The organism is Streptomyces sp. NPDC025638 (genome assembly GCF_055558775.1).
Genome location: NZ_JBVHLX010000021.1, coordinates 57,672 through 113,422, shown reverse-complemented (window position 1 = coordinate 113,422; position 55,751 = coordinate 57,672). Strand labels below are relative to the sequence as shown.

General features: G+C 71.1%; 54 protein-coding genes and 2 riboswitches (2 of these 56 cut by a window edge). Of the genes, 14 read left to right on the top strand and 40 right to left on the bottom strand.

The window, feature by feature from the left end; genetic code table 11:
• Positions 1 to 2,088 carry the 5' portion of a putative bifunctional diguanylate cyclase/phosphodiesterase gene (locus ACZ4EG_RS39255; protein ID WP_467794058.1) on the bottom strand. The gene continues 990 nt to the left of window position 1, outside the view, so the window shows 2,088 of its 3,078 coding nt (coding positions 1–2,088); the start codon lies at positions 2,086 to 2,088; its stop codon lies off the left edge, out of view.
• A gap of 402 nt (positions 2,089 to 2,490) precedes the next feature.
• On the bottom strand, positions 2,491 to 3,453 hold the full coding sequence (locus tag ACZ4EG_RS39250; RefSeq protein ID WP_467794034.1) for a 2-hydroxyacid dehydrogenase: 963 nt from the start codon (positions 3,451 to 3,453) through the stop codon (positions 2,491 to 2,493).
• Between the two features lie 75 nt (positions 3,454 to 3,528).
• Between ACZ4EG_RS39250 and ACZ4EG_RS39245 the strand changes: the two genes are divergently transcribed.
• Entirely contained in the window at positions 3,529 to 4,527 is a 999-nt protein-coding gene (locus tag ACZ4EG_RS39245) for an aldo/keto reductase (RefSeq protein WP_467794033.1), read from the top strand.
• A gap of 103 nt (positions 4,528 to 4,630) precedes the next feature.
• The gene (locus ACZ4EG_RS39240; RefSeq protein WP_467794032.1) at positions 4,631 to 5,800 is read left to right on the top strand and encodes a PQQ-dependent sugar dehydrogenase; all 1,170 of its coding nucleotides are present in this window, start codon (positions 4,631 to 4,633) and stop codon (positions 5,798 to 5,800) included.
• An 8-nt stretch (positions 5,801 to 5,808) separates the two neighbouring features.
• Here ACZ4EG_RS39240 and ACZ4EG_RS39235 read toward each other — a convergent pair whose 3' ends face one another.
• The 7 genes from ACZ4EG_RS39235 to ACZ4EG_RS39205 form a co-directional block, all read right to left on the bottom strand.
• Positions 5,809 to 5,994 (bottom strand): DUF6191 domain-containing protein, encoded by a 186-nt coding sequence (locus ACZ4EG_RS39235; RefSeq protein WP_390711951.1) that lies wholly within the window; start codon positions 5,992 to 5,994, stop codon positions 5,809 to 5,811.
• Between the two features lie 36 nt (positions 5,995 to 6,030).
• The gene (locus tag ACZ4EG_RS39230) at positions 6,031 to 9,126 is read right to left on the bottom strand and encodes a helix-turn-helix transcriptional regulator (RefSeq protein WP_467794031.1); all 3,096 of its coding nucleotides are present in this window, start codon (positions 9,124 to 9,126) and stop codon (positions 6,031 to 6,033) included.
• Positions 9,127 to 9,287: 161 nt separating this feature from the next.
• Positions 9,288 to 9,476 carry a hypothetical protein gene (locus ACZ4EG_RS39225; protein WP_453558248.1) on the bottom strand — a complete coding sequence of 63 codons (189 nt, stop codon included), beginning with the start codon at positions 9,474 to 9,476 and terminating at the stop codon, positions 9,288 to 9,290.
• Positions 9,477 to 9,671: 195 nt separating this feature from the next.
• Complete coding sequence (locus tag ACZ4EG_RS39220; RefSeq protein WP_467794030.1) at positions 9,672 to 10,265, bottom strand: hypothetical protein; 594 nt, start codon at positions 10,263 to 10,265, stop codon at positions 9,672 to 9,674.
• 35 nt (positions 10,266 to 10,300) lie between these two features.
• A complete protein-coding gene (locus ACZ4EG_RS39215; RefSeq protein ID WP_390711953.1) occupies positions 10,301 to 10,876 on the bottom strand; it encodes a GNAT family N-acetyltransferase in 576 nt (191 codons plus the stop codon).
• A complete protein-coding gene (locus ACZ4EG_RS39210; RefSeq protein WP_467794029.1) occupies positions 10,854 to 13,082 on the bottom strand; it encodes an MMPL family transporter in 2,229 nt (742 codons plus the stop codon). The genes ACZ4EG_RS39215 and ACZ4EG_RS39210 overlap by 23 nt, the downstream gene beginning before the upstream one ends.
• A 203-nt stretch (positions 13,083 to 13,285) precedes the next feature.
• A complete protein-coding gene (locus ACZ4EG_RS39205; protein WP_467794028.1) occupies positions 13,286 to 13,639 on the bottom strand; it encodes a hypothetical protein in 354 nt (117 codons plus the stop codon).
• 204 nt (positions 13,640 to 13,843) lie between these two features.
• Here ACZ4EG_RS39205 and ACZ4EG_RS39200 point away from each other — a divergent pair, with 204 nt between their 5' ends.
• On the top strand, positions 13,844 to 14,656 hold the full coding sequence (locus tag ACZ4EG_RS39200; protein WP_467794057.1) for an SAM-dependent methyltransferase: 813 nt from the start codon (positions 13,844 to 13,846) through the stop codon (positions 14,654 to 14,656).
• 49 nt (positions 14,657 to 14,705) lie between these two features.
• Here ACZ4EG_RS39200 and gatB read toward each other — a convergent pair whose 3' ends face one another.
• From gatB to ACZ4EG_RS39145, 11 genes are all read right to left on the bottom strand, one after another.
• Positions 14,706 to 16,220, bottom strand: coding sequence for an Asp-tRNA(Asn)/Glu-tRNA(Gln) amidotransferase subunit GatB (gatB, locus tag ACZ4EG_RS39195; protein ID WP_467794027.1), 1,515 nt, complete (start codon positions 16,218 to 16,220; stop codon positions 14,706 to 14,708).
• Between the two features lie 15 nt (positions 16,221 to 16,235).
• Positions 16,236 to 16,478: a hypothetical protein gene (locus ACZ4EG_RS39190; protein ID WP_390711957.1), complete on the bottom strand. Its 243-nt coding sequence runs from the start codon at positions 16,476 to 16,478 to the stop codon at positions 16,236 to 16,238.
• Positions 16,475 to 17,968: an Asp-tRNA(Asn)/Glu-tRNA(Gln) amidotransferase subunit GatA gene (gatA, locus tag ACZ4EG_RS39185; protein ID WP_467794026.1), complete on the bottom strand. Its 1,494-nt coding sequence runs from the start codon at positions 17,966 to 17,968 to the stop codon at positions 16,475 to 16,477. The genes ACZ4EG_RS39190 and gatA overlap by 4 nt, the downstream gene beginning before the upstream one ends.
• 3 nt (positions 17,969 to 17,971) lie before the next feature.
• Entirely contained in the window at positions 17,972 to 18,268 is a 297-nt protein-coding gene (gene gatC / locus ACZ4EG_RS39180; protein WP_067164579.1) for an Asp-tRNA(Asn)/Glu-tRNA(Gln) amidotransferase subunit GatC, read from the bottom strand.
• 80 nt (positions 18,269 to 18,348) lie between these two features.
• Positions 18,349 to 18,855, bottom strand: a complete 507-nt coding sequence (locus tag ACZ4EG_RS39175; protein ID WP_453558229.1) for a cupin domain-containing protein — start codon at positions 18,853 to 18,855, stop codon at positions 18,349 to 18,351.
• A gap of 91 nt (positions 18,856 to 18,946) precedes the next feature.
• A complete protein-coding gene (locus ACZ4EG_RS39170) occupies positions 18,947 to 21,211 on the bottom strand; it encodes a putative bifunctional diguanylate cyclase/phosphodiesterase (RefSeq protein ID WP_467794025.1) in 2,265 nt (754 codons plus the stop codon).
• 259 nt (positions 21,212 to 21,470) lie between these two features.
• A complete protein-coding gene (gene ligA, locus ACZ4EG_RS39165) occupies positions 21,471 to 23,666 on the bottom strand; it encodes an NAD-dependent DNA ligase LigA (RefSeq protein ID WP_467794024.1) in 2,196 nt (731 codons plus the stop codon).
• Positions 23,667 to 23,681: 15 nt separating this feature from the next.
• On the bottom strand, positions 23,682 to 24,689 hold the full coding sequence (locus tag ACZ4EG_RS39160; protein ID WP_467794023.1) for a methionine synthase: 1,008 nt from the start codon (positions 24,687 to 24,689) through the stop codon (positions 23,682 to 23,684).
• Positions 24,690 to 24,832: 143 nt separating this feature from the next.
• Positions 24,833 to 25,216: a hypothetical protein gene (locus tag ACZ4EG_RS39155; RefSeq protein WP_467794022.1), complete on the bottom strand. Its 384-nt coding sequence runs from the start codon at positions 25,214 to 25,216 to the stop codon at positions 24,833 to 24,835.
• 25 nt (positions 25,217 to 25,241) lie between these two features.
• Positions 25,242 to 25,940: an SDR family oxidoreductase gene (locus ACZ4EG_RS39150; protein ID WP_363301296.1), complete on the bottom strand. Its 699-nt coding sequence runs from the start codon at positions 25,938 to 25,940 to the stop codon at positions 25,242 to 25,244.
• A 7-nt stretch (positions 25,941 to 25,947) separates the two neighbouring features.
• Positions 25,948 to 26,487, bottom strand: a complete 540-nt coding sequence (locus tag ACZ4EG_RS39145; protein WP_467794021.1) for an LOG family protein — start codon at positions 26,485 to 26,487, stop codon at positions 25,948 to 25,950.
• Between the two features lie 50 nt (positions 26,488 to 26,537).
• Between ACZ4EG_RS39145 and ACZ4EG_RS39140 the strand changes: the two genes are divergently transcribed.
• Both ACZ4EG_RS39140 and ACZ4EG_RS39135 read left to right on the top strand, forming a co-directional pair.
• Positions 26,538 to 26,885, top strand: a complete 348-nt coding sequence (locus ACZ4EG_RS39140) for a DUF427 domain-containing protein (protein ID WP_467794020.1) — start codon at positions 26,538 to 26,540, stop codon at positions 26,883 to 26,885.
• A gap of 37 nt (positions 26,886 to 26,922) precedes the next feature.
• Positions 26,923 to 27,705 carry an alpha/beta fold hydrolase gene (locus tag ACZ4EG_RS39135; protein ID WP_453558209.1) on the top strand — a complete coding sequence of 261 codons (783 nt, stop codon included), beginning with the start codon at positions 26,923 to 26,925 and terminating at the stop codon, positions 27,703 to 27,705.
• A gap of 8 nt (positions 27,706 to 27,713) precedes the next feature.
• Here ACZ4EG_RS39135 and ACZ4EG_RS39130 read toward each other — a convergent pair whose 3' ends face one another.
• The 3 genes from ACZ4EG_RS39130 to mnmA all read right to left on the bottom strand — a co-directional run bounded on the left by ACZ4EG_RS39130 (position 27,714) and on the right by mnmA (position 30,831).
• Complete coding sequence (locus tag ACZ4EG_RS39130; protein WP_467794019.1) at positions 27,714 to 28,997, bottom strand: globin domain-containing protein; 1,284 nt, start codon at positions 28,995 to 28,997, stop codon at positions 27,714 to 27,716.
• Positions 28,994 to 29,173 (bottom strand): hypothetical protein, encoded by a 180-nt coding sequence (locus ACZ4EG_RS39125; protein ID WP_467794018.1) that lies wholly within the window; start codon positions 29,171 to 29,173, stop codon positions 28,994 to 28,996. Before ACZ4EG_RS39125 ends, ACZ4EG_RS39130 begins: the two co-directional genes overlap by 4 nt.
• A 527-nt stretch (positions 29,174 to 29,700) precedes the next feature.
• Positions 29,701 to 30,831, bottom strand: coding sequence for a tRNA 2-thiouridine(34) synthase MnmA (gene mnmA / locus ACZ4EG_RS39120; protein WP_467794017.1), 1,131 nt, complete (start codon positions 30,829 to 30,831; stop codon positions 29,701 to 29,703).
• A 60-nt stretch (positions 30,832 to 30,891) separates the two neighbouring features.
• On the opposite strand from mnmA, the gene ACZ4EG_RS39115 reads away from it, so the two are divergent.
• Together ACZ4EG_RS39115 and ACZ4EG_RS39110 are read left to right on the top strand one after the other, a co-directional pair.
• Positions 30,892 to 31,551, top strand: a complete 660-nt coding sequence (locus tag ACZ4EG_RS39115) for an N-acetylmuramoyl-L-alanine amidase (RefSeq protein ID WP_467794016.1) — start codon at positions 30,892 to 30,894, stop codon at positions 31,549 to 31,551.
• A 223-nt stretch (positions 31,552 to 31,774) separates the two neighbouring features.
• Entirely contained in the window at positions 31,775 to 32,473 is a 699-nt protein-coding gene (locus tag ACZ4EG_RS39110; protein WP_467794015.1) for a multicopper oxidase domain-containing protein, read from the top strand.
• Here ACZ4EG_RS39110 and ACZ4EG_RS39105 read toward each other — a convergent pair.
• The 3 genes from ACZ4EG_RS39105 to ACZ4EG_RS39095 form a co-directional block, all read right to left on the bottom strand.
• Positions 32,470 to 33,633 carry a cysteine desulfurase family protein gene (locus ACZ4EG_RS39105; protein ID WP_453558196.1) on the bottom strand — a complete coding sequence of 388 codons (1,164 nt, stop codon included), beginning with the start codon at positions 33,631 to 33,633 and terminating at the stop codon, positions 32,470 to 32,472. The two genes, ACZ4EG_RS39110 and ACZ4EG_RS39105, sit on opposite strands and share 4 nt — an antisense overlap.
• 119 nt (positions 33,634 to 33,752) lie before the next feature.
• Positions 33,753 to 34,031, bottom strand: coding sequence for a DUF4190 domain-containing protein (locus tag ACZ4EG_RS39100; protein WP_363301287.1), 279 nt, complete (start codon positions 34,029 to 34,031; stop codon positions 33,753 to 33,755).
• A gap of 32 nt (positions 34,032 to 34,063) precedes the next feature.
• Positions 34,064 to 34,231 carry a hypothetical protein gene (locus ACZ4EG_RS39095; protein ID WP_467794014.1) on the bottom strand — a complete coding sequence of 56 codons (168 nt, stop codon included), beginning with the start codon at positions 34,229 to 34,231 and terminating at the stop codon, positions 34,064 to 34,066.
• A 121-nt stretch (positions 34,232 to 34,352) separates the two neighbouring features.
• Here ACZ4EG_RS39095 and ACZ4EG_RS39090 point away from each other — a divergent pair, with 121 nt between their 5' ends.
• Entirely contained in the window at positions 34,353 to 34,985 is a 633-nt protein-coding gene (locus ACZ4EG_RS39090) for a TetR family transcriptional regulator (RefSeq protein WP_390711972.1), read from the top strand.
• Positions 34,986 to 35,057: 72 nt separating this feature from the next.
• On the opposite strand, the gene ACZ4EG_RS39085 is transcribed toward ACZ4EG_RS39090, so the two are convergent.
• Both ACZ4EG_RS39085 and ACZ4EG_RS39080 read right to left on the bottom strand, forming a co-directional pair.
• Positions 35,058 to 35,417, bottom strand: coding sequence for a hypothetical protein (locus tag ACZ4EG_RS39085; RefSeq protein ID WP_467794013.1), 360 nt, complete (start codon positions 35,415 to 35,417; stop codon positions 35,058 to 35,060).
• Positions 35,418 to 35,557: 140 nt separating this feature from the next.
• Entirely contained in the window at positions 35,558 to 36,535 is a 978-nt protein-coding gene (locus ACZ4EG_RS39080; protein WP_467794012.1) for a helix-turn-helix transcriptional regulator, read from the bottom strand.
• Positions 36,536 to 36,635: 100 nt separating this feature from the next.
• Between ACZ4EG_RS39080 and ACZ4EG_RS39075 the strand changes: the two genes are divergently transcribed.
• Positions 36,636 to 37,238: a TIGR03086 family metal-binding protein gene (locus tag ACZ4EG_RS39075; RefSeq protein WP_467794011.1), complete on the top strand. Its 603-nt coding sequence runs from the start codon at positions 36,636 to 36,638 to the stop codon at positions 37,236 to 37,238.
• On the opposite strand, the gene ACZ4EG_RS39070 is transcribed toward ACZ4EG_RS39075, so the two are convergent.
• A complete protein-coding gene (locus ACZ4EG_RS39070; RefSeq protein WP_453558183.1) occupies positions 37,225 to 38,073 on the bottom strand; it encodes a thioesterase family protein in 849 nt (282 codons plus the stop codon). The genes ACZ4EG_RS39075 and ACZ4EG_RS39070 overlap by 14 nt on opposite strands.
• A gap of 156 nt (positions 38,074 to 38,229) precedes the next feature.
• Between ACZ4EG_RS39070 and ACZ4EG_RS39065 the strand changes: the two genes are divergently transcribed.
• A complete protein-coding gene (locus ACZ4EG_RS39065) occupies positions 38,230 to 39,459 on the top strand; it encodes an alpha/beta hydrolase (RefSeq protein WP_453558181.1) in 1,230 nt (409 codons plus the stop codon).
• On the opposite strand, the gene ACZ4EG_RS39060 is transcribed toward ACZ4EG_RS39065, so the two are convergent.
• From ACZ4EG_RS39060 to ACZ4EG_RS39015, 10 genes are all read right to left on the bottom strand, one after another.
• Complete coding sequence (locus ACZ4EG_RS39060) at positions 39,368 to 40,024, bottom strand: trimeric intracellular cation channel family protein (protein ID WP_390711978.1); 657 nt, start codon at positions 40,022 to 40,024, stop codon at positions 39,368 to 39,370. The two genes, ACZ4EG_RS39065 and ACZ4EG_RS39060, sit on opposite strands and share 92 nt — an antisense overlap.
• 47 nt (positions 40,025 to 40,071) lie before the next feature.
• A complete protein-coding gene (locus tag ACZ4EG_RS39055) occupies positions 40,072 to 41,463 on the bottom strand; it encodes a M1 family metallopeptidase (RefSeq protein WP_467794010.1) in 1,392 nt (463 codons plus the stop codon).
• Between the two features lie 100 nt (positions 41,464 to 41,563).
• The gene (locus tag ACZ4EG_RS39050) at positions 41,564 to 42,871 is read right to left on the bottom strand and encodes an ABC transporter ATP-binding protein (RefSeq protein ID WP_467794009.1); all 1,308 of its coding nucleotides are present in this window, start codon (positions 42,869 to 42,871) and stop codon (positions 41,564 to 41,566) included.
• 14 nt (positions 42,872 to 42,885) lie between these two features.
• Positions 42,886 to 43,980 (bottom strand): ABC transporter ATP-binding protein, encoded by a 1,095-nt coding sequence (locus ACZ4EG_RS39045; RefSeq protein ID WP_453558172.1) that lies wholly within the window; start codon positions 43,978 to 43,980, stop codon positions 42,886 to 42,888.
• Positions 43,977 to 44,975 carry an ABC transporter permease gene (locus tag ACZ4EG_RS39040; RefSeq protein ID WP_390711982.1) on the bottom strand — a complete coding sequence of 333 codons (999 nt, stop codon included), beginning with the start codon at positions 44,973 to 44,975 and terminating at the stop codon, positions 43,977 to 43,979. Before ACZ4EG_RS39040 ends, ACZ4EG_RS39045 begins: the two co-directional genes overlap by 4 nt.
• Positions 44,976 to 45,117: 142 nt before the next feature.
• Positions 45,118 to 46,917: an ABC transporter substrate-binding protein gene (locus ACZ4EG_RS39035; RefSeq protein ID WP_467794008.1), complete on the bottom strand. Its 1,800-nt coding sequence runs from the start codon at positions 46,915 to 46,917 to the stop codon at positions 45,118 to 45,120.
• A gap of 70 nt (positions 46,918 to 46,987) precedes the next feature.
• Entirely contained in the window at positions 46,988 to 47,995 is a 1,008-nt protein-coding gene (locus ACZ4EG_RS39030; RefSeq protein ID WP_390711984.1) for an ABC transporter permease, read from the bottom strand.
• 324 nt (positions 47,996 to 48,319) lie between these two features.
• Positions 48,320 to 49,117, bottom strand: coding sequence for an enhanced serine sensitivity protein SseB C-terminal domain-containing protein (locus ACZ4EG_RS39025; protein WP_453558166.1), 798 nt, complete (start codon positions 49,115 to 49,117; stop codon positions 48,320 to 48,322).
• 94 nt (positions 49,118 to 49,211) lie between these two features.
• The gene (locus ACZ4EG_RS39020; protein WP_467794007.1) at positions 49,212 to 50,003 is read right to left on the bottom strand and encodes an enhanced serine sensitivity protein SseB; all 792 of its coding nucleotides are present in this window, start codon (positions 50,001 to 50,003) and stop codon (positions 49,212 to 49,214) included.
• Positions 50,004 to 50,069: 66 nt separating this feature from the next.
• A complete protein-coding gene (locus ACZ4EG_RS39015) occupies positions 50,070 to 50,738 on the bottom strand; it encodes an AAA family ATPase (RefSeq protein ID WP_467794006.1) in 669 nt (222 codons plus the stop codon).
• Between the two features lie 176 nt (positions 50,739 to 50,914).
• A riboswitch (glycine riboswitch) is annotated at positions 50,915 to 51,011 on the top strand.
• Positions 51,012 to 51,128, top strand: a riboswitch (glycine riboswitch).
• 75 nt (positions 51,129 to 51,203) lie between these two features.
• On the opposite strand from ACZ4EG_RS39015, the gene gcvT reads away from it, so the two are divergent.
• From gcvT to ACZ4EG_RS38995, 4 genes are all read left to right on the top strand, one after another.
• Positions 51,204 to 52,322: a glycine cleavage system aminomethyltransferase GcvT gene (gene gcvT / locus ACZ4EG_RS39010; RefSeq protein ID WP_467794005.1), complete on the top strand. Its 1,119-nt coding sequence runs from the start codon at positions 51,204 to 51,206 to the stop codon at positions 52,320 to 52,322.
• A 122-nt stretch (positions 52,323 to 52,444) separates the two neighbouring features.
• Positions 52,445 to 52,822, top strand: coding sequence for a glycine cleavage system protein GcvH (gene gcvH, locus ACZ4EG_RS39005; protein ID WP_390711989.1), 378 nt, complete (start codon positions 52,445 to 52,447; stop codon positions 52,820 to 52,822).
• A 14-nt stretch (positions 52,823 to 52,836) separates the two neighbouring features.
• Positions 52,837 to 54,099, top strand: coding sequence for a serine hydroxymethyltransferase (glyA, locus tag ACZ4EG_RS39000; RefSeq protein ID WP_453558156.1), 1,263 nt, complete (start codon positions 52,837 to 52,839; stop codon positions 54,097 to 54,099).
• Between the two features lie 99 nt (positions 54,100 to 54,198).
• Positions 54,199 to 55,566 carry an L-serine ammonia-lyase gene (locus tag ACZ4EG_RS38995; protein WP_453558154.1) on the top strand — a complete coding sequence of 456 codons (1,368 nt, stop codon included), beginning with the start codon at positions 54,199 to 54,201 and terminating at the stop codon, positions 55,564 to 55,566.
• Positions 55,567 to 55,596: 30 nt separating this feature from the next.
• Here the strand turns inward: ACZ4EG_RS38995 and ACZ4EG_RS38990 are convergent, their stop codons facing one another.
• Positions 55,597 to 55,751, bottom strand: the 3' portion of a protein-coding gene (locus ACZ4EG_RS38990; protein ID WP_467794004.1) for a lysophospholipase. The gene runs 331 nt beyond the window's last position; only the last 155 of its 486 coding nucleotides appear in the window; its start codon lies off the right edge, out of view; its stop codon occupies positions 55,597 to 55,599.

Genomic DNA, 55,751 nt, shown 5'->3' with positions numbered 1-55,751 from the left:
GTTGCGCAGCAACTCGCCCGCTCCCAGGCCCGGCTCGGCGAAGGCGACGCCGATGGAGGCGTTGACACGGACATCGTTGCCGTCAATCAGATACGGCTGGGAGAGGGTCAGCCTGAGGCGGTCGGCGAGCTCCAGGATGTGCCGCTCCCGGGCACTGCGGTCACGGGTGCCGTCCCCGACGATCAGGGCCGCGAACTCGTCGCCGCCCAGCCGGGAGGCGGTGTCCCCGTGCCGCACCGCGTCGTGGAGTCTGCGGGCTGCCTGGACGAGCAGCTCGTCCCCGGCCTGGTGCCCGATCGTGTCGTTGACGGCCTTGAATCCGTCCAGGTCGATGAAGAGGACGGCGGTGCCGCGCAGATGGGCGCCGCGGTCGGAGGCGCGGCGGCCGGACACGGCCTGCTGCACACGCTGGGTGAACAGCGCGCGGTTGGGCAGGTCCGTGAGCGGGTCGTGCTCGGCGTTGTGCTGGAGCTGCGCCTGCAGCCGCACCCTCTCGGTCACGTCCCGGCTGTTGAAGATGAGGCCGCCGTGGTGGCGGTTGACCGTGGACTCGACGTTGAGCCAGCCGCCGTCGCCGGACCGGAACCGGCACTCGATGCGGGTGGTGGCTTCCTCCAGGGGGCTGGCGGCGAGGAACCGGCGCACCTCGTGCACCACGCGGCCCAGGTCCTCCGGGTGGATGAGATTGGCCAGTTCGGTGCCCACCAGGTCCTCCGCGGGCCGGCCGTAGACCCCGGCGGCGGCCGGGGAGACGTAGCGGAGGATGCCGTTGGGCGCGGCGATCATGATGACGTCGCTGGAGCCCTGGACCAGGGAGCGGAAGTGGTTCTCCTTCTGGGCCAGTTCCTGGGTGAGCGTGATGTTGTCGAGCAGCATGATGCCCTGGCGCACGACGAGCGCGAGCACGACGGCACCGGCGGTGATGAGCACTACGTGGTCGGGACTGCGGCCGTTGAGGACGTTGTACAGGATGCCCAGCGTGCACACGGCCGCGGCCAGGTACGGGGTGAGCGCGGCCAGCGAGCCGGTGAGGGGCCGGCCGGCCGGATACCGGCTGTGATCACCCCCCTGGGCGGGCGCGGGCACCTGCGGGTGGTCGGCCTGAGGGTGATTTGCCTGCGGGCGGTCGGCCTGCCGGTGCTCGGCCTGCGGATGACCGGCCGCACGCTGGCCGGGCACGTGTTCGTGGACCACGCGCGTGTGCCCGTCGCCGCCGTGCCGCTCGGGCTCCGGCCGGCCGTGGCGCCGGGGTGCGGCCCAGGGCGCGTAGGCGAGAAGCAGCGAACCGGCGAACCAGCCCGCGTCGAGCAGCTGGCCGGAGTGGTAGCTGCTGTGCAGCAGCGGCGAGGTGAACAGGGCGTCGCACATCACGGTCAGGGCGAGCGCGCCGATGGCGGTGTTGACCGCCGTGCGGTTGCCCGGCGAGCGCCGGAAGTGCAGCGCGAGCACCATGCTGACCAGGGCGATGTCGAGCAGCGGATACGCCAGCGACAGCGCCGTGTGCGCCACGCTCGGCCCGTCGAACCTGGCCGCCTGGGCGAGCGCCAGGCTCCAGGAGAGGGTGAGCAGCGAGCCGCCGATCAGCCAGGCGTCGAGCGCCAGGCAGATCCATCCCGCCTTCGTCACCGGCCGCTTGGCCAGCACCAGCAGCCCCACGATGGCGGGCGGCGCGAAGCACAGGAAGAACAGATCGGCGTAGCTGGGGCTGGGCACGGGCTGGTCCAGGACGACCTCGTACCACCCCCAGACCGCGTTGCCCAGGGCCGCCATCGCCGAGGAGAGGGCGAACAGCAGCCAGGCGGGTCGAAAGCGGACCCGGGGCGTGCGCGCGTAGAGGAAGCACGAGACGGCGGCGGTGCCCGCCGCGGCAGTCAGTCCGAAGTCACCCATGATCAGCGCGACTTCGTCCGAACCCCAGCCGAGCGCGGAACCGACGGCGTATCCCGCGCTCACCAGGGCCAGGCCGAGTTGGTGGACCAGGCCGGACCCGCCGCCGAGAGCCGGCGGCCGGGGCAGTGGCTTCCTCGACGGAGGCTGCGCCCGCAGCGTCCCGTTGAGGGCGGTCGGCACAGCGGGCGGCGGGCTCACCGGGTGCTCCCGGTCCGCGTCGCTCCCGGGTCCCTCGGGTACCGGGGCGTTGGGTGCGCATGCCTCCTGCGTCCGCTGGGCCTGCGGTGGTGGTGATGGCTGCTGTGGTGGCCGCGTCTGCGCGCGGTCGTGCGCCAGGGTCGCCGCCGACGGCTCCGCCGCGTCGGATCGTTCGTCCATAGGCCGTGCATCGCCCGTCGCCCCCCTCACATATCTGAAATGTCCATCCCCGGCGCCGAACGGTGCGCGGCGCAGCCCCTGTCGGGACGATACACCAGTCTCGTCACTCAGGGACATAGCTTCTCTACGCTCCGTAACGACCAGCGGCAATAAACGCACGCACCGCGTCCGGAAGATTGCGGAGGGTACCCGAAGCGGATTACACGCCGGTTGCGCCCGTCGTCATGCGCCGGTGGAGCCCGTCGTAAGGATCACGTTGCGCAGGGGCTCCCGGTTCACGAACCGGTGCAACTGGTCCACCAGCAGCCGCTTGGCGCGCGGCAGGAAGGCCGAGGTGGGCCCGCCGACATGGGGGCTGATCAGCACGCCGGGCGCCTGCCACAGAGGATGCCCCGGGGGCAGCGGCTCCGGGTCGGTGACATCGAGGGCCGCGCTGAGCCGCCCGGACTCCAGCTCCGTGAGCAGGGCCTTCGTGTCGACGACCGGCCCGCGGGCGACGTTCACGAGCAGCGCCCCGTCCTTCATCCGGGCCAGGAACTCGGCGTCGACCAGGCCCTTAGTGGACTCCGTCAGGGGCGTGGACAGGATGACGACGTCCGCTTCCGGAAGCAGGGCGGGCAGTTCGGTGAGCGGGTGCACCGGGCCGCGCGCCGTGGTGCGCTCGGAGCGCGCGACGCGCGCCACCCGCGCGACCTCGAAGGGCACGAGCCGGTCCTCGATGGCGGAGCCGATGGAGCCGTAGCCGACGATCAGGACGGACTTGTCGGCCAGGGCGGGGTGGAACTCGCTCTGCCACTGCCCCTGTTGCTGCGCCAGGACGAACTTCGGGATGCCGCGCAGGGCGGCGAGGGTGAGGGTGAGCGCGAGCTCGGCGGTGCTCGCCTCGTGCACACCGCGCGCATTGCAGAGCCGGACGCCGGGCACGATGGACGACAGCCGCGCGGTGACGTCGTCGACGCCGGCCGTGAGGGTCTGGACGACCTGGAGGTTCCGCATCGGCTCCAGGGGGCGCACCTTGACGGACTGGCGCTTCATGTACGGCACCACGTACACCACACAATCCGCGGGATCGCCGGGAAACGCCTGATTCCCGTCCTTGCCCCCGTCCCAGAACAGGTAGTTCAGCCCGCCGGGAAGCCCCTCGATGTCCTGCGGCGGAATGGGAAGCCATACGTCTGAGGTCATGGTCAGGAGGCTATGTCAGGCACCCGGGCAGGCAGAGGTTAGGTTGGGGGCCGGTAGAGGGAGGTTCACGAGCAGGTGGAGCGCAGGACGATCGGCGCGGGGGCGCTCGCGGTGGGGGCCGTCGGACTTGGATGCATGCCGATGAGCTGGGCGTACAGCGGGTCTCGGCAGCGGGGCGACGAGTCGCTCAGGGCGGTGCACCGGGCGCTGGACCTGGGCTCGACGCTGCTGGACACGGCCGACATGTACGGCCCGTTCACCAATGAGCTGCTGCTGGGCCGGGTGCTGAAGCAGCGGCGCGACGACGCCTTCGTGTCGACGAAGGTGGGCCTGCTGGTGGGCGATCAGCACATCGTGGCCAACGGGCGGCCCGGATATGTGAAGCGAGCCTGCGACGCCTCGCTGCGCAGGCTGCAGACGGATGTGATCGACCTCTATCAACTGCACCGCGCCGACCCGGAGGTCCCCGTCGAGGAGACCTGGGGCGCCATGGCGGAGCTGGTGCGGGCCGGGAAGGTACGGGCGCTGGGTCTGTGCGCGGTGGGCGCGCGGGGCGGACGCCGGTCCGGGGCGCGGCTGCACGACGCGACGCTCCGGCAGCTGAAGCGGGTGCAGCAGGTCTTCCCGGTGAGCGCGGTGCAGGCCGAGCTGTCGGTGTGGTCGCCGGAGGCCCTGGACGCGCTGCTGCCGTGGTGCGAGGCGCGGGGCATCGGCTTCCTGGCGGCGATGCCGCTGGGCAACGGGTTCCTGACCGGCACGCTCACTCCGGGCGAGGGGTTCGAACCCGACGACCTGCGGGCCCGCCACCCCCGCTTCACGGCCGAGATGATGGCCGCCAACCAGCCGATCGTCGCGGGCCTGCGCCGGGTGGCCCGCCGGCACGGGGAGGAGGTCACCCCCGCACAGGTGGCGCTGGCCTGGGTGCTGTCCCAGGGCCGGCACGTGGTCCCGGTCCCCGGCACCAAGCACTACCGATGGGCCACGGAGAACGCTGACGCGGTCGACGTACGGCTCACCCCGGAGGACCTGACAGCGCTGGCCCAGCTGCCGCCCGCACAGGGATCGTGGGACTGAGACGTCCGGCGGGGCTCCGATTCCGGGAGATCGGGAACCCGGACGGTGCGAGCGGGTGTATGAGAAGTAGGACCCGCCGCCGGGGCGCCGCGTCGAAGGGACGATGATCGTGCAACGTCGAGCTGTGTCGGCCGTACTGGCCGCGGCCGCGCTCCTGCTGACGGCCGGCTGTTCCTCCGGAGGAGGGGGAGCCCCGTTCGGGGGGCTGAGTACGACGCCGAAGGGGACGGCGTCCGGCGGCTCCCCGTCCGGGCGGGCGACCGAGCCGACCCCGCCCGCGAAGGGCTCGGTGAAGGTGCTGCGCACCGTGACCGAGGACCTGAAGACCCCGTGGGGCCTGGCTCGCCTGCCGGACGGCGGGCTGCTCGTGTCCTCGCGCGACGACGGGACGATCACCCGGGTCGACGAGAAGACGGGCAGGAAGACGGAGCTGGGCACGGTCTCCGGGGTGTCCGCGGCCGGCGAGGGAGGCCTCCTGGGCATCGCCCTCTCCCCCGACTACGCCTCGGACCACATGATCTACGCGTACTTCACCTCGGCCTCGGACAACCGCATCGTCCGCATGATCTACGACGCGCACAGGCCCGCCGGTGATCAGCTGGGCGCCCCGGACACGATCTTCAAGGGCATTCCCAAGGGCTACATCCACAACGGCGGCCGGATCGCGTTCGGCCCGGACAACATGCTCTACGCGGGCACCGGCGAGAGCGGGCAGCGGGGGCTCGCCCAGGACAAGAAGTCGCTGGGCGGCAAGATCCTGCGCATGACCCCGGAGGGCGAGCCGGCCCCGGGCAACCCGTTCCCCGACTCCCCCGTGTACACCTATGGCCACCGCAATGTGCAGGGCCTCGCCTGGGACGACAAACAGCGCCTGTTCGCCTCGGAGTTCGGCCAGGACACCTGGGACGAACTGAACGCGATCAAGCCCGGCGACAACTACGGCTGGCCGGAGGCGGAGGGCAGGTCGTCCGACCCCGCCCACCACAACCCGATCGCCCAGTGGCACACCGACGAGGCCTCCCCCAGCGGCATCGCCCATGTCGACGGGGTCATCTGGATGGCGGCCCTGAAGGGACAGCGGCTGTGGCGCATCCCCCTGAAGGGCACGCAGACCTCGGCGGCCCCGCAGGCCTTCCTCACCGGCGAGTACGGCCGCCTGCGCACGGTGGTCGCGGCGGGCGGCCACAAGGTGTGGCTGGTCACCAGCAACACCGACGGCCGGGGCACGCCGAAGAAGGGCGACGACCGGATCCTGGAACTGGAGGTGCGCTGACGGTCCGCCTACTCCTCCACGGACTCGTCCGAGGGCTTGGGCCGGCGCACGACGACCTTCCCGGATTCGAGGTCTATCGGCCCGCGCCCGGGATCGTTGTCCCCGACGTCCTCCCGGGTCAGCTCCAGCCTGTTCCGCTCGTCGCGGGTGTGCTTACGGCCCGGTGCGAACAGTTCCTCGAAGATGTTGAACACGGCGCCTCCCCCATGCCGGTCCTCGCGGTGTCGGACTCACCCCGCCGTCCTGGCGCGGTGCGGGCCGGACGGAAACAGCCCCAGCCGGTGGGCCACCGCCGCCGCCTCGCCCCTTCCTGAGACGCCGAGCTTGCCCAGGATGTTCGACACGTGGACGCTCGCGGTCTTCGGGGAGATGAAGAGTTCCTCGGCGATCTGCCGGTTGGTGCGGCCGGCCGAGACCAGGCGGAGCACATCGCGTTCCCTGCTGGTAAGGCCGAGCGCCTCGACGGGGTCGGCGGGGCCGGGCGCCTGCCGCGGGGCGCGGGTCGGGCCGAGGCGGGCGCCCTGGGCGAGGAGTGCCACGGAGTCGGCCAGCGGGCGGGCGCCGAGGTGGTCGGCGACGGCACGGGCGAGGCGCAGCAGTTCCGTGGCCCGGTCGCGCTCGTCGTCGCCGCCGTCGGCGAGCAGGGCCCGGGCAAGGCGCCGGCGGACGCGGGCGAGGTCGTAGGGGCGCTCCAGCGACTCGAAGGAGGTGACCACCTCCGACCAGATCTCCGGGGTGTCCGTGCCCTTGGCACGGTGGAGTTCGGCGCGGACCCATCTCTCGTGGGCGAGCCAGACGGGTGCGCCGGTGGTGAGTTTCCCGGCGGTGTCGCGCACCCGGTCGAGGATCTCGGCACGGCCGGGCTCCGCGGCGGGCAGGGTGCGGGCGTCGGCCTCGGCGGTGGCGGCGGCCAGGAGCAAGGGCCAGGCGTAGCGGTTCGTGCCGGGCGGGAGGCCGGCGTCCAGGGCCCGCTCCAGCTCGGCACGGGCGTCCAGCAGCCGGCCTTCCGCGGCGGCCACACCGACGGCGGTGCGGGCGAGGGGCAGCCGCTGCTGGGGCATGGGGTCGTGGGTGCCGAAGTGCTCGCGGGCCGCGGCGAGTTGGCGGGCCGCCTCGGCGAGGTCGCCGCGGCCCAGGGCGAGATGGGCCAGGCACATGGCGGCCGTGCCGAGCGGTTTGGCGCTCGGTCCCCGGCGGGCCGCCTCGGCCGCGGCCCGTGCGGCCTCTTCCCAGCGGCCGAGGGAGTACAGCGACTGGGAGAGGTTGGCCCACACCCAGGCCTCGGAGCCCAGCAGACCGAACTTCCGGGTGAAGCGGGTGCCTTCCTCCAGGATGGGGGTGGCCTCCCGGGAGCGGCCGACCGCTTCGAGCTCGGAGGGGAGGTTCACATAGGCACGGCCGGCGACGTAGGGGAAGCCCTCCCTCAGTGCCTGCTCCTTGACCCGGAACATCTGGGCGAGACCCGCCTCGACCGCGCCCGAGTCGACCATGAGGCCGCCGAGCGTGACGCGTGCGTTCAGCTCCGTCTCGCGGGCGTCGACCATGCGCGCGTACTCCACGGCCCGTTCGGCGGCGGCGAGGGCCTCGGGGCCCGGCTCGTGCAGCATCGACCAGTTGGCGACGCTGCTCAGCACCTCGGCGTGCACCTCCGAGGGCGGCAGACCGCGCACCAGGCCCTGGGCCATGGCCAGTTCGTGCCGGCCGTCGCCGCGCCCCTGCGCCTGGACCAGGCTGGAGCGCTGGTTCCAGAACCAGGCGGCACGGAGGGGGACTCCGCTGCCCGAACACGGTTGCGAGCCCGGGGGAAGGTCGTCCTCGTCCTCCAGCAGGCGCAGCGCCCGCTTGGTGATCTTCAGGGCACGCTCGCGCTCCCCGCACAGCCGCCCGGCGACGGCGGCCTCCGCCATCAGGTCGAGAAAGCGCAGGGGTGAGGTGGCGGGATCGCAGGCGCAGGGAGGATAGACGTCGGTGTAGTCGACGGGGCGCAGGGCGGTCCGTACGTCCTCCGGGGCGGTGTCCCACAGCTCCATCGCCCGTTCCAGCAGCCGTAGTTGCTCGCTGTAGGCGTGCCGTCGGCGGGCGACGACGGAGGCGTCCAGGACGGCGGGCAGGGCCTTGGCGGGGTCGTGGGCCTGGTACCAGTAGCTGGCCAGGCGCATGTCGCGCTCGTCGGCGGGGACGAGCGTGGGGTCGGCCTCCAAGGCCTCGGCATAGCGGCGGTTGAGGCGAGAGCGTTCGCCGGGCAGCAGGTCGTCGGCGACGGCCTCGCGGACCAGGGAGTGGCGGAAGCGGTAGCCGTCGCCGCCGGGTGCGGCGATGAGGATGTTGGCGTTCACGGCGGCCCGCAGCGCCTCGATGAGGTCGTCCTCGGCGAGCCGGGCGACGGCGGCGAGCAGCCGGTACTCGACGGTGGAGCCGCCCTCGGCGACGATCCGGGCGACCCGCTGGGCGGACTCCGGCAGCGTCTCGACGCGCACGAGGAGCAGGTCGCGCAGGGAGTCGGTGAGCCCGGTGCAGCAGCCCTCGTGGGCGGCGACGGCGAGTTCCTCGACGAAGAACGCGTTGCCGTCGGAGCGCCGGAAGATCTCCTGGACCTGGGCGGGGTCCGGTTCGGCGGCCAGGATGCCGGCGATCTGGCGGCCGACCTCGGCGCGGTTGAAGCGGGCGAGTTCGAGGCGGCGGACGGTGCGCAGCCGGTCGAGTTCGGCGAGCAGCGGGCGCAGGGGGTGGCGGCGGTGGATGTCGTCGGAGCGGTAGGTGGCGAGGACGACGAGGCGGCCGGTGCGCAGGGTGCGCAGGAGGTAGGACAGGAGATGCCGGGTGGAGGCGTCGGCCCAGTGGAGGTCCTCCAGGGCGACGACGACCGTGCGGTCGGCGGCGACGCGTTCCAGCAGTCGGGCGGTGAGTTCGAAGAGGCGGGCCATGCCCTCCTCGTCGTGCCGGCCCGCGGCCCGGGTCGGTGCGGCCTCGTCCAGTTCGGGCAGGAGCCGGGCCAGTTCCTCCTCCTGGCCTGCGGCCGCGGCCGCGAGTTCGCCGGGCAGGGCGCGGCGCAGGGCACGCAGCGCGGTGGAGAAGGGCGCGAACGGCAGTCCGTCGGCGCCGATCTCGACACAGCCGCCGAGCGCCACGACGGCGCCCCGGCGGCAGGCGGCGGCGGTGAACTCCTCGACGAGGCGGGTCTTGCCGACGCCCGCCTCGCCGCCGACCACCCATGCCTGCGGCTCGCCCGCGTCGGCACGGGCGAGCGCTTCGTTCAGCATCTCCAACTCATCGGTACGGCCGACGAAGACGGGACTGACGGACCTGGTCTCCACGGGTCCGAGCATCCCACGGGGGTCCGACGCCACGGCATCCGTTTTCCACAGGGCGGGGGGATCGGTCGTACCGGTCGCGGCCGGGGTCGTACGGCGGCCCGGGGACCGTTCCCCACCGCCGTACGGGAGAAGGCGGCCGACCCCCGTACGGCCGTCCTCCCCCGTCCGGGCGGTCACGCGGCACGAGGAAGTCGGTGCCGGCGCGTGCCGTCGGTATGGGCCTCGGTCGTGGCGGCCCGGCGGGCCTCCTCCTCTCGGCGGGCGGCACGGCGGCCGCGTACGGCCACGCGGGCCAGGCGTTCGTCCTCGGCCCGGCGGAGCAGTTCGGCGGAACGGAGTCGCTGGAGTTCGTACTCGATCACGGTGTGTCCCCTGTGAGTTCGGTTTCGGGCTTCGCTTTCTGCGATGCCTCCACCTTCGTCTCCCAGGGGGGTGTGCCACATCGGGAGAGTTCCGCATCTTGGGGCGGGCGCCGGGCCCTGGACGCGCGTAAGGGGCCTCAGAAGCTCCGTAAGGTGCTTACGGATGCCCTAAGGCCCCTTGTGAACCGGGGTGATTCAGCTCGTGGTCGGCAGTGCGAGCAGCGCGTCGGAGTACTTGAGGACGGCCAGGAGCAGGCCGATGACGCCGAGCGAGACGCCCGCCCAGGCGACCGACTTGATCCAGGGGGCCTGCGGCCTGCCGGGCGCGCCGAACGCGGGCCGGGCCAGGACGGCGACGCCGGTGATCAGCGCGGTGAGGGCGAACAGGCCGGCCCACAGCGCGGTGGTGTGCCAGGCGTCGCCGTACACCTCCTTGATCTGCTTGGCGACGGCCGCGTTCGACGCGGTCCGGAGCTGGCCGATGAGGGTCTCACGGGCGGCGGCCACGGTGCCGATCCAGCCGCCCGTGAGCGAGACGAGGCCCAGGACGGCGGAGACGACGGCGGCGGCGCCCTGGCCGACGCCGGAGGGGCCCTCGGCCTCCGCGCCGGCCGGCTCCTCGGCCGTCTCGGTCTCGGTCTCGGTCACGTCATCGGCCCGGTCCTCGGCCTCGGTGACGTCCACCGCCGTCTCGTCGCTCTTCAGGTCGTCGTTCTTCGCGTCGTCGTTCTTCGCGTCGTTCTTCACCTCGGTGCCGTCCCCGGCACCGTCGACTGTCTTCGTTGCCATGCCCCGCACCGTACGGAGGCTGTCTGAGAGGTCTCTTAATGATCGCCGCGGGACGCACGCGCGCGTGCCGCACGCCACTCGGGGGCGAGCACCGACCACACCTCGATGTCGTGCCGGACGCCCCGGTGCAGGCGGCTCTCGCGGAGCACCGCGTCCCGGGTCATCCCCAGCCGCCGGGCGACGTTGATGCTCGGCCGGTTGGCGGAGGCCGCGTACCACTCCACGCGGTGCATTCCGCGCTCGTCGACCGCCCAGTCGACGAGGACCGTGATCGCGCGGGTGACGAGCCCCCGCCCGGCCGCGGCGGGCTCCAGCCAGCAGCCGACCTCGCAGTTGCCCTGTGCGGCGTCGAAGGTCCGGAACAGCACCCCGCCGACCAGCTTCCCGTCCAGCCAGATCCCGTGCAGGCTGCCGCTGTCCGCGGCGCGCTTCTCGGCGTAGGAGGTGAGCAGGGCCCGCGCGGAGTCCACGTCCGTCTCCCGCGCCCCGAAGCCGATGTACTGGCCGATGAACTCCCGCCCCCGGTCGAGGTGCGCGAGGAACTCCCCGGCGTGCCAGGGCTCCAGGGGGCGCAGCTCCGCGCCGTCGTCACCCAGGGAAATCGCGTACATCCTGCCGCCGCTCCTTCGTCAGTTCCTCCACGGCCTCAGTGAGCCTCTCATGGGCGGCGCGGCACTCGGGCGGTTCGATGCTGATCCGCGGCATACGGCGGTCCAGCCGACGCGGGAGCCACCAGTTGGCGCCGCCGAGCAGGTGCATCAGGGCGGGCACGAGGAGGGTGCGCAGGACGAAGGCGTCCAGGGCGACCGCGGAGGCCAGCGCGATGCCGAACATGGCGATCACGCGGTCGCCGCTGAGCACGAAGGCGAGGAAGACCGAGATCATGATGACCGCGGCGGAGTTGATCACCCGGCTGGTCTCGGCCAGTCCGACGCGGACGGCCCGCCGGTTGTCGCCGGTCTCCAGCCACTCCTCGTACATCCGGCTGACCAGGAAGACCTGGTAGTCCATGGAGAGTCCGAAGAGGACCGACACCATGATCACGGGGAGGAAGGGCTCGATGGGGCCGGCCCGGCCGAGGCCGAGCGGTTCGCTGCCCCAGCCCCACTGGAAGACCGCGACGACGATGCCGAAGGCGGCGGCGACGGCGGCGATGTTCATGGCGGCGGCCTTCAGCGGGATGCCGAGCGAGCGGAAGGCGAGCAGAAGCAGCACGCAGCCGAGTCCGATGACGACGCCGACGAACAGCGGCAGCTTGCCGACGATCACCGCGGCGAAGTCGTCGTAGCCGGCTGTCACTCCGCCGACCTGCAGATCGAGCGAGGTGCCGGTCTCCGCGCGCGGGATGACCTCGGTGCGCAGCCGGTCGACCAGGTCACTGGTCCGCTGCGACTGGGGAGCGGAGTCGGGGACGACGGTGAGGTAGGCGGTGTCGCCTCCGGTGTCGAACCTGGCCGGTGTCGCCGAGGCGACGCCCGCGGTCTCGCGCAGGGTGGTGTCGAGGTTGTCGAGGGCGAGCCGGTCCGCGGCGCCGTCGACCCGGGTGACCAGCGTCAGCGGGCCGTTGACGCCGGGTCCGAAGCCCTCGGCGAGGAGGTCGTACGCCTGTCGTGTGGTCGACGTCTTGGGGTCGTTGCCCTGGTCGGACGTGCCGAGGCGGAGGGAGAGCGTGGGCAGCGCGAGGACCGCGATGACGGCCACGGCGACGGTGCCGAGCAGCTTGGGGTGGCGCTCGACGAACGCGGACCAGCGGGCGGCGAGTCCGGTCGGCAGCTCCGGCTGCGGCCCGTGCTCGGCCAGCCTGCGCCGCTCCCGGCCGCTCAGGGCGCGGGGTCCGATCCAGGACAGCAGGGCGGGCAGCAGGGTGACGGAGGCCGCGACGGTGAGCACGACCGTCAGCGAGGCGGCGACGGCGACGCCGTTGAGGAAGCTCAGCCGCAGGATCAGCATGCCCAGCAGGGCGATGCAAACGGTGGCGCCCGCGAACACGACCGCGCGTCCCGTGGTGGCGACGGCGTCGGTGGCGGCCTCGGTGACGGTGAGGCCGCGCTTCAGCCCGCGCCGGTGTCTCGTCACGATGAAGAGCGCGTAGTCGATGCCGACGCCCAGCCCGATGAGCATGCCGAGCATGGGCGCGAAGCCGGCGACGGTCATGGCGTGTCCGAGCAGCACGATCGCGGCGTACGCGGTGCCGACGCCCACCAGCGCGGTGGCGATGGGCAGCAGCGAGGCGGCGAGCGAGCCGAAGGCGAGGAACAGCACGACGGCGGCGACGACCACACCGACCGCCTCGGCGACATGCCCGCTCGACGACTCGGTGAGCCCGATGGCGCTGCCGCCGAGCTCGACCTGGAGCCCGTCGGCCTCGGCGGACTTGGCGGCGCGGACGACGGCCAGGGCCTCCGACCTGTCGATGTCCTCGGCCGGGGCGGCGAAGGTGACGGTGGCGTACGCGGTGTGTCGGTCGTGGCTGATGCGACCGGTACCCCGGCCCTCGTAGGGGCTGGTCACGGACGACACGCCGGGCAGGCCGGCGATCTCGTCGAGGGTGCGGGTCATCGTCTGCTCGACGTCGGCGGCGCGGACGGTGCCCGAGGTGGTGTGCCAGACGACGGTGTCGGTGTCGCCGCCGAGGCCGGGGAAGCCGTCCCGCAGCAGTTGGGCGGCGCGGCCCGACTCGGTGCCGGGCACCTCGTAGTCGTTGGAGTACGCCGAGCCGGTGGCGGCGGCGGCCGCGGTGGCCCCGCCGAACGCGAGGAGCCAGAGCAGAACGGCGACCAGGCGGTGCCGGACACACCAACGTGCAAGGGCTGCCACGGACGTGCTCCCAGTTGACGATTTGAGGATCTTTGACCGGGAAGGATCGTCCATGAACTGAACAGCCCGCAAAGAACACATGAGCAATCGCAGGACACTCTTACAGGAGAATGTGATCGTTTATCGCGTTCCGGGGGTTCTCCGCCAGAGTGGGAGACAAGTCACAGGACAGTTCCGTGAACTCTGTCGCCGCGCCGGGTACTTCAGTCGAACTGGTCCCCGAGCGCCATGATCATCGTCCCCACGATCAGCAGCCACAGTGCCCGGCGGGTACGGCCCCGGGAGCCGAGCACCGCGGCGAACGCGCACACGGCGGCCCCGAAGGCGTAGGCGGCCGGGACGAGCACCGGCGCGGCACCGCTCAGCCGCAAAAGGGCCGCGGCCAGGCCCGCGAGGGACAGCAGGGCTCCGGTGCCGGTCGCCGTCCAGCGGGCCCGGCGCGCCTCCACAGCGGGGTCCTCTTCGTCGTCGTCTGCGTAGTCTGCGTCGTCCATGTCGGCTGCGCCGTCCACCTCGGCCGTCTCGGTTCGGGGATCGGAATCCGTGCGTCCACTCATGGCGGGCGAGCATAGTACGTGTGCCTGAACAATCCGGGTGCGGGGAGCGGGAAGCGCTGTTAGCGTCCCGGCGTCCGCAGTCCCAAAAGCCGGCACCTCGCCGCCGACCGAAGCAGGTGCGTTGTTTGACGGTCCGACCGAGCTCCTACGCATACCTTTCCCGTACGAAGGACTCAAGGAGCCCGTTCACCGATGTCCGACAGCATGTCCGACGCCACACTCAAGACCTCCGACAACCCTGACAACCCTCTGACCGACCGCCTGACCGACCCCCGCCACCCGCGCAGCGACCGCTACGACGTCCGCTGGACCATCGAGAACCAGATGGGCCCGCACGCCCTGTGGCTGCTGGAGTGGCTGGCCCCCGCGCTCGGCCTGGCGGACCTGCGCCCCGGGGCGCGCGTCCTCGACCTGGGCTGCGGTCGCGCCATGACCTCCGTCTTCCTCGCCCGGGAGTACGACGTCCAGGTCGTCGCCGCCGACCTGTGGGTGAAGCCCGACGACAACGCCGCACGGATCACCGAGGCCGGCGTCGCCGACCGGGTGCTGCCCGTGCACGCCGAGGCGCACGCTCTGCCCTTCGGTGAGGGGACGTTCGACGCGATCGTCTCCGTCGACGCGTACCAGTACTTCGGCACGAACGACCTGTATCTGCCCACGCTGACCCGGCTGCTGAAGCCCGGCGGGCGGATCGGCGTCGTCGTACCGGCACTTCGCGAGGAGCCGGAGGGCACGGAGCCTCCGGCGCAACTCGCGCCGTGGTGGGAGCCGGACTTCTGGTGCTTCCACTCCCCCGAGTGGTGGCGGCGCCACTGGACGCGCGGCGGGGCCGTCGAGGTCGAGGCGGCCGACTGGCAGCCGGACGGCTGGCGCGACTGGCTGCTGTGGTGCGAGGTGGTCGCCGAGGAGAGCACGGACGAGTTCCACGTCCGGATGGCGGGCCGGTGCGCGCAGATGCTCCGCGCGGACGAGGGCCGCGCACTGGGCTTCGTACGGGTCGTGGGACGCCGCAAGTAGCCGTACGGCCCCGGAGGCGACGCCTCCGGGGCCGTACCGCACACGGGACTCAGCCCTCGCTGACGCCCAGCTTCTCCAGGATCAGCTCCTTGACGCGGGCCGCGTCGGCCTGGCCGCGGGTGGCCTTCATGACCGCGCCGACCAGGGCGCCCACCGCGGCCACCTTGCCGCCGCGGATCTTGTCGGCGATGCCCGGGTTGCCGGCGATGGCCTCCTCGACGGCGGCCGTCAGCGCGCCCTCGTCGGAGACGACCTTCAGACCGCGCTTCTCGACGACCTCGTCCGGGGTGCCCTCGCCCGCGAGGACACCCTCGATGACCTGACGGGCCAGCTTGTCGTTGAGGTCACCGGAGGAGACCAGCCGGGCGATCCGGGCGACCTGCTCGGGCGTGATGGCCAGCTCGTCGAGCGCCTTGCCCGACTCGTTGGCGCTGCGCGCCAGTTCGCCCATCCACCACTTGCGGGCGGAGGCCGCGTCGGCACCGGCGTCGATCGTGGCGACGATCGGGTCCAGCGCGCCGGCGTTGAGGATCGCCTGCATGTCCGTGGCCGAGATGCCCCACTCCGCCAGCAGGCGGGTGCGGCGGGCCAGCGGCATCTCCGGCAGCGCGGCGCGGATCTCCTCGACCCACTCGCGGGAGGGGGCCACCGGGACGAGGTCGGGCTCCGGGAAGTACCGGTAGTCCTCGGCCTCCTCCTTCACTCGGCCCGAGGTCGTCGACCCGGTGTCCTCGTGGAAGTGGCGGGTCTCCTGGACGATCGTGCCGCCGCCGCCGAGCACGGCCGCGTGCCGCATGATCTCGAAGCGGGCCGCACGCTCCACGGAACGCAGCGAGTTGACGTTCTTCGTCTCGGAGCGCGTGCCGAACTTGTCGCCGCCCTTGGGCATCAGCGACAGGTTCACGTCGCAGCGCATCTGGCCCATCTCCATACGGGCCTCGGACACGCCGAGCGCCTTGATGAGCTCGCGCAGCTCGCGGACGTACGCCCTTGCGACCTCGGGAGCGCGCTCCCCGGCACCGACGATCGGCTTGGTGACGATCTCGATGAGCGGGATGCCGGCGCGGTTGTAGTCCAGCAGCGAGTGCTGCGCGCCGTGGATGCGGCCGGTGGCGCCGCCGACGTGCGTCGACTTGCCGGTGTCCTCCTCCATGTGGGCGCGCTCGATCTCCACGCGGAAGGTCTCGCCGTCCTCCAGCTGTACGTCGAGGTAGCCGTTGTAGGCGATCGGCTCGTCGTACTGGGAGGTCTGGAAGTTCTTCGGCATGTCCGGATAGAAGTAGTTCTTCCGGGCGAAGCGGCACCACTCGGCGATCTCGCAGTGCAGCGCGAGACCGATCTTGATCGCGGACTCCACGCCGGTCGCGTTGACGACCGGGAGCGAGCCGGGCAGGCCGAGGCAGGTCGGGCAGGTCTGCGAGTTGGGCTCGGCGCCCAGCTCGGTCGAACACCCGCAGAACATCTTGGTCTTGGTGCCGAGTTCGACATGGACCTCAAGGCCCATGACGGGGTCGTACGACGCCAGCGCGTCCTCGTACGACACCAGGTCGGTCGTGGTGGTCACGGTGAAACTTCCCTCTCAGCCCAGCAGGACGTCGTCGTCGCCCAGCCGCTTCAGCTCGCGGTACAGGATGGCGAGGCCGGTGACGATCGCGACCGCGGAGACGGTGGCGTCGACGAGCCGCAGCGTGTCGTGCTCGGCGCGAGCCTTCTTGATCTGCTTGGTGACACCGATCGCGCCGAACGCGGTCGTTGCCATCGACAGGTACGTACCGGACTTGGACTTCTTGAAGCCCTTGGCCTTCGACAGTGCATTGCTCACAGCGACGGAGCCTCCTCGAGCAGCGGGTGACCCCACTTTTCCACGAACGCGGCCTCGACAGCGGCGCCGACCTTGTAAAGACGGTCGTCCTTCAGCGCCGGGGCGATGATCTGCAGACCGACCGGGAGGTTGTCCTCCGGGGCCAGGCCGCAGGGCAGCGACATGGCCGCGTTGCCCGCCAGGTTGGTGGGGATGGTGCACAGGTCGGCGAGGTACATCGCCATCGGGTCGTCGGCGCGCTCGCCGATCGCGAAGGCGGTGGTCGGCGTCGTCGGGGAGACGATGACGTCGACCCGCTCGAAGGCCTTCTCGAAGTCGCGCGTGATCAGCGTGCGGACCTTCTGGGCGGAGCCGTAGTACGCGTCGTAGTAGCCGGAGCTCAGCGCGTACGTGCCCAGCATGATGCGGCGCTTGACCTCGGGGCCGAAGCCCTCCTCACGGGTGAGGGAGGTGACCTCCTCGGCCGAGTGGCTGCCGTCGTCGCCGGTCCGCAGGCCGTAGCGCAGGCCGTCGAAGCGGGCGAGGTTGGACGAGCACTCGGACGGGGCGATCAGGTAGTACGCCGACAGGGCGAGGTCGAAGGACGGGCAGTCCAGTTCGACGATCTCGGCGCCCAGCTCCTTCAGCAGTTCGACGGACTCGTCGAAGCGCTGGATGACGCCGGCCTGGTAGCCCTCGCCACGGAACTGCTTGACCACACCGATCCGCATGCCCTGGACGCTGCCGTTGCGGGCGGCCTCGACGACCGGCGGGACCGGGGCGTCGATGGAGGTGGAGTCGAGCGGGTCGTGTCCGGCGATCACCTCGTGCAGGAGCGCCGCGTCCAGGACCGTACGGGCGCAGGGCCCGCCCTGGTCGAGGGAGGACGAGAAGGCCACCATGCCGAACCGGGAGACCGCGCCGTAGGTCGGCTTCACGCCGACCGTGCCGGTGACGGCGGCCGGCTGGCGGATGGAACCGCCGGTGTCGGTGCCGATGGCGAGGGGGGCCTGGAAGGAGGCGAGGGCGGCGCTGGAGCCGCCGCCGGAGCCGCCGGGGATCTTGGTGAGGTCCCAGGGGTTGCCGGTCGGCCCGAACGCGCTGTTCTCGGTGCTGGACCCCATGGCGAACTCGTCCATGTTGGTCTTGCCGAGGATGACCACGTCGGCGGCCTTCAGCCGCTTGGTGAGCGTCGCGTCGTACGGCGGGATCCAGCCTTCGAGGATCTTCGAACCGACGGTCGTCGGAACGCCCTCGGTGGTGAAGATGTCCTTGAGCGCGAGGGGAACGCCGGCCAGCGGCCCGAGCTTCTCCCCCTTCGCCCGCTTCTCGTCGACGGCACGGGCCCGCGCCAGGGCGCCCTCGCGGTCGACGTGCAGGAAGGCGTGCACCTTCTCGTCGACGGCGTCGATCCGGGCGAGGTGGGCCTCGGTGACCTGGACGGCCGTGAGCTCGCCGGAGGCGATCCTCTCGGCGGTCTCGGCGGCCGTGAGCTTGATGATGTCCGTCATGGATCAGTCCTCCCCCAGGATCTGCGGCACCTTGAAACGCTGCTGCTCCTGGGCCGGGGCGCCGGAGAGCGCCTGGGCGGGGGTGAGCGAGGGACGGACCTCGTCCGCGCGCATGACGTTCGTCAGCGGGAGCGGGTGAGAGGTCGGCGGTACGTCTTGGTCGGCGACCTCGCTGACGCGTGCGACCGCGCCGATGATGTCGTCCAGCTGGCCTGCGAAGTGTTCGAGTTCTTCGGGCTTCAGCTCCAGACGCGCCAGCCGGGCGAGGTGGGCGACCTCCTCGCGCGTGATGCCAGGCATGCAGCGATCCTCTGGGGTGAGAGTTTGTGGTTTGGGCCCAATCCTATGGGGCGGGGTGCGAAGACCGTTAAACGGTTTGCTCAGCGCTCCGGCCCTCGGCGGTGGGCGGCCCAGGCCGGGCTGTGCAGGAAGTGGTTGTCGTACAGGTCCTGCACCCCCAGAAGGCTCTCCGGGGTGTCCTCGCCGAGGGCGACGCGCCGCAGGTGGCGGAAGTACTCGAAGCGCTCGACGCCCGGTGTGATGACGATGAGCAGGTCGGCGTCGCAGCCGGGGACGGCGGCGAAGGCGTGCGGCCTGCCGGGCGGGACGACGACCAGGTCCCCGGGCCCTGCGGTGACGACCTCCTCGGCGGAGAGCAGTTCGGCGGCGCCGTCGAGCACGAAGAACATCTCGGCCGAGCCGTCGTGGCGGTGCGGGGAGGCGCCGTCGGCGCCCTGGGTGAGAGTGACGCGCTGGGTGGACAGGGCTCCACCCGTAGTGCCGCTGTCGGCCAGCAGCCGGACGGTGGTGGGCGCACGGCCGACGACCTCGGCCTCCGCCTCCCGGACGACCACGGTCTCGTCGAATGTCGGAACGATCAGGGACATGGCTGGTGGCATCGTCTTTCTGTACGGGCCCCGTGCCGGTTTCCGTACCGGTCCCGTGCCGGCCGGCCGGTGCCGGACCGTCCGTGCCGGGCTAGCCGATCCGCCCCGGGTCGTCCGCGGCGGCCGCCGGGAGGGCTGCCCTCGGACGCTGCCAGCCCCGAGAGCCGCGGGCACGCAGCCACGCCGTGGTCTCCTCCGGCGGCATCGCCGCGGCGACCAGCCAGCCCTGTACGGCGTCGCACCCCAGGTCGCGCAGCCGCTCCCAGGTCTCGTCGTCCTCGACGCCTTCGGCGACGACCAGCAGCCCGAGGGAGTGCGCCAGGTCGACCGTGCACCGCACGATCTCCGCGTCCTCCGTGTCCACGGCCAGCCGGGCGACGAACGACCGGTCGATCTTCAGTTCGCTGACCGGCAACCGGCGCAGATGCACCAGCGAGGAGTAGCCGGTGCCGAAGTCGTCCAGGGACATCTTCACGCCGTGCCCGGTCAGCCCGGCGAGGGTGTCGGCGGCCCGCTGCGGGTCCTCCAGCAGCACGTGCTCCGTTATCTCCAGTTGGAGCGCTCCCGCCGGAACGCCGTGCCGGGCAAGGCGCGCGGCCACCGAGCCGGCGAAGCCGGGGGTGTGGACGTCACGCGGGGAGACATTGACCGCGACCGGCACGTACAGGCCCTGAGCGCGCCACCGGGCGACCTGTCCGAGCGCCGTCTCCAGCACGTACTCCGTCAGATGGGGCATCAGCCCCGAGGACTCGGCGATCGCTATGAACTCGTCCGGCGGCACCTTGCCGCGCTCGGGGTGCACCCAGCGGACCAGCGCCTCCAGCCCGGCGACCTGGCCGTCGAAGCGGACCTTGGGCTGGTAGTGGAGCTGGACCTCGTGCGCGTCCAGGGCCCGGCGCAGATCGCCGAGCAGGCCGAGCCGGTCCGGGGTGTTGGAGTCCCGCTTGGACTCGTACACCTCGACGCCCGTGCGGTCCCGCTTCGCCTGGTACATCGCCACGTCCGCCCGGCGCAGCAGTCCCTCGGCGTCCAGGGCGTGGTCGGGGAAGACGGCGACACCCGCGCTGGCCTCCAGGACGAGGGTGAGTCCGTCGAGGTCGAGCGGGGAGCTGAGGGCGGCAACCAGGCCGCGGGCGACCCGGGTCGCCGACGTCGTGGAGTCGGCGACGGGCAGTAACACGGCGAACTCGTCGCCGCCGAGCCGGGCGGCCTCCGCGCCGCGGGGCAGTGCCAGCCGCAGCCGGTCGGCGATCTGCAGCAGCAACCGGTCGCCGGCGAGATGACCGAGGGTGTCGTTGACCGAGCGGAAGCGGTCGAGGTCGATGAGCATCAGGGCGGCCCGGGCGCCTATCCGTTCGGCGTCGTCGAGGGCCGTCCAGATCCGCTCCAGGAGCCACTGCCGGTTGGGCAGGCCGGTCAGCGGGTCGCGCAGCTGCTCCTCCGCCCGGGCCCGGGCTATCCACAGGGTGGAGTCGAGGGCGACTAGGGGGATGGAGAACAGCGGGAGCAGGACCGGCTGGGCGTCGGCGACCACACAGACCAGGGGGGCGATGCCGAGCAGCGCGACCGCGACCAGGCCCTGTCTGACCAGGGCCGTCCGGGCGACGGTGGGCAGTCCGCCGCCGCGCGGGGCATGCAGGTACCACAGCAGACCGCGGGTGACGGCGAGGTAGGCGGCCGCGACGAGGACGACCTCGGGGGCGGTGGTGACGGTCCAGCTGCCGGGGTTCCAGGGCGACTCGACGGTCGGTACGCGGCCGAAGGCGCCCAGCACCAGCGCGCCGGCGCCGATGCCGAGGATGTCCACCGCGCCCTGCAGCACCCCCTGCCGCCAGCGGTTGCGGCGGGCTATGCCGACCAGGACGACGACGGTGAGGCTGACCATGCCGGCGGGCACCCAGCCGTAGAGCAGGAGTACGGCGAGGGTGAGGGCGGCGCCGGAGCCGGTGCCGCCCCACCAGCGGGAGCGGCCGAGCATGACCAGGTGGCCGACGATGATGCCGGTCAGCACGGCCAGCGACCAGCCGACCGTGCCGGACGGGAAGAGGGCGTGGTTGCCGGTGAACGCCTGCAGGAAGCCGGCGCCCAGCGCGAACCCGGCGGCCGCGACGACGGCCGCGGGCAGCGCGGGCCAGGACGGCCGGCTTTCGTGGTCCGCGCCCGGGAGGGCCGGGGCGGCCTCGATGGCCAGGGGGGCGGGGCTGCGCGGGTCCGTCGCGACATGCGGTCCTGCGGCGCGGACCGCCGCGCCCGCCCGCTCCGCGGCCCGTCCCGTCCACCGGCTCCCGCGCCATGCGCCCATCTTCAGGCGCAGGCGCAGCCGTGAGTCAGGGGCGGCGCTCTCGGTCGGTTCCATTCCCGTCCCTCTCACAGCCGGCGGTGCCCACGCCACGCGGTCCGCTGCCCGACGACCATCAACGGCTCCGCGTTGGAAAACCCTTCCCCGTGCTCATCAAGAGCACGGGGATGCCCCGACCGCAGCTGGGCACGGCAGGCGCACATCTCAACAGTAGGCCGCAGAAGGCTTCCACGGGCAGCGGTCGTCTACGGTTGCCCGAATGCGCCCCGGCCACCCGTATGCATCTGATATGCACCGATCGGGTGGCCTTCAACCGCTACTCCCCGGTCGGAAGGGCGACTTCGGCCGCGGCCTGCGGCCCCTGCTCCAACAGGACGCCGAAGCCGTCCTCGTCGAGCACCGGCACCTTGAGCTGCATGGCCTTGTCGTACTTCGATCCCGGGTTCTCCCCCACGACGACGAAAGACGTCTTCTTCGACACCGAACCGGTCACCTTCGCTCCGCGGCTCTGCAGCGCTTCCTTGGCGCCGTCGCGCGTGTGGTTCTCCAGGGTGCCGGTGACGACGACGGTAAGCCCTTCCAGCGGACGCGGGCCCTCCTCCTCGCCGGACGTCTCGTCCTCCAGCGGGACTCCAGCGGCCTTCCACTTGCGGACGATCTCGCGGTGCCAGTCCTCGGCGAACCACTCCCTGAGGGCCGCGGCGATGGTCGAGCCGACGCCCTCGATGCGCGCCAGCTCCTCCTCGCTTGCCTGTTCGATGCGGTCGATCGAGCGGAACTCGCGCGCGAGGGCCTGCGCCGCCACCGGACCGACGTGCCGGATCGACAGCCCGTTCAGGAACCGGGCGAGCGGCCGCTCCTTGGCGGCCTCGATGTTGGCCAGCAGCGCGAGGGTGTTCTTCTTCGGCCCGCCCTCCTTGTTGGCGAAGACCGTGGCGACCTTGTCCTCGCCCGTCTTGGGATCCCGCTTGGGCAGCCCGCTGTCCGGGTCGAGGACGTACGCCTTGATGGGCAGCAGCTTGTCCACCGTGAGGTCGAACAGGTCGCCCTCGTCGGCCAGCGGCGGGTCGGCCGGCTCCAGGGGCCGGGTGAGCGCGGCGGCCGCCACTTCGCCGAAGTGCTCGATGTCCAGGCACTCGCGGCCCGCGAGGTAGGAGACGCGCTCCCGCAACTGGGCCGGGCAGGTGCGGGCGTTGGGGCAGCGGAGGTCGATGTCACCCTCCTTCATGGGCCGCAGGGCCGTACCGCACTCGGGGCACTCGGCGGGCATCACGAACTCGCGCTCGCTGCCGTCGCGCAGGTCGACGACCGGGCCGAGGATCTCCGGGATCACGTCACCGGCCTTGCGGATCACGACCGTGTCGCCGATGAGCACGCCCTTGGCCTTGACCACCTCCTGGTTGTGCAGGGTGGCGAACTCGACCTCGGAGCCCGCGACCGTGACCGGCTCGACCTGGGCGTACGGCGTGACGCGGCCGGTGCGGCCGACGCCGACCTTGATGTCGATCAGCTTGGTGTTGACCTCCTCCGGCGCGTACTTGTACGCGATCGCCCAGCGCGGCGCGCGGGCGGTCGAGCCGAGACGGCCCTGGAGGCGGATCTCGTCGAGCTTGACGACCACTCCGTCGATCTCGTGCTCCACGGAGTGACGGTTCTCGCCGTAGTACGCGATGAACTCCCGTACGCCGTCGAGGTCGTCGACCACCTTGTTGTGCGCGGAGGTGGGCAGGCCCCAGGTCTTGAGGAGGTCGTAGGCCTGTGAGAGGCGGGTGAGGCCCTCGTAGCCCGCCAGCGCGCCGATGCCGTGGACGACCATGTGCAGCGGGCGGGTGGCGGTGACCCGCGGGTCCTTCTGGCGCAGTGAACCGGCCGCCGCGTTGCGCGGGTTGGCGAAGGGCTTGTCACCGGCCGCGACCAGGCGCTCGTTGAGTTCGAGGAACTTCTCCATCGGGAAGTAGACCTCGCCGCGGATCTCCACGAGGTCGGGGACGCGGTCGCCCGTCAGCCGGTCCGGGATCTCCGCGATCGTACGGACGTTGGGCGTGATGTCCTCGCCGGTGCGGCCGTCGCCGCGGGTCGCCGCGCGCGTGAGGCGGCCGTGCTCGTAGGTGAGGTTGACGGCGAGGCCGTCGACCTTGAGCTCGCACAGGAAGTGGTAGTCGGAGGTGCCGACGTCCTTGGCGACGCGCTCGGCCCAGGCGGCCAGTTCGTCGTCGTTGAAGGCGTTGTCGAGGGAGAGCATGCGCTCGCGGTGCTCGACGGAGGTGAACTCCGTCTCGTACGCTCCCGCGACCTTCTGGGTCGGCGAGTCGGGCGTGCGCAGCTCGGGGTACTCCTGCTCCAACGCCTCCAGGGTGCGCAGGAGTCGGTCGAACTCCGCGTCGCTGACGACGGGAGCGTCCTTCACGTAGTACCGGAAGCGGTGCTCCTCGATCTGCTCGGCGAGCTGCGCGTGCCGCTCCCGTGCCTCGGCGGGCACTGCCGTCTCCGCTTGCTGCTTGTCGCCGGCCACCGTGTTGTCCTCCCGTTACTCTGGGTTGTCCGCGAGGGATCTCGCCGCCCGGACGCAATGGGCGAGAGCCTTGCGTGCGTACGCGGGGGAAGCGCCCGCGAGGCCGCACGAGGGGGTGATGGTGACCGTCTCCGCGAGAAGCCCCGGATGCAGCCCCAGCCTGCGCCACAGCGTCCTGACACCCATGACGCTACCGGCAGGGTCTGACAACGGACCGTCCGTGCCGGGCACGACACCGGCGAACAGGTGCGTGCCGCCTTCCACGGCTTCACCGATGACCTCGTCGTCACGCTCGGTGAGGAGCGAGAAGTCGAGGGAGACCGCGGCGGCGCCCGTGCGGCGCAGCAGGGCGATGGGCACGTCCGGGGCGCAGGAGTGGACGACGACCGGGCCGGTGCGGTGCAGCGCGACGAGGTCGCGGAGGGTGGCCTCGACGATCTGCCGGTCCACGGCCCGGTGAGTCCGGTAGCCGCTGGCGGACTTGACCTGGCCGCGCAGTACGGCGGTGAGGGAGGGCTCGTCCAGCTGCAGGACGAGCTGTGCGCCGGGCACGCGGCGCTGCATCTCGGCGAGGTGCAGGCGCAGGCCCTCGGCGAGGGAGGCGGCGAGGTCGCGGCAGGCGCCGGGGTCGGAGAGGGCGGCCTCGCCGTTCTTCAGCTCGACGGCGGTGGCCAGCGTCCACGGGCCGACGGCCTGCACCTTCAGCGGGCCCTCGTACCCCTGGGTGAACTCCTCCAGCGCGTCGATGTCCTCGCCCAGCCAGGAGCGGGCCCGCTTGGTGTCCCGGCCGGGCCGGTCGCCGATCCGCCAGCCGCTGGGCTCCACGCGCGCGTACAGCTCGACGAGCATTCCGGCGGTACGGCCGATCATGTCCGCGCCGGGGCCACGGGCCGGCAGTTCGGGCAGGAACGGGAAGTCCTCGAAGGACCCGGTGACGGTCTTGGCGGCCTCCCGCGCGTCGTCACCGGGCATGGACCCGACCCCGGTGGCCGCACCGAACCTGAATTGGCTGTCATCGCTCACCCGGGCAGCCTATGCCTCCGGCGGTCAGCTGATTTCGGGGCGCCGTGCGCTGCCTCGCTGCCTCGCTGCCTCGCACCCGGCCGCCCCCGGCCCCCCGCTTCGGCCTGAACGGCCTCGTCCGCGATCGCCGGAGGCGCTGGACATCACCGACCGATGCCCGTACGCCCGTGCCGTTCCAGGAAGGCGAGCAGCCGGTCCGGGTCGGCGACCGCGAGGTTGTTGCGGAAGCGCCCGCGCTCCCAGGCGATGTCCGTCCGACCGTGGTGACTGCCGCTACCGATGAACTCGCCGTGGGCGTCCGGCGGGGCGACCGTCAGGCTGCCGTGGCAGCGGCAGATGTCGCCCGTGAAGTCGCCGGTCGTGGTCAGGGCGCGCAGCTCGGCGAGCGTGTCGTCGTCCTGGATCTCGGCCAGGACGGTGCGCCGGGCGAGCGGCCCGGCGTCGTCCCCGCCGCGCAGGAGCACCGCGGCCTCGGGACGGTCCCAGACGTTCTCGAGCCAGGCACGGATCTCGTCACCGTCGCTCATGCCGTCCCCTTCGGAGGTCACCGGGTCACTGGCCCGGTCGGACCGTCAGGTCGTTGATCTCCGCGTCTCTGGGGAGGTCGATGGCCAGCAGGATCGTCGTCGCCACCGACTCGGGGTCGATCCAGCGTGAGGCGTCGTAGTCCTTGCCCTCCTGCTGGTGGACCTTGGCCTGCATGGGGCTGGCGGTGCGGCCGGGGTAGACGGAGGTGACGCGGACGCCGTTGCCGTGCTCCTCGTGGCGCAGGGAGTCGGCCAGGGCCTTGAGGCCGTGCTTGGAGGCGGCGTACGCGGACCAGCCGGCGTGGGCGTTCAGTCCCGCGCCGGAGTTCACGAAGACCACGTGACCGCGGGCGGCGCGCAGCTGGGGCAGGAAGTGCCGGGTCAGCTCGGCGGGGGCGACCAGGTTGACGTTGAGCTGGTGGCGCCAGGACTTGGGGGTGAGGTCCCCGACGTCGCCCAGGTCGACGACCCCGGCGATGTGCAGCAGTGAGTCCACGCGGTCGGGGAGCGTCTGGTGGGAGAAGGCCCAGGAGAGCTTGTCCGGGTCGGAGAGGTCGCCGACCAGGGTGCGCGCCCCCGGGTACTCGGCGGCCAGTTCCTTCGCCCGGCCCGCGTCGCGCGCGTGCAGCACGAGTTCGTCCCCGCGCGCGTGCAGACGGCGGGCCACGGCCGCGCCGATGCCGGAGCCCGCGCCGGTGATCACATGAGTAGCCATGTCCGCCATGCTCGCATCACCGCACGCCCAGGCTCTCCTCCAGGTACGCCAGCACGCCCACGGGCTCGTCCGCGAAGAACACCAGCTCGGTGAGCGGGCGGGGCAGGAAGCCCTCGTCCTCCATCCTGCGGAACTGCTCCTTCAGGCCGTCGTAGAAGCCCTCGGTGTTGAGCAGGACGACGGGCTTGTCCGTGTGCCCGTGCTTCTTCAGCTCCAGGATCTCGGTGGCCTCGTCGAGCGTCCCGGTGCCGCCCACCATGACCACGACCGCGTCGGCCTGCTCCAGCAGCAGCCGCTTGCGCTCGGCGAGGTCCTTGGCGATCACCATCTCGTGGGCGCCGGGCCGGACCTTGGCCGCGAGGAACTCGACGGAGACTCCCAGCAGCAGGCCGCCCGCCTCCTGGACGCCGTCGGCGACGACCTTCATCAGACCGACGTCGGAGCCGCCCCACACGAGCGTGTGGCCCCCCTTGCCGATCAGTTTCGCGAACTCGTGCGCGGGGCGCGTGTAGCGGTCGTCGAGGTCGGCGGCGGAGAGGAAGACACAGATGCGCATGAGGTCAGCCTAGGCGGGAAGAACCGGGGGCCCGCGAGCGCTTTTCCGGTATGACCGATGGACACACGATCACGATCGAGCAGGGCGACCGGCACATACGCGTGGTGCGCGGGGACCTGGTGCTGGCGGAGACCCGCCGCCCCCTGGTGCTGCGCGAGACCGGCTGTCCCGTGCGCTACTACATCCCGGCCGAGGACGTGCGCCTCGACCTCCTCACCCCCTCCGAAACCCACACCCACTGCCCCTTCAAGGGGACGGCGTCCTACTGGTCGCTGCCGGACGCCCCCGACCTCGTATGGTCCTATCTGGAGCCCAAGGACGAGGTCGCGCAGATCAAGGACCACCTGTGCTTCTACGACGTGGAGGTCCAGGAGGAGACACGCGCGGCGGTGTCGTGACCGATTAGTTGCGTGCCCGGTGGCAGTCTCCTCAGGCATGGACAAGCAGATCATTTCGCGCGACGGCACCCGGATCGCGTACGCGCGCAGCGGGCGTGGTCCGGCGGTCGTCCTTGTGAGCGGCACGATGTCCACGGGCGCCACGATGGCCCCGCTGGCCGCACGGCTCGCCGGGCGCTTCACGGTCGTCCCGTACGACCGGCGGGGGCGTGGCGGAAGCGGGGACACGGCGCCGTACGCCGTCGCCCGCGAGGTGGAGGACCTGGCGGCGCTGATCGAGGCCGTGGGCGGGGACGCGGCGCTCTACGGCATGTCGTCGGGCGGCGCGCTGGCGCTGGAGGCGGCGGCGAGCGGGCTGCCGGTCCGTCAGGTGGCCGTGTACGAGCCGCCGTTCGCCGTCTACGAGGGCGGCGCCGAGGAGCGGGCGGCGTACACCCGGAACCTGACCGAGGCGCTCGCGCAGGGCCACAGGGGAGACGCGGTGGAGCACTTCCTGCGGCTGACGGGCCTGGCCGAGGAGATGATCCGGGGCGCCCGCCAGTCCCCCATGTGGGCCGACATGGAGGCGATCGCCCCGACGCTGGCGTACGACGACGCGGTGATGGGCGACGGTGCCGTGCCCCGGGAACGCCTGGCCACGCTCACAGTCCCCGTGCTCGCCGTCGCAGGAGGCGCCGGCCCGGCCTGGGTGCGGGAAGCGACCCGGGCCGTCGCCGACGCGGCGCCCGAAGGGACGTACCGCACCCTGGAAGGGCAGACCCACAGAGTGGATCCGGACGTCCTCGCACCCGTGCTCGCGGAGTTCTTCCACCAGAAGTGACCCGTCCGCTACGCCGAGGCGCCGGCCTGCCAGGGCGGGAGGACGACGGGAACGGTCCCCGTGACCGGGTCGTGGTGGACGCGCTCCGGCGGCATGCCGAGGGCGGTCAGCCGTCGTACGGCGGCGGCGACCATGGCGGGCGGGCCGCTGACGTAGGCGTCGTGGCCGCCCCAGCCGCCGTGCCGGGTCACCGCCTCCACAACCGAGGCGTGCCCGGACGCCCCCGGTCCGTCGTCGATCACCGGGACGATCCGTAGCCAGGGGCAACGATTCCCCAGCCGGGTCAGGACGGCCGCGTCGTACAGGTCCTCGGCGCTGCGAGCGCCGAGGAACAGATGGGCGCTGCGCCCCGGTGACCGGCGTGCCGCCAGGTCCTCCAGGAGCGTCCGTGCGGTCGCCCAGCCGGTGCCACCCGCCACGATCAGCACGTCGCGCGAAACCGGGTCGTCCAGGGTCGTGGTGCCCTGCGCGGGCCCCAGACGCAGGGTGTCGCCGACCGCAGTGCGCGTCACCAGTGCGTCGCTCACGCCGTCGGGGCCGGTGCGCCGTACGTGGAACTCCAGTTCGCCGTCGGCGTTGATCGCCGAGTACGGGCGCCAGGTGTGCGGCAGCAGCGGGGACTGGAGGGTCGCGTACTGGCCGGGCCGGCAGGGGTACGGCTCGGAGGGGCGCACGCGCAGCACCGCCACGTCCTGGCGGCGCCGCTGGTGGCCGGTCACCGTGGCGCTCCAGTACGCCGGTTCGGCCAGCGCCTCGTTCGCGCCCTCCACCATGGCCTCGGCGGCACGCCGCACCATGCGCAGCCAGGCCGCCTCCGCGTCCGGGCTCAGCCGGCCGCGCGCGCAGCGCCCCAGCGCGTCGGACAGGGCCTCGGCGAACACCTCGTAGTGCACCGGCAGTACACCGAGTTTGCGGTGGTCGCGGCCCAACCGGGCGCAGAACGCGGCCAGTTCGTCGGGGTGGTCGAGGTGCTCGATCAGGAACCAGAACGCCCGCTCCAGATGGGCCCGCTGGAAGTCCATCGACTCGGGGAACAACTGCCGCAGGTACGGATGCCGTTCGAACATCGCGTCGTAGAGATGCTTGATCAACTCGTCGAACGGGGTGACCTGCGCCAGATTGTGGGTGATCAGCTGCTGGTCCACGGCGCCGTCGTAGGGGCGGGTCGAGCGGCGTGCGCCGGCTCCGGTGACGTTCTGCGGGCGTCCCGCGCGCGGGGCGGGCGCGAGAAGCCGGTCGCGCAGGCGCATCGCCTCTCTGCGGGCCAGCAGGGCGTGGTAGTCGTCGTTCACCGGCACGCCTTCACGACGCAGGTGCCGCACGCGCCGCCGCTCGCACAGACCGCCGTGGCCGCTCGCCCCCTGCGGGCGTGGTACCAGGCCATGTTGGACGTGAGTCCGGCGAGCAGGAGCCAGACGACGCCGACCGCCCAGGTACCCCGTGTGAAGGACACCACGGCAGCGATCACGGCCAGAACGCTGACGGCCGGAACACAGACGGTCAGGGCGCGGGCTGCTGGAAGGGGAACGGCTGGGCGGGGCATCGCGTCGGCTTCCTGTCGTCTCTGGGGGCAAGATACGGCAACCGCCCGAAGTACGGACGGAACGCCTCCGCATCACATCACCCGGGGCCCGGCCGGAACGCCGCCGAGCTTCCCGCCGCATGCAGCCGAACGGCCCTTTCGGCAGGGCCGTTCGGCCCAGTGCGCGACCGCGGCCGCGGTCCCGGGGCGCGCGTGTTGTAGTGCAGGACAGCCACCCCGAGCGGCACCACCGAATCGAGACAAGGCTCGAGGGGAATGCCCTGGCCCCGGCGGCTTGGTGCAGAAAGACGGGACCGCCGGTCTCGGAGTCGCCGGTGAGATCCGAGATACCGAGGTCGGCCGCGCGCAGCCAGGTGACGAAGCGGTCCCTCAGACCGGAGTCCGCATGATGGACCAGGTCCCTGGTCCAGTGGGTTCGCTCCTCCACGTCCTCACCGGGAGTACGGATCTCGTCAGGCGCGCTCGGCCAGCTGTCGCACCGTCGACGCGATCGTCGCCGAGCCCACCACGCGCGTGCCGTCGTACAGCACGATCGCCTGGCCGGGGGCGACGCCGCGGACCGGCTCGGTGAAGGTGACCCGCAGCTCGCCGTCGACCGGCTCCGCCGTCACCTCGGTCTCGCCGCCGTGCGCCCGGAGCTGGGCGGTGTAGGTGCCGGGGCCGGCCGGGGCCCGGCCGCACCAGCGGGGCTTGATCGCGGTCAGGGCGGTGACGTCCAGCGCGGCGGCCGGGCCGACGGTCACCGTGTTGTTCACCGGGGAGATGTCGAGGACGTAGCGGGGCTTGCCGTCGGCGGCCGGGGTGCCGATCCGCAGGCCCTTGCGCTGGCCGATGGTGAAGCCGAACGCGCCCTCGTGCGTGCCCACCTTGGCGCCGGACTCGTCGACGATGTCGCCCTCGGCCTTGCCGAGGCGGGAGGCGAGGAAGCCCTGGGTGTCGCCGTCGGCGATGAAGCAGATGTCGTGCGAGTCGGGCTTCTTGGCGACAGCGAGGCCGCGGCGCTCGGCCTCGGCGCGGATCTCGGCCTTGGTCGTCACCGTGTCGCCCAGCGGGAACAGCGCGTGCGCGAGCTGCTGCTCGTCCAGGACACCGAGCACGTACGACTGGTCCTTGGCCATGTCGGAGGCGCGGTGCAGCTCGCGGCTGCCGTCCTCGTTCACGAGCACCTTGGCGTAGTGGCCGGTGCATACGGCGTCGAAGCCGAGGGCCAGGGCCTTGTCCAGGAGCGCGGCGAACTTGATCTTCTCGTTGCAGCGCAGGCACGGGTTCGGCGTGCGGCCCGCCTCGTACTCGGCGATGAAGTCCTCGACGACGTCCTCGCGGAAGCGGTCGGCGAGGTCCCAGACGTAGAACGGGATGCCGATGACGTCGGCGGCGCGGCGGGCGTCGCGCGAGTCCTCGATGGTGCAGCAGCCCCGCGCTCCGGTGCGGAACGACTGCGGGTTCGCGGAGAGCGCGAGGTGGACGCCGGTCACGTCGTGGCCCGCCTCGGCCGCGCGGGCGGCGGCGACGGCGGAGTCCACGCCGCCCGACATGGCGGCGAGGACGCGGAGGGGACGGGTGGGCTGCGGGGTGTCAGTCATAGCCCTTCCAGAGTACGGGGGTGCGGGAACCGGAGCCCGCGAGTATCCGTTGACGATCACATGGGGGAGACACGGGCGGACACGGCGAGCGGCGACTCGGATCGGCGGCTGGGGCGGCGGGCCCTGCTCGTCGGGGGTGTCGCGGCGGCCGCGGGGACCGCCGCGCTGGCCCGGGACGAGCTGTCCCATCTGTGGTGGCGGCTGCCGGGGGTGGAGAAGTCGCGGGTCGAGGGGGCGGTGGACTTCCGGGGCGCGCGGTGGGTGGCCGCGTCCCCGGCGAACTACCGGCGGGCGGACCGGCCGGACGACTATCCGATCGACCGGGTGGTCATCCATGTCACGCAGAGCGACTACAAGACCGCGGTGAAGGTCTTCCAGGACCCGGCGCACAAGGCGGCGGCGCACTACATCGTGCGCAAGGACGGGCGGGTCACCCAGCTGATCCGCGAGCTGGACGTGGCGTTCCACGCGGGGAACCGGGACTACAACGAGCGGAGCGTCGGCATCGAGCACGAGGGGTTCGTCGAGCGCGCCTCGTCCTTCACGGACGCGATGTACGCGTCCTCGGCGCGGCTGACGGCCGCGATATGCCGTCGGTACGACATACCCGTGGACCGGGAGCACATCATCGGGCATGTGGAGGTCCCGGGGACGGACCACACGGATCCGGGGCGGCACTGGGACTGGGACCGGTATCTGGGGCTGGTGCGGCGGGCCTGAGCCCGTGTGGCGCACGTCACATGGGGTCGTTTTTGTGAGCGGGCTCCGCGCCTCATGTGTCCGTTGCGTCCCCCACCCCGGCCGCAACCTGCGGCACGCCAACTTGGCTTCCTTTCAAGGAAGTTGAGAAAGATCACCACTCACGGCGGTTCCACAGCTCGCCCGGCCCTCCCCCAGGTTCGGCCCAGATTTCACACAGCGCCGAGGTCGAGCATTCCCGGCCATGACCGACACCACAGAGCCCGGCACCGGCACGGGCACGGACAGCAGCGGCAAGCGCAAGCACTCCAAGGAGAGCAGGCCCCGGCGCGGCAGGGGCCTGCACCGGCGCAAGTTCTCGGCGGCACGGTCGGGCTGGGCCTGGCCGCGGTCGGGGCGGCCGGCACGACGTTCGGCCTGCTGGGCAACGGCGGCGACAAGGCGTCCGCGGCGACCGGCACGCTCACGATCCCCGACCTCCTGGAGGGCACCACCTCGCACCACCGTCCACTTCCACGGCGCCCACGTCCCGGCCAAGACGGGCGGCGGCCCGCAGCTCGCCTTCGCCGACGGCGAGACCTGGGCGCCCACGTTCGAGGTGAAGGACGAGGCCAAGACCCTCTGGTACCACCCGCACGCCCTCGGCACCACCGCCAAGCAGGCCGTGCACGGGCCGGCCGGGATGATCATCGTCGAGGACGACACGGACACGTCCTCGGCGCTGCCCAGTGACTACGGCGTGGACGACGTCCCGATCATCCTCCAGTGCCTGGCGGTCCGGCCGACCCCGAGCCGGGTCATGGGGGTGCCCCCTGCCCGAGCGAAGCCGAGAGCTTGGAGGAGAGTGACGACAACGCGGCTGGGGGTCCCCCCTGCTCGAAGAGCTTGGGGGAGTGCGTGCAAGGGCCCGCGACGCCGGGATGATCCAAACGACACCCCCTAGGTCAGGCCGGCCGCCCGCGCCCGTTCCACCGCCGGGCCGATCGCCTTCGCCACCGCCTCCACGTCCGCCTCCGTGGAGGTGTGGCCCAGGGAGAAGCGGAGGGTGCCGCGGGCCAGGTCCGGGGTGGTGCCGGTGGCGAGGAGGACGTGGCTGGGCTGGGCGACGCCCGCGGTGCAGGCGGAGCCGGTGGAGCACTCGATGCCCTGGGCGTCCAACAGCAGGAGCAGGGAGTCGCCCTCGCAGCCCGGGAAGGTGAAGTGGGCGTTGGCCGGCAGGCGGTCCACCGGGTCGCCGCCGAGGATCGCGTCCGGAACCGCCGTACGGACGGCCTCGATCAGGTCGTCCCGCAGGGCGCCGATCTCCCGGGCGAACCACTCGCGCTGCTCGGCGGCGAGCCGGGCGGCAACCGCGAACGCGGCGATCGCCGGGACGTCGAGGGTGCCGGAGCGGACGTGGCGCTCCTGGCCGCCGCCGTGCAGGACGGGGACGGGGGTGTACTCACGGCCGAGGAGGAGCGCCCCGATGCCGTACGGGCCGCCGATCTTGTGGCCGGAGACCGTCATCGCGGCGAGGCCGGAGGCGGCGAAGTCGACGGGGACCTGGCCGACGGCCTGGACCGCGTCCGAGTGCAGCGGGATGCCGAACTCGGCGGTGACGTCGGCGAGTTCACGGACCGGCATGACCGTGCCGATCTCGTTGTTGGCCCACATCACCGTCGCCAGGGCGACGTCGTCGGGGTTGCGGGCGATCGCCTCGCGCAGGGCCTGCGGGTGCACCCGGCCGTAGGTGTCGACGGGGAGGTACTCGACGGTGGCACCCTCGTGTTCACCGAGCCAGTGGACGGCGTCGAGGACCGCGTGGTGTTCGACGGGGCTGGCGAGGACACGGGTTCTGGCGGGGTCGGCGTCACGGCGGGACCAGTACAGGCCCTTGACCGCGAGGTTGTCGGCCTCGGTGCCGCCGGAGGTGAAGACGACCTCGCTGGGGCGGGCGCCGAGCGCTTCGGCGAGCGTCTCGCGGGACTCCTCGACCGCACGGCGGGCCTTGCGGCCGGACGCGTGGAGGGAGGAGGCGTTGCCGGTGACGCTCAGCGCGGCGGTCAGTGCCTCTGCCGCCTCCGGGAGCATCGGTGTCGTCGCGGCGTGGTCGAGGTAAGCCATGGTGAGCCCGATTCTACGGGCCCCTTGGGGTCGGCCCGGCGGCCAGGCCGGACGTTTTCAGCGGCCGTGCCCCGTCGTCCTCGGGGCGTCAGCCGTTGGTCAAGGCGCGTTCTCCGGGCTCACAGGCTCCAGGAAACCGTGTTGGACACCTCCATGGCGAACACCAGGACCGCCAGGTCGGCAACGCCCAGCGCGAGGCCGAGATACGCGCGGCCGCGACGGGCCGTGCCGCGCCACAGGGCGACGCCCGCCAGCACGAGGGCGATCGGGCCGAGGAAGACGTTGAGGACGAGAAGGCCGAGGAGGCCGAGGATGAAGGACGCCACGGCCATGCCGTCGGCGTCGCGCGTGCCCGAACGGGTGTCGGTGCGAGGCGTGGCCGGTGCGGTGAGTTGCATGATGCTCAGCTCCTTTGGGTCGGTGCGGACGGTCAGCTGGCCGATGAGTGACGACGGCGGCCGTGGCGCTCGCGGAGCGCGAAGATGCCGAGCCAGACGGCGATACCGGCGGCCACGGCGAGGCTGACGGTCAGCGGCGCGTGGGCCACGGTGCCCAGCACGACGCCGAGCAGCATGAGCGCGGCGACAAGGAACAGCATGGGATTCGATCCCCCTCCATGAAGTTTCGGTGAACGGTTGTAGTAACAGTTGTTCACTGACTTTGAGTCTAGCGCGTCCTACGGCTTTTCAATTCCGGAGAACAGTTGTTAACTGGATGACATGAGTCACACCCTCGGCATCCGGCAGGCCCAGAAACAGAAGACCCGACAGGCGCTCCTGGACGCCGCGTTGGGCCTGCTGGAGGAACAGAGCCTGAGCAGCCTGGGCCTGCGCGAGGTCACCCGGGCCGTCGGCGTCGCCCCGACCGCCTTCTACCGGCACTTCCGCTCCACCGCGGACCTCGGCGTGGCCCTCGTCGACGAGGCGCTGGGCAGCCTGCACCCGATGGTGCGGACCACGGTGTCCACGGCCGGCGACAGCGACGAGCGCATCACCCGGGCCATCCGTCTGATCGCCCGCCATGTGGAGACGCACCCCGCCCACGTCCGCTTCATCGCCCGCGAGCGGCACGGCGGCGTCCAGCCGGTGCGGGAGGCCATCCGGGCCCAGCTGACCAGGTTCGCCGAGGAGGTGCGGACCGAGCTGGCCAAGGACCCGGAGGCGGTCGGCTGGAACGAGGACGACCTGCTGATGCTCGCGCACCTCTACGTCGACCAGATGCTCATCACGGCCTCCCTGTTCCTGGAGGCCCTGGAGACCTCGGCCTCGGAGGAGGAGCGGGAGCGCGTCGCCCAGGTCGCGGCCCGTCAGCTGCGGCTGGTCAGCCTCGGCCGGCGGCACTGGCTGGACTGACCCCGGCACGGCACGCAGGGGCGGCGCGCCCGTTCGCCGAGCAGCGCCGCCCCTGTCGTACGCGATCCCGTCTCAGCCCTGCTGGGCCTGCTGCCCCTGGCCGGGCTGCCCGCCGCCCGGACCGCCGCAACCGCCGCCCTGACCGCCACCCGGTCCGCCCTGACCGCCGCCCGGGCCACCGCCCGGCATGCCCGAGGGGACGCCGCTCGGGGTACCGGTGGGAGTGCCGGTCGGCCTGCCCGAGGGCGCGCCGGACGGGGCGCCGCTCGGGCGGCCCGACGCACCGCCGGAGGGCATGCCGGACGGCGTCCCGCAAGCCTGCTGCCCGGAGCTGCCGTTCGAGGACGACGAGTCGCCCGAACCGCACGCGGTCAGCAGCAGCGGGGACAGTGCCAGCAGGGCGACGGCGGGGGCGAGGCGTGCACGCTTCATGAGAGACAGCTCCACGGAGGCTGAGGGAGTCCTGAGGCGGGCACTCAATCAACGGCGCCTGGGCCGTTCTTGGGCCCGCCCTGTCACCCGCCTGTCAATCGGGTAAAGCGCACCTCAAAGAACCGCGCCGGCCTGGGCTTTCAGTCGTGGCCCCCGACCGCCGCCCGGTACAGCTCCGTGACACAACGGGCCGCGGCCGCCAGCTCCGCGCGCACCTCCGGCGGGGAGAGCACCTCCACCGAGTCCGAGAACGCGAGGAGTTGGCGGGCCGCGGGGACGAACGGGTACGACAGCCGGGCGGTCACCCACTCCTCGTCGCCCTCGCCGTCGGGGAGTTCGATGAGCGAGGAGGCCGTCATGCGCTGGAACATGTCGAGGCGGTCCCTGCGGACCCGCACGGTGACGTCGATCCCGGCCGGCCGCTCCTCGACCTGGCGCCGCAACACCTCCCAGACGTCGGCGAGTTCGACCCCGCTCCGGCGCCGTACCGGGTCGTCCAGCTGACGCGCGGAGCGCACCCGGTCGGCCCGGAACAACTGCGGCTTCGTCCGCCGGTCCGCGACCAGGTACCAGACGCCCGCCTTGGCTACGAGGCCGTACGGGTCGACGGTGTACGTCCGCACCTCGCGCTCCCCGCTGTGCCGGTAGCGCAGCTTCAGTCGCCGGTCGGCGAACACCGCGTCCTGCAGCACCTCCAGGTCCACGGCCTTCTGCGGGCCGCCCTTCCAGCGCGTGGCGTCGACCAGGATGCGCCGCGAGGCGACCTCTGCCGCCGGGCGGTACGGCGCCGGCAGGGCCGCCATCACCTTGCGCAGCGCCGAGCCGAGCGCCGCGTCCAGACCGAGCGCGGCGTGCGCGCCCTGGGCGGCCAGGACGAACAGGGCCCGGGACTCGTCGGCGGTCAGACCGGTGACGTCCGTGCGGAACCCGGCGAGCAGTTCGATGCCGCCGTGCCGGCCGCGCTCGGCGTACACAGGGACGCCGGAGGCCGACAGGGCCTCGATGTCGCGGTAGATGGTGCGCACCGACACCTCCAGGCGGTCGGCGAGTTCGTGCGCCGGGACGCGGCCCCGGGTCTGCAGGAGCAGCAGGATGGACAGCAGGCGGTCGGACTTCACCCGGCCACGATCGCGCCGCTCGGGGCCCGGACGCAAATGTTGACGGAAACTGTCAGGTTATCCGGCGATCCTCGGCTCACCGACCCAAAGAGAGGCTCGTATGAACGCCACTGACGCCCTGCCCATGGACCCCCGTCCGCTCTACGCCCGCGCCACCGAACAGGCCGCCGCCCTCATCAAGACCGTACGCCCGGAGCAACTGTCCGGGCCGACTCCCTGTACCGAGTTCGACGTCCGCACCCTGCTGAGCCACATCGTCGGCGGCTCCCGGCGGATCGCGGTGGTCGGCGAGGGCGGCGACGGCATGGCCGTGCACCCGTTCGCGGACGGAGTCGAGGACGACGCCTGGGCCGCCGCGTACGACGAGGTCCGGGACCGGGTGCTGAAGGCCTGGTCCTCCGACGAACGCATGACGTCGACGGTGCGCGTGCCCTGGGGCGAGGCCCCCGGCCACGCGGCCCTGTCCGGATACCTGATGGAACTGGTGACCCACACCTGGGACCTCTCCGAGTCCCTCGGCCACCCGCACGCACTCGACCCGGAGCTCGCCGAGGCCGCGCTCGCCACGGCCCGGCGTGTCCTGCCCGACCCCGAGCGCGACTCGAAGACCCCCTTCGCCTCGGCCCGCCCGGCCCCCGAGGGAGCCGACTCCTACGGGCAGCTGGCGGCCTGGCTGGGGCGCGAGCCGATCAGGGCAGCCTGACGCGGGCCAGCTGGCGGGACTGGGCGACCAGCCGGTCCTGGCTGTCCCAGACCTCGGCGTCCTCCTCCAGGAAGCCGCCCGCCAGATTGCGGGTGGTGATCGAGACCCGCAGCGGGCCCGGGGCCGGGCGGTGGCGCACATGGACGGTGAGTTCGACCGTGGGGACCCAGCCCTTGAGGCCGATCTCGAACGCGGTGGGCGGCAGGGCGTCCACCGCGAGGAGGAGCGAGAAGGGGTCGGCGTCGCGGCCGTCCGCGAGGCCGAACCAGGCGCGCATCTCCCCCTTGCCGGAGGGCGCGCCGAGGGCCCAGCCCAGGGTGGAGGGGTCGAGCTTGAGCATCAGACGGTCGGCGATGGCGGAGCTGCCGTCGACCGGGGCCGGACCGTCCTCGGGGCCGAAGCACTGGTCCATGGGCGGGATCGCGGGCGGCGTCGCCGTCGTACGGACGTCGTCGGGGAGGGCGTCGAGGTCGCCGTAGGAGGCGAGGACGCGGATGCGCTCGACCTCGTTGCCCCGCTCGTCGCACTGGAAGAGGGAGGCCTGGCCGGTGGAGAGGCCGCGGCCGGCACGCACGGTCTCGGTGCGGACGACCGCCGGGCCCGGCTGGGACGCCGTCAGGTAGTGCGCGGAGATGGTGAAGGGGTCCGGGTGCGGAAGGGCGTCCGCGAGGGCCCGGCCCAGGACGGCCAGCAGATAGCCGCCGTTGACGGCGTTGATGATCGTCCAGCCGGCCGAGAGGTCGATGTCGTAGACGCCGGGCTCACGCCGGGCGACCGCGGTGTCGCGGTCGAACTCGCTGTCGCCGATCACGGGTGCGGTAGCTGCTTCTGGCATGCCTGAACGGTACAACAGGAAATTACTAAGCGGTAGCTTTGGATGGGGTGGGCAGATCACCCGATGATCGCCCCGCCGGGTGAGGTTCCGGCAATTTCTCGGTAAGTGTCAGGACACGTCCACAACCCGGAGCCGCACGATCCCCTCTATGAGGACATGAGCCTCACCGGGACTCCGTTCCTCTACACGACCGTCGTGTTGTCCGTCGTCGCCCTCATACTGCCGCTCGTCCTGTGGTCGAGGATGCGGGGGCCCAAGGTCCTGCGCGCCACGGCCCGGGTCCTGATGCTGCTGTTCGCCCAGGGCACGGCCGTCACCCTGGTCTTCGTCCTGGTCAACAACCAGAACAACCTGTACGACAACTGGGCCGACCTGCTCGGCACCGGCAACCACGTCCAGCAGGCCGCGGACCTCGGCCGGGACGGCACCGGCGGGATAGCACTGAAGAAGCTGCCCAAAGTGAAGCAGACGTTCAGAGCGGCCGACGGACCGGGTATGCGCCAGGCCGGCGGCGTGCGCGTCACCCAGCTCAAGGGCCGGGTGTCCGGCGTGAACGCCGAGGTCTACGTCTGGCTGCCGCCGCAGTACGGCGAACCCGCCTACCGGCACAAGAAGTTCCCGGTGGTGGAGGTGCTGCCCGGCTACCCCGGCTCGGCGAAGGCCTGGTTCGGGGCGCTGAAGGCGCACGAGCAGCTGCTGCCGCTGATGAAGAGCGGCCAGGTGGCGCCGTTCATCATGGTGGCGCCCCGCACCAATCTGCTGGCCGGCGTGGACACCGGCTGCGCGAACACCCCCGGCGAGGTGAACGCCGACAGCTGGCTCAGCATCGACGTGCCGAAGATGGTCATGGACAACTTCCGCGCCGACCCCGCCCCGGGCGGCTGGGCCGTCGCCGGGTACTCGGCGGGCGCGCACTGCGCGGTCAAGCTGGCGGTCGCCCACCCCGACCGCTTCCGGGCCGCGGTCGGCATGTCCGGCTACAACGACCCGATCGGCGAGCGCAACTCGCTGGCCGCGCAGAACCCGAGGGTGCGTGCCGAGAACAATCCTTACCTGATCCTCAAGAAGGCGGCCGTGCCGCCCAGGATCTCCCTCTACATCTCCGGCCAGCCCCACGACGGCTACGAGGCGGGCGTGGCCCTCGAATCGGTCGCCAAGGCGCCGACGACGGTGCACGTGGTGTTCGTGCCGCGCAGCGCGGGCGGCCACACCATGGCGCTGTGGAAACCGCAGGTGACGACCGTCTTCCGCTGGCTGACCCTGCAGATGGGCCAGAGCCGTGTCCGGACCGGGACTACTCCTCGGTCACCGTCGAGCGTCGATTCCACGCACGCGGCGCTCGCCAGTGGTACCGCATCGCGAGCAGGCGCAGGACGAAGGCGGTGACGACCGCGAGCCCGGTGGTGAACGGGGTCAGCGCGTCGTAGTGGATGCACACCACCACCGTGGTGGCGCCGACGATCGCCGGGACCGCGTACAGGTCGCGGTCCCAGCGCAGCAGCGAGGGCACCTCGTTGGCCAGCACGTCCCTGAGCACACCGCCGCCGACCGCGGTGGCCAGGCCCAGGGCCGCGGAGGCGGTCAGGTTGAGGCCGTAGGAGTACGCCTTCGTCGTACCGCTGACGGCGAACAGGCCGAGGCCGGCCGCGTCGAACACGAGGACGGCCGACTGGATCCGCTCCACGTGCGGGTGCAGGAAGAACACCATCAGCGCGGCGAGCAGCGGAGTGAGGAAGTACCCCAAGTCCGTGAAGGCGGCCGGGGGCACCGCCCCGATGATCACATCCCGGAAGATCCCTCCGCCCAGCGCGGTGACCTCGGCGAGGACGGCGATGCCGAACACGTCGAAGTTCTTGCGGACGGCCAGCAGCGCGCCGGAGATGGCGAACACGAAGATGCCGACCAGATCGAGCGTGTGCTGGACGGAGGGACTGAAGAGTTGCTGGAGCACCCTTCTATTCTTACTCAGAGAACGGTGTGCACCTTGCAATGCAAGGATTAAACGGCAGGTTTCCCTGTCGTGAACAGCCACGTCTGGAACAGGTCGTCCAGCTGCCGCCCACTGATCCGCTCCGCGAGCCGGATGAAGTCGTCCGTGTCCGCGTTGCCGTAGCGGTGCAGCCGGGTCCAGGCGGGCAGCAGCCGGAAGAAGGCCGTGTCACCGATCCGCTCCCGCAGCATCTGGAGCGTCATCGCGCCGCGCTGGTAGACGGCGGAGGCGAACATGGTGTCGCGCTGCGGGTCGGCGACCTCGGTCTGCCAGAAGCCCGAGTCGGCGGGGCGGGCGTTGTAGGCGGCGAGGAAGGAGTCGTGCGCCGAGCGGGTGCCCCGGTGTTCCGCCCACAGCCACTGGGCGTAGGTGGCGAAGCCCTCGTTGAGCCAGATGTCCTGCCACCGGGCCACGCTGACCGAGTCGCCGAACCACTGGTGGGCCAGCTCGTGCACGATCGTCGTCTCGCTGCGCACGGCCGAGTAGGCGGGCTTGGACTGCACCTCCAGCGAGAAGCCCGCCTCGGGCATGTCGTCGACGATCGCGCCGGTCTCCTCGAACGGGTACGGCCCGAAGACCTGGGACCAGTAGTCGGTGGCGGCCGCGGTGACGGCGTACACGTCGACGGCGTTGCCGCCCGCGAGGGTCGGGTCGATGGCGACGTAGATCGGGATGCCGCCGGGGGTCCGTCCCGTGCGCACGTCGAACTTCCCGATGGTGGCGGTGGCGAGATAGGTCGCCATGGGCCTGCTCTCGCGCCAGTGGGTGTACGTCGAGCCGCCCTTGTCGTACGTCGAGACGAGCCGGCCGTTGGACACGGCGGTCAGGCCCTCGGGGGCCTTGATCCGGATGTCGTAGGTGGCCTTGTCCGCGGGGTGGTCGCTGGACGGGAACCAGGTGGAGGCCGCGTTGGGTTCGCAGGCGACGAAGACCCCGTCGCCGGTCTTCATCCAGCCGTAGTCGGAACCGAAGACGATGGGGCCGTTGAGGGGCTGGGGGATGCCGCCGTAGGTGACGGTGACGGTGAAGTCCCGGCCTTTTCGCAGGGTGTCGCGCGGGGTGACGACGAGTTCGTCGCCGTCGCGGGTGAACTGGGCCCGTCTGCCGTTCACTTCGACCCTGGTGACCTCCAGCTTCTGCAGGTCGAGGTCGAAGGAGGAGAGCTGCTGGGTGGCGCGGGCGGTGAGGGTCGTACGGCCGTCGAGGCGGCCGGTGGCCGGGTCGTACGCGATGCCGAGGGCGTAGTGCCGCGCGTCGAAGCCGCCGTTGCCGAGCCGGGGGAAGTACGGGTCACCGATGCCGGGGGCGCCCGGGGTGGGGGCGGAGGAGGCGGCGATGACCAGGAAGGAGGCGGCCGCGGTGGCGACTGCGCCTGAGCGTGCCGAACGGGAGAGTGCCATGAGTCGTCCCTTTCGAGCGTGTGTCTGTCAGTGGACGGACACGGTCGACTCTGCGCTCTCCCGTTCGGGCATGTACATGACTTTGCCCAGTTGTCATGCGTTACTTGTCGGTTGACTCCTGGGAGTCGGCCGCGGCGGGCGCCTCGGCGTCGCTCTCGGAGTCCTCGGCGGGAGCCTCGGCAGCGGCCTCGGCCTCGTCCGTGGACGCCTCGTCCGTGGACGCCTCGGCCTCGACCGCGGGCTTGTCCTCCGCGGCCTCCGCCTCGGCGACCGCCGCCGCCACCGCGGCCGAGGTCTCCGCCGAGTCCTCCAGGACCGCGTCCGGCACCAGCTCCGACGCCTCCTTGGCGGCGGAGATGAGGACCGTGTCCTGGGGAGCCTGGTCGGCGAAGTTCTCCGGGTGGTGGCAGGCGACCCGCTGGCCGGGCATCAGCTCGATGAGCTGCGGCTCGGTCGTCCTGCAGATCTCCGTCGCCTTCCAGCAGCGGGTGTGGAACCGGCAGCCGGAGGGGGGCGCGATGGGGGACGGCACATCGCCCTTGAGCAGGATGCGCTCGCTCTTCGCGGACTTCCGCCTCGGGTCCGGGATCGGCACGGCCGACATCAGCGCCTTGGTGTACGGGTGCATCGGCGCCTTGTACAGCGCGTCCCGGTCCGCCAGCTCGACGATCTTGCCGAGGTACATCACCGCGATCCGGTCCGACACGTGCCGGACGACCGAGAGGTCGTGCGCGATGATCACGTACGTCAGGCCGAGCTCCTCCTGGAGGTCGTCCATCAGGTTGACGACCTGGGCCTGGATCGACACGTCCAGGGCGGAGACCGGCTCGTCGGCGACCACCAGCTTGGGCTTCAGGGCCAGGGCACGGGCGATGCCGATGCGCTGGCGCTGACCGCCGGAGAACTCGTGCGGATAGCGGTTGTAGTGCTCGGGGTTGAGACCGACCACCGACAGCAGCCGCTGGACCTCCTTCTTGATGCCGCCCTCGGGCTCGACGCCCTGCAGCCGGAAGGGGGCGCCGACGATCGTGCCGATCGTGTGGCGCGGGTTCAGCGACGAGTACGGGTCCTGGAAGATCATCTGCACATCCCGGCGCAGCGGGCGCATGCCCCCCACACCGAGGTGCGTGATGTCCTTGCCCTCGAACTCGACCGTGCCGCCGGTCGGTTCGAGCAGCCGGGTGATCAGCCGGCCCATCGTGGACTTGCCGCAGCCCGACTCGCCCACCACGCCCAGGGTCTCACCGGCCCGGACCTCGAAGTCGATGCCGTCGACCGCGTGCACCGCGCCGACCTGACGCTGAAGCAGCCCCTTCTTGATCGGGAAGTGCTTCTTCAGGCCGGTGACCTTCAGCAGGACCTCGCGGTCGGCGCGGTCGGCGCCTTTGCTCTGCGCAGGAATCGTCACTGCTTTCTCGTCACTCACAGCTTCGGCGCAATCTCTTCGGTCCAGATACGCTCCCGCTGCTCCTTGCTCATGTGGCAGGCGGCCCAGTGCTTGCTGCCGACCTCGGTCAGCTCGGGGCGGACCGTGCGGGTGACGTTGTCCTTCGGGACGTCCGCGTACGGGCAGCGGGGGTTGAAGGCGCAGCCGGACGGGATGTTGATGAGGGAGGGCGGGGAGCCCTTGACCGGGATCAGGCGGTCCTGTTGCTCGCGGTCGAGCCGCGGCATCGAGCCGAGCAGGCCCCAGGTGTAGGGGTGCCGGGGCTCGTAGAACACCTTCTCCGCCGGTCCCCGCTCGACGCAGCGGCCGCCGTACATCACCAGGATGTCGTCGGCCAGCTCGGCGACGACGCCCAGGTCGTGGGTGATGATGATGACCGCGGAGCCGAACTCCTTCTGCAGATCCCGGATCAGGTCGAGGATCTGCGCCTGGACGGTTACGTCCAGGGCGGTCGTCGGCTCGTCCGCGATGAGCAGTTCGGGGTTGTTGACCAGCGACATCGCGATCATCGCGCGCTGACGCATACCGCCGGAGAACTCGTGCGGGTAGTTGTCGACGCGCTTGTCGGGCTGCGGAATGCCCACCCGGTCGAGCATTTCGATCGCTCGCCTGCGAGCGGTCTTCTTGTCGACCTTGTGGTGGGTCCGGTACGCCTCCACGATCTGCTGGCCGATCGTGTAGTACGGGTGCAGGGCCGACAGCGGATCCTGGAAGATCATCGCCATCTCGCGGCCGCGCAGCTTGCGCACATGGTCGGGGTCCGCGGACAGCAGCTCGGTGCCGTCCAGCCAGATCTCGCCGGATATCCGCGCCTTGCGCTTGCCGTACTGGCCGGCGGTGTGCAGGCCCATGATGCCGAGCGAGGTCACCGACTTGCCGGAGCCGGACTCGCCCACGATGCCGAGGGTCTTGCCCTTCTCCAGCGTGAAGTTGAGCCCGTCCACGGACTTGACCAGACCGTCGTCGGTCGGGAAGTGCACCTTCAGGTCGCGCACTTCGAGGAAGGCGGTCGGGGTGTGCGCGGAGGTGGGCTCGCCCACGGCGGCTCCGGTCTTGCTGAGTTCGGTCATGACAGCCTCACGCGGGGGTCGATCACGGCGTACAGGATGTCCACCAGGAGGTTGGCGATGAGCACCGCGAGAGACGTGATCAGGGTGACGCCCAGGATGATGGGCAGGTCCTGGTTCTTGATGGCGTTGAGCACCGCCTGGCCCAGACCGGGCAGGTTGAACGTCGACTCCGTCAGGATGGCACCGCCGATGAGGGCGCCGAGGTCCATGCCGAGCATCGTCAGGATCGGCGTCATCGTGGAGCGCATGGCGTGCTTGCCGATGACGACCTGCTCCTTGAGGCCCTTCGCTCGCGCCGTGCGGATGTAGTCCTCGCCGAGGATCTCCATCATGGTGGCGCGGGTGATCCGGGCGTACATCGCCGCGTAGAGGAAGGCGAGGGTGATCCAGGGGAGGATCATGCCGCCGAACCAGCCACCGAAGTTCTGGTCGAGGGGCACGTACTTCGCGTCGATCCACTTCAGACCGAAGGCGAAGATCGCCAGGGAGAGCATGCCGGTGAAGTAGATGGGAAGAGAGACACCCGACAACGCCACGAGCATCGCGCCGCGGTCCCAGAGGCTGCCCCGCTTGAGCGCGGAGAGGACACCCGCCGCGACACCGAAGACCAGCCACAGTACGGCGGCACCGAGCGCGAGACCCAGGGTCACCGGGAAGCGGTCGGTCAGCACCGGCCAGACGGCCTGCTCGCTGCGGAAGGAGTACCCGAAGCACGGCGCGGCACAGTGGGTGACGTCACCGCCGGCCGCGTAGGTGCGGCCCGCGAAGATGCCCTTGAAGAAGTGCCAGACCTGGGTGTAGATCGGGTCGCCGAGTCCCAGCTTCACGCGCACGGCTTCGACGGCGGCCGGGTCGGCCTGCTTGCCCACGAAGCTCGAGGCGATGTCCACCCCTGCCCACTTGGGGATGAGGAAGAAGATGCCGAAGACCACCATGACGATGACCACGAGCATCACTGCGGCGGCGAACAGCCGCCTGATGAGGTAAGCGAGCACAGCTCTCGGCCCGCCGCGGACCGCGGGCCACCGGTGGGGGTACCTCCCACGCCTTTTGGGCGGTGGGGGACTTCCGGTGGCCCGCGATCACGCGTCGCCGGCCTTCACCTGCCTTTCGTGCCGTTCGGCGGGTGTGCCGGGTTTACTTCGCTGACTTCAGGCCGAGGTTGACGAAGTCGTACATACCGCTGTAGCCGTCGGTGGTGTACACGTTCGCCAGGTTGTCTCCGCGCCAGTTGATGAACTTCTCGAAGACGAAGGGCAGGTAGTACGCGCCCTCCATGACCTTGTGGTTGATCTCCGTGGAGATCTTGGTCTTGCCCGCGTCGTCCAGCGTGTTGACGTACTGGTCGAACAGGCCGTCGATCGCCTTGTCCTTGATCAGCGCGTAGTTCGAGTTACCGCTCTGCAGGATGTACTTGCTGTCCCACAGCGGCAGACCGAAGCCCTGGACGGACGGGAAGTCCGGACCCCAGCCCATGATGATGATGCCGTAGCCCTTCTTCTTCACGTTCGAAGGGCTGCCGATGATGCCGGTGGTCTGCGAACCGTCGTACTGGTCGATCTCGGCGGTGATGCCGATCTTCTTCAGCGACGCCTGCAGGGACTGGGCGGTGGCCACCTCGACCGGCTTGTTGTTGCGGACGGCGATGGTGGTCTTGAAGCCGTTCGGCTTGCCACAGGCCTTCAGCGCGGCCTTGGCGTCGGCCTCGTTGCCGGTCTTGTTGTCGGTGGCCAGCTTGTACGGGTCGTACTTCTGGCCCTCGGCGCCCGCGACGGACGGCGGGAGCATGTTGGTGCCGATGTCGCCACCGGCGACCGGGCCACCACGGGCGGTCTGCAGCGACACGTGGTCGGCGCCCAGGATGACGGCCTTGCGGCACTCGATGTTGTCGAACGGCTTCACGCTCTGCGGGAAGACCGCGTAGCGGATGTAACCGGAGACCGGATTGTCCAGGTTGGCCTTGTGCTCCTTCAGGGCGGTGGTGCGGCCCTGCGGCGACATGCCGGTCTGGTTGATGTCCAGGTCCAGGTCACCGTTGAGCAGACGCTGGTCCAGCTGGTTGGCGTCCGAGAAGAACTGAACGGTGATCTTGTCCGGGTAGGCCTTGCGGATCGGGTCCGAGGCCTGGCTCCACTTGTCGTTGCGGACCAGGGTGAGGTCCTTGCCCGGGCTGTACGAGGCGAACTTGTACGGGCCGGAGGAGAACGGGTGCAGACCGTACTTGGACTTGGTGTCCATGTCCTGGCGGATCGGGGACGCCGAGACCAGGGCCAGCATCTCCTCGAAGTCCGAGTTGGCCTTCGGGAGGTGGAAGACGATGGTCTTGTCGTCCGGCGTGTCGATCGCCTTCAGACCCAGCTTGTCCTTGGCGGAGTCCTTGTACGGGCCCTTGTACGCGCCCTTGGGGTCGAGGACGTCCTTCAGGTACACCGGACCACCGGACAGCACGTCCTGAGCCCAGACGCGCTCGATGCCGTACTTGATGTCCTTGGACGTGATCGGCTTGCCGTCTTCCCAGGTGACGCCGTCACGCAGGGTGTACGTGTAGGTCTTGCCGCCGTCGGAGACCTTGGCGAGACCGGTGGCGAGGTCCGGGGTCAGCGTGGCGCCGTCCTTGCCGGGCTCGGTCTTGTTCGTGACGAGCTGACGGCTGTAGTAGCGCGCGAAGTTCCACATGAAGCCGTAGTAGCCGCGCGTGGTGTCCCACGAGTCGGCGTCCTGGGCACCACCGAACCGCAGCGTGCCGCCCTTCTTGGCGAGGTCGGCCTGGGCAACCTTGTTGTTGGCCGCGTCGAAACCGGCTGCGCCCGTCTTCGAGCCCTTGTCGCCGTCATCGCTGTTGCCGCCGCCGCACGCCGCCGTGGTCAGCAGCGCGGCGACCGCGGCAGCAGCGGCCAACGCCTGCTTGCGCCGCCCTGAGGTGCGTTGGGTAGTCACGATCTCGGATCCTCCGGATTTTGATGAGAGACCCCGTGGCAGTGCCACGGGACGCTTGGGGTAAGGCGGTTCAGCGGGAGCCCTTCGGGTCCAGCGCGTCCCGCACGCCGTCGCCGAAGAGGTTGAAGGCAAGAACGGTCACGAAGATCGCCACACCCGGGACCACCATGTACATGGGGTCCGACTCGTAGTAGTCGATCGCGCTCGAAAGCATCTGCCCCCAGGAGGCGGTAGGCGGCTTGACGCCTACGCCAAGGAAGCTGAGTGCCGCCTCGGTGAGGATGTTGGTCGGGATCATCATCGTCGTGTACACGACGATGGGCGCGACGAGGTTGGGCAGCAGTTCCTTGAACAGGATGTAGAACCGCCCGGCGCCCAGCGACCGGGCGGCCTCGACGTACTCGCGCTCACGCAGCGAGAGGGTCTGTCCACGCACCACGCGTCCGATGTACGGCCAGCCGAAGAACCCGATGACCAGGATCATCACGAACACCCGCACGCTGGAGCCGGTCAGGCCGAGCATGTCGTTCGGCATGACGGAGACCAGGGCGATGGTGAACAGGAGCTGCGGGAAGGCCAGCAGACCGTCCATGACGCGACTGATGAGGGAGTCCACCCAGCCGCCGAAGAAGCCGGCCAGGATGCCCAGCACGGTGCCGAGAACGACGGCGACCATGGCGGACAGGAAGCCGACCAGGAGTGAGACCCGAGCGCCGTAGAGGATGCGGGCGAAGATGTCGCGGCCGTTGACCGGCTCGACACCCAGCAGATGGTCTCCGCTGATACCGCCCAGCGACCCCTTGGGTGTGCCGAACAGCGGGTCGATCAGGCTCTCGTGGTAGGCGTCCGGATCCTGCCCGAGCAGGTTGGTGATCACGGGCGCGAGCAGGGCGAGCGCGATGAGGGCAAGCACGACCACGCCACCCGTGAGGGCGAGTTTGTCCCGCTTGAGGCGCTCCCAGGCGATCCGGCCCAGGGAACGTCCCTGTACGGCCTTGTCGCCGGCAGCGGCAGCCGCCGCTTCTTCGGCCGCGCTCGGGGCCGCTTCCGCAGTCGGCTCGTGCAATGGTGCCGTCATCAGGCAGGGACCCCTCTCAACCGGCGGTAGCCGGCCCGCACTTGCCGCTGGTAGCGGCCTCAATCAGTCCGTCGTACACAGGGGCGAACCCCTTGAAGTGGGAGTCTTCAACGCTTCGGCGATCAGTTGCCAGCCTTGGCGGTGAATGGATGCGCAACCGTGATGCAGCCTGTGGTTACCCGTTATGCGGACGGGCAGTTGCTGGGGGCGGACACCGTCAAACCGCCTATGGGTGAACAAAAGCCGAAAATTCACCCATATCTACGCGCGAAGATCTTCCCAAAGCGGCAAACCGGGACATACGTGCGAAAGTTGCCACGGGGCTCAGTAGGCTCCGCTCTGCGGCAGCTGGGCCCAGTAGCCCCCGCCCGCGGCGGGAGCGGCGTGCGCCTCACGGTCGTAGAAGGGACGGGCGCCGGCCCGCATCCACATCACGACCGGGTCGTACTCGTCCGTCATCGCCACCGTCGACACCGGCAGCCCGTCCGGGACCGCGCCGACGGACTGCTGCATCATCGCCCGCACCGAGTCGACCGCGGGCGGGGAGGTGTCGTACACGTCCAGGCCGATGGCCAGGTACGGCGCCCCCAGCGCCGGCTGCACCCAGGCCCGGCGCAGCGAGCGGACCGCCGGGGTGCGGTGGGCGTTCTGCGCGAGCAGGGCGTAGAACTGGGGGATCTCGATGGCCGGTTCGGACAGCCGCAGCGGGCCCGCCGGCTGACGGTCCAGGCCGGTCGCGATGCGGCGCAGGTCGAGCCAGGGGATGCCCAAGCCGCCGCCGGGCGCGTGCGGGTTCAGCCAGAGGCCGTAGTGGTCGGGGTAGAGCGTGCGGGCCACGTCGAGGCCGTCGACGACCTCGTACGATCTGTTCCAGCCGCTGGCCGACAGCTCCTGGGCAGAGGTGACGCAGGGCGCGTAGCCGTACCCGTCGACCTCCATGTTTCCGTACTGGGCGTCCGGGGAGCCGCCCTGGCCGTGCCACAGGAGCATCCAGACCTGGCCGGAGGACGGGGTCGCGAGTGCGCGCAGCAGTGCCTCGTAGGCGTCGTAGCGCCCGGGCGTGACTTGCCGCAGCATGTGCTCGACCTGTCCGGTCGCGGTGCCGCTGCCGCTCGCGCTCACCTGGTTTACCGCCCCTTCGAGAAGTTGCCCCGCGTATGGAAACAGCTTAAGCGCCCGATGGCTCGAGACCCGGTGCGCGTAGGCGAAGCGCGCTTCAGTGACCGTGCTGATAGAACGGCCTGACGTTCTCCCTCATCCAGTGGCCCACCGGGTCCTCCGCCACGTCGAGCAGTACGAGGTTGACCGGCCACCGCACCGGGGCCTTCCCCAGGGCCCTGCCCAGGGCTTCCAGGGGGAGCGTTCGCAGGTCGCCCTCCCACTGGGACAGTTCGACGCCCACGAACATCACCGGGTCCGCGGTCTCGATCGCGGCCAGGCAGCGGCGGGCCGTGGCGACCACGCCCGTCCCGGCGAACTCCGCCGAGGCCGCGGCGAGGAAGTCGACCGGGTCGTCCTGCCAGTCGGGTTCGAAGAGGCGGACGCGGCCGCCGGTCGAGGGGCCGTCGAGTTCGGTGCGCCCCGCCCGGCACAGCTCGGCGACCGCCTCCGGCGGAAGCGGGACGCCGACCACGCCGTCCGGGTTGATCGCGAGGCCGACCTGCGGGGGCAGACCGCGGACGAACTCCACGGCGGGGGCGATGGTGTACGACATGTGGGAGCCGACGACCTGGCGGAACTGCTCCTCGGAGCTGAACACCGGGACGTACACCTGGCCCTCGATCTCCATCGTGGGCAGGTCCAGGGGACCGCTGTTCGGGCCGCCGCCGTTGGGCAGCGGGATCCATACGAAGCTGCGGCTCAGGACCTCGACGATCCGGGCGCCGGCCGACGGCACGCCGAGGGACGCCGACAGCACCTCCTCCAGCTCGTTGCCGGGCCATCCGCCGTGCGGATGGGGGTGCGCCTGTGCCGGGAAGTCCGTGGGGAAGTCCGCCGGGAAGTCCATCTGCCTACCGCCTGCTGGGAACCACTGGTATGGCTGGAAAGGCTAGCGGGTACCGGTGACCCGGTTTCACCGCGCGAAGCCGATCCGGTGCAGGACGTCCGCCGCGGCCCGGTCCAGCAGCACCGCCGAGCCGCAGCCCGGGGGCAGCTCGCCCCGCTCCACCGTGCGCAGGAGGCGGGCGGCGGCCCTGCGGTGGCGCAGGAAGGCGTAGCGGGAGACACCGCGGCCGCGCTCGCGCTGGCCCTCCAGTGCGGTGTCCGCGGTGACGTCGAGCAGCAGCAGGTGCAGGGTGCCGCCACGGCGGCGGGCCTCGCGGGCCAGCCATTCGCGCACCCATGTCTGGGCACCGCAGTCGTGCACGACGACCCCCTCGCCCGAGCGCAGGGCGCGGCGCAGCCCGGCGTAATGGGCGAGGCGGACCAGGGGGCGGTAGACCGCGTACGGCAGCAGGCGGGGCATGCGGGCGTCCCAGCGGTCACGGGTGTCCTGGGAGTCGATGCGCGCGCCCCGGACCGCACGCCTCATCAGGGTGGACTTGCCGCTGCCCGGCAGGCCGGTGATCACGACCAGGTCGCCGGGGCCGAAGAGCAGGCCGTGCGGGCTGTGGCCGGCGCGGTCGCGCAGATCGCGGACGACCGGTGCCGGGCGCTCGTCGCAGCGTCCGCGGGCCGAGGCGGTGGGCCGCTTCGGCAGGGCCATGCCCGTGGTCGTGGCGTACGCCGTGGTCCTGTTCACCGTGATCGTCCTCCCCTTGGGCTCGGAGATCCCCTGCCCGTCGAGTGTAAAGAGAAGGTAATGCCTGGTGTCTCGCGTTTTCGTGCGCGTACTGCCACAGCCCGGTTACAGAAGCCGACCTGCCGCGCGCGGGCGAGGCGTGCAATGATGTGGCCGCCAACTGCATACCGGCCGTTTGAATCCGCGCGGGAGAGTCCTCGGCAGCACTGCCGGGGCGCCGAAGGAGCAAGTCCCTCCCTTGAATCTCTCAGGCACCGTTACCGCGCGGGCGAGGCACATCTGAAAAGCGGGCCGCCGTGACGGTGGCCCCACCCAAGGTGCAAGCCGTGGTCGTCCCGGACAGGGGTGGTCATGGCGAACCTCTCAGGTTCCGATGACAGATGGGGAGGAACGACCTCGCCCTCCCCCACGCTCGAATTCGGCTCGCGCGGGGGGACCCCCATCGCCTTGGGAGACAACCGACCGATGAGCAGTACCGAACTCCGTCATACCGCGCTCGATGCGCTGCATCGCTCGCTCGGTGCGACCATGACCGACTTCGCCGGCTGGGACATGCCGCTGCGTTACGGCTCCGAGCGCGACGAGCACATCGCCGTGCGCACGAAGGCCGGACTCTTCGACCTCTCGCACATGGGCGAGATCACGGTGACCGGCGCGGAGGCGGCCAAGTTCCTGAACTTCGCGCTCGTCGGCAACATCGCCTCCGTCGGGGTGGGCCGCGCCCGCTACACCATGATCTGCCAGGCCGACGGCGGCATCCTGGACGACCTGATCGTCTACCGGCTGGGCGAGACCGAGTACATGGTCGTGGCCAACGCCTCCAACGCCCAGGTGGTCCTGGACGCACTGCTGGAACGTTCGCCCGGCTTCGACGCCGAGGTCCGCGACGATCGCGACGCCTACGCGCTGATCGCCGTCCAGGGCCCCGAGTCCCCCGGCATCCTGAAGTCGCTGACCGATGCCGACCTGGACGGCCTGAAGTACTACGCGGGCCTGCCCGGCACCGTCGCCGGTGTCCCCGCGCTGATCGCCCGTACCGGCTACACCGGCGAGGACGGCTTCGAGCTGTTCGTGAAGCCGGAGCACGCCGTCGAGCTGTGGCAGGCACTGACCAAGGCCGGCGAGGGCGTCGGTCTGGTCCCCTGTGGCCTGTCCTGCCGTGACACGCTCCGCCTGGAGGCGGGCATGCCGCTGTACGGGCACGAGCTGACGACCTCCCTCACGCCCTTCGACGCCGGACTCGGCCGGGTGGTGAAGTTCGAGAAGGAGGGCGACTTCGTGGGGCGCGAGGCGCTCACCGAGGCCGCCGCCCGCGCCGAGCAGAACCCGCCGCGCGTCCTGGTCGGCCTGGTCGCCGAGGGACGCCGGGTCCCCCGCGCGGGGTACGCGGTCGTCGCCGGCGGCGCGGTGATCGGCGAGGTCACCTCGGGTGCCCCCTCCCCCACGCTGGGCAAGCCCGTCGCGATGGCCTACGTCGACGCGGCGCACTCCGCGCCCGGCACGGCAGGCGTCGGCGTGGACATCCGCGGCAGCCACGAACCGTACGAGGTCGTGGCACTGCCCTTCTACAGGCGCCAGAAGTAGAGACTGATCACCGGGGCCCTCGCCCCGCCTGCTTGTGATGCCGGGCACATCACCCCGCTCACCTGCGGTTTCAGTACTCCCCCAGTCATCAGCACATCCCCGCGTACAGGAGAATTCAGGCCATGAGCAACCCCCAGCAGCTGCGCTACAGCAAGGAGCACGAGTGGCTGTCGGGCGCCGAGGACGGCGTCTCGACGGTCGGTATCACCGAGTTCGCGGCCAACGCGCTCGGCGATGTCGTCTACGCCCAGCTCCCCGAGGTCGGCTCCACGGTGACCGCGGGCGAGTCCTGCGGCGAGCTGGAGTCCACGAAGTCTGTCTCCGACCTGTACTCGCCGGTCACGGGTGAGGTCACGGAGGTCAACGAGGACGTCGTCAACGACCCCTCCCTGGTGAACTCGGCCCCCTTCGAGGGCGGCTGGCTGTTCAAGGTACGCGTCACGGACGAGCCGGCCGACCTGCTCTCCGCCGACGAGTACGTGGCCCACACCGCCGGCTGAGGAGTCGTAGACGTATGTCCGTCCTGAACACGCCCCTGCACGAACTCGACCCGGACGTGGCCGCCGCGGTCGACGCCGAGCTGCTGCGCCAGCAGTCCACCCTGGAGATGATCGCCTCGGAGAACTTCGCTCCGGTCGCGGTCATGGAGGCCCAGGGCTCGGTCCTCACCAACAAGTACGCCGAGGGCTACCCGGGCCGCCGCTACTACGGCGGCTGCGAGCACGTCGACGTCGCCGAGCAGATCGCCATCGACCGGGTCAAGGAGCTGTTCGGCGCCGAGTACGCCAATGTGCAGCCGCACTCGGGCGCCTCGGCCAACCAGGCCGCGCTCTTCGCGCTGGCCCGGCCCGGCGACACCATCCTCGGTCTGGACCTGGCGCACGGCGGTCATCTGACCCACGGTATGCGGCTGAACTTCTCCGGCAAGCAGTTCGACGTGGTCGCCTACCACGTGGACGAGGCCGGCCTGGTCGACATGGCCGAGGTCGAGCGGCTCGCCAAGGAGCACCGCCCGAAGGTGATCATCGCGGGCTGGTCGGCGTACCCGCGGCAGCTGGACTTCGCCGAGTTCCGCCGGATCGCCGACGAGGTCGAGGCGTATCTGTGGGTCGACATGGCGCACTTCGCCGGTCTGGTCGCCGCGGGTCTGCACCCGAACCCGGTCGAGTACGCCGATGTCGTCACCTCCACCACCCACAAGACGCTGGGCGGCCCGCGCGGCGGCATCATCCTCGCCAAGAAGGACTTCGCGAAGAAGCTGAACTCCTCCGTCTTCCCGGGCTTCCAGGGCGGTCCTCTGGAGCACGTGATCGCGGCCAAGGCGGTCTCCTTCAAGGTCGCCGCCTCGGAGGACTTCAAGGAGCGCCAGCGCCGTACGGTCGAGGGCGCACGGATCCTCGCCGAGCGGCTCACCGCGGCCGACGCCCGCGAGGCCGGGGTCAACGTCCTGACCGGCGGCACCGATGTGCATCTGATCCTGGTCGACCTGCGCGAGTCCGAGCTGGACGGTCAGCAGGCCGAGGACCGCCTCCACGAGGTCGGCATCACGGTCAACCGGAACGCGGTCCCGAACGACCCGCGTCCGCCCATGGTGACCTCCGGTCTGCGGATCGGTACGCCGGCCCTGGCGACCCGCGGCTTCGCGGCCGAGGACTTCGCCGAGGTCGCGGATGTGATCGCCGAGGCGCTGAAGCCGTCCTACGACGCGGAGGCCCTCAAGGCCCGGGTCAAGGCCCTGGCCGACAAGCACCCGCTGTACCCGGGGCTCTCCAAGTAGTTCACCCCGGCGCGGGCACCGCGCACACTGGAAGCGCACGTTTCTTCCGTGGGCGCGGTGCCCCACCCCTTCGCACCACCCCCGTACTGAGGAGTCACCGTGGCCATCTCGGTCTTCGACCTGTTCTCGATCGGCATCGGCCCGTCCAGCTCCCACACGGTGGGACCGATGCGCGCGGCACGCATGTTCGCCCGCCGGCTGCGCAACGAGGGCGTGCTGGAGTCCGTCGCCTCCATACGTTCCGAGCTGTACGGCTCCCTCGGCGCCACGGGCCACGGCCACGGCACGCCCAAGGCGGTGCTGCTGGGCCTGGAGGGCGAGTCTCCGCGGACGGTGGACGTGGAGACGGCGGACGACCGGGTGGCACAGATCAAATCGGGCGGGCGGATCCGTCTCCTCGGCGAGCACGAGATCGCGTTCTCCTTCGACGACGACCTGAAGCTGCACCGCCGCAAGGCGCTGCCGTACCACGCGAACGGCATGACCCTGTGGGCGTACGACGCCGAGGGCACGGAGCTGCTCTCGAAGACGTACTACTCGGTGGGCGGCGGCTTCGTCGTCGACGAGGAAGCGGTCGGCGCCGACCGGATCAAGCTGGACGACACGGTTCTGAAGTACCCCTTCCGCACGGGCGACGAGCTGCTGCGCCTGACGAAGGACACGGGTCTGTCGATCTCCGCGCTGATGCTGGAGAACGAGCGGGCCTGGCGCACCGAGGAGGAGATCCGCGAGGGCCTGCTGGAGATCTGGCGCGTGATGCAGGCGTGCGTGTCCCGCGGTATGACCCGCGAGGGCATCCTGCCGGGCGGGCTGCGGGTCAAGCGCCGGGCCGCCGTCACCGCCCGCCAGCTGCGCGCCGAGGGCGACCCGCTGGCGCACGCGATGGAGTGGATCACGCTCTACGCGATGGCGGTGAACGAGGAGAACGCGGCCGGCGGCCGTGTGGTGACCGCGCCCACCAACGGCGCGGCGGGCATCATCCCCGCGGTGCTGCACTACTACATCAACTTCATCCCCGGCGCCGACGAGGACGGTGTGGTCCGCTTCCTGCTGGCCGCCGGTGCCATCGGCATGCTCTTCAAGGAGAACGCCTCCATCTCCGGCGCCGAGGTCGGCTGCCAGGGCGAGGTCGGCTCCGCGTGCTCGATGGCCGCGGGCGCCCTCGCCGAGGTCCTCGGCGGCAGCCCCGAGCAGGTCGAGAACGCGGCCGAGATCGGCATGGAGCACAACCTCGGCCTGACCTGCGACCCGGTCGGCGGCCTGGTCCAGATCCCGTGCATCGAGCGCAACGGCATGGCCGCGGTCAAGGCGGTCACGGCCGCCCGCATGGCGATGCGCGGCGACGGCTCCCACAAGGTGTCCCTGGACAAGGTCATCAAGACCATGAAGGACACCGGAGCGGACATGTCCGTCAAGTACAAGGAGACGGCCCGGGGCGGGCTGGCCGTGAACATCATCGAGTGCTAGGGAAGGTGCCGCGGTACGCGGCGTGCCGGGTCAGGCGGCGTGCTTGGTGACGAAGCCGGCGATGGTGTCCTGCATCTGCGTCAGCCCCGGCTCCTCGAGGGGGTAGTGGCCGGCGTTGTCGAGCATGACGGTGTCGACCGGGACCTTGGTGATGCGGGACAGGAAGGGCCGGCTCAGATGGAGCG

Excerpts from the sequence above, each read along its gene's own strand:
- ACZ4EG_RS39140 (WP_467794020.1), top strand. The coding sequence starts at position 26,538 with ATGACCGATGGACACACGATCACGATCGAGCAGGGCGACCGGCACATA.
- glyA (WP_453558156.1), top strand. The coding sequence starts at position 52,837 with ATGTCCGTCCTGAACACGCCCCTGCACGAACTCGACCCGGACGTGGCC.
- ACZ4EG_RS39065 (WP_453558181.1), top strand. The coding sequence starts at position 38,230 with ATGAGCCTCACCGGGACTCCGTTCCTCTACACGACCGTCGTGTTGTCC.
- ACZ4EG_RS39150 (WP_363301296.1), bottom strand. The coding sequence starts at position 25,940 with ATGGCGGACATGGCTACTCATGTGATCACCGGCGCGGGCTCCGGCATC.
- ACZ4EG_RS39250 (WP_467794034.1), bottom strand. The coding sequence starts at position 3,453 with ATGACCTCAGACGTATGGCTTCCCATTCCGCCGCAGGACATCGAGGGG.
- ACZ4EG_RS39135 (WP_453558209.1), top strand. The coding sequence starts at position 26,923 with ATGGACAAGCAGATCATTTCGCGCGACGGCACCCGGATCGCGTACGCG.
- gcvT (WP_467794005.1), top strand. The coding sequence starts at position 51,204 with ATGAGCAGTACCGAACTCCGTCATACCGCGCTCGATGCGCTGCATCGC.
- gatA (WP_467794026.1), bottom strand. The coding sequence starts at position 17,968 with ATGACGGACATCATCAAGCTCACGGCCGCCGAGACCGCCGAGAGGATC.
- gcvH (WP_390711989.1), top strand. The coding sequence starts at position 52,445 with ATGAGCAACCCCCAGCAGCTGCGCTACAGCAAGGAGCACGAGTGGCTG.
- ACZ4EG_RS39145 (WP_467794021.1), bottom strand. The coding sequence starts at position 26,487 with ATGCGCATCTGTGTCTTCCTCTCCGCCGCCGACCTCGACGACCGCTAC.
- gatC (WP_067164579.1), bottom strand. The coding sequence starts at position 18,268 with ATGCCTGGCATCACGCGCGAGGAGGTCGCCCACCTCGCCCGGCTGGCG.
- mnmA (WP_467794017.1), bottom strand. The coding sequence starts at position 30,831 with ATGACTGACACCCCGCAGCCCACCCGTCCCCTCCGCGTCCTCGCCGCC.
- ACZ4EG_RS39115 (WP_467794016.1), top strand. The coding sequence starts at position 30,892 with ATGGGGGAGACACGGGCGGACACGGCGAGCGGCGACTCGGATCGGCGG.
- ACZ4EG_RS39095 (WP_467794014.1), bottom strand. The coding sequence starts at position 34,231 with ATGCTGTTCCTTGTCGCCGCGCTCATGCTGCTCGGCGTCGTGCTGGGC.
- ACZ4EG_RS39075 (WP_467794011.1), top strand. The coding sequence starts at position 36,636 with ATGAACGCCACTGACGCCCTGCCCATGGACCCCCGTCCGCTCTACGCC.
- ACZ4EG_RS39200 (WP_467794057.1), top strand. The coding sequence starts at position 13,844 with ATGTCCGACGCCACACTCAAGACCTCCGACAACCCTGACAACCCTCTG.
- ACZ4EG_RS39215 (WP_390711953.1), bottom strand. The coding sequence starts at position 10,876 with ATGTACGCGATTTCCCTGGGTGACGACGGCGCGGAGCTGCGCCCCCTG.
- ACZ4EG_RS39100 (WP_363301287.1), bottom strand. The coding sequence starts at position 34,031 with ATGCAACTCACCGCACCGGCCACGCCTCGCACCGACACCCGTTCGGGC.
- ACZ4EG_RS39105 (WP_453558196.1), bottom strand. The coding sequence starts at position 33,633 with ATGGCTTACCTCGACCACGCCGCGACGACACCGATGCTCCCGGAGGCG.
- ACZ4EG_RS39070 (WP_453558183.1), bottom strand. The coding sequence starts at position 38,073 with ATGCCAGAAGCAGCTACCGCACCCGTGATCGGCGACAGCGAGTTCGAC.
- ACZ4EG_RS39155 (WP_467794022.1), bottom strand. The coding sequence starts at position 25,216 with ATGAGCGACGGTGACGAGATCCGTGCCTGGCTCGAGAACGTCTGGGAC.
- ACZ4EG_RS39170 (WP_467794025.1), bottom strand. The coding sequence starts at position 21,211 with ATGGAACCGACCGAGAGCGCCGCCCCTGACTCACGGCTGCGCCTGCGC.
- ACZ4EG_RS39175 (WP_453558229.1), bottom strand. The coding sequence starts at position 18,855 with ATGTCCCTGATCGTTCCGACATTCGACGAGACCGTGGTCGTCCGGGAG.
- ACZ4EG_RS39110 (WP_467794015.1), top strand. The coding sequence starts at position 31,775 with ATGACCGACACCACAGAGCCCGGCACCGGCACGGGCACGGACAGCAGC.
- ACZ4EG_RS39205 (WP_467794028.1), bottom strand. The coding sequence starts at position 13,639 with ATGAGTGGACGCACGGATTCCGATCCCCGAACCGAGACGGCCGAGGTG.
- ACZ4EG_RS39055 (WP_467794010.1), bottom strand. The coding sequence starts at position 41,463 with ATGGCACTCTCCCGTTCGGCACGCTCAGGCGCAGTCGCCACCGCGGCC.
- ACZ4EG_RS39020 (WP_467794007.1), bottom strand. The coding sequence starts at position 50,003 with ATGGACTTCCCGGCGGACTTCCCCACGGACTTCCCGGCACAGGCGCAC.
- ACZ4EG_RS39220 (WP_467794030.1), bottom strand. The coding sequence starts at position 10,265 with ATGGCAACGAAGACAGTCGACGGTGCCGGGGACGGCACCGAGGTGAAG.
- ACZ4EG_RS39230 (WP_467794031.1), bottom strand. The coding sequence starts at position 9,126 with ATGCTCGGACCCGTGGAGACCAGGTCCGTCAGTCCCGTCTTCGTCGGC.
- ACZ4EG_RS39030 (WP_390711984.1), bottom strand. The coding sequence starts at position 47,995 with ATGACGGCACCATTGCACGAGCCGACTGCGGAAGCGGCCCCGAGCGCG.
- ACZ4EG_RS39090 (WP_390711972.1), top strand. The coding sequence starts at position 34,353 with ATGAGTCACACCCTCGGCATCCGGCAGGCCCAGAAACAGAAGACCCGA.
- ACZ4EG_RS39085 (WP_467794013.1), bottom strand. The coding sequence starts at position 35,417 with ATGAAGCGTGCACGCCTCGCCCCCGCCGTCGCCCTGCTGGCACTGTCC.
- ACZ4EG_RS39240 (WP_467794032.1), top strand. The coding sequence starts at position 4,631 with ATGATCGTGCAACGTCGAGCTGTGTCGGCCGTACTGGCCGCGGCCGCG.
- ACZ4EG_RS39045 (WP_453558172.1), bottom strand. The coding sequence starts at position 43,980 with ATGACCGAACTCAGCAAGACCGGAGCCGCCGTGGGCGAGCCCACCTCC.